Here is a 57,671-nt window from a genome sequence, read left to right on the forward strand (position 1 = left end):
AACAGGACCCTCAGCAAGTCCTATCGTTGCAGGTCAAGGGCACTTTCCGTGTTTCTGATCAACTCTTGGACAGCCCACCTCGTGAAAGCGCGAGGTTAATAGGCCACGGACCCCTATTTTTGCTCTCTCGTTGGGGTGCTCTCGTGAGACGGCCCGCCCACCGGGACGGTGGACGGGCCGTGAACTGGTTGTTGGAACAGATCAGGTCGCAGACGCCGCGTCGGCGATACGGGCTTCGAGGTGGGCGACGTGGCGGTCCTGGAAGCGGAGGTTGGAGCGGGCGGCCTGAAGCCGCTCCTCCAAGGTGCGGTTGTCGGCGGTCAGTTGGCGGACGCGCTGCTTGAGGATGGTGTTCTCGGTCGTGATCCGCTGGATGGATTCCTCGGTCCACTCGGCCTGCAAGTCGTGGATCTGTCCGAGGAGTTCACCGATCCGGGTGCGCTGGGTGAGGATCTCCACCTGGGCGGCCTTGAGTCCTTCCTCGGCGTTCAGGGCGCGTTCGCGCCAGGTCGTCTCACGCTCTTCGTCCTCGTCGGCGAGTATCTGGGTTCGGCGTTTGCCGGCTTCGGCCATCGCGGCGGTGACTGCGGCTCTGGCCTCGGCGTTGTCGTAGAGGAAGGTGCGGGAGACGTCGGCCCTGCGGGAGACGGCGGCGACGCTGACGTGGGCCTTCTCGCGCCGGAGCCGGGCGATGGCCTGGTGTACGCGCTCAAGGGAGGTCTCGGTCTTGCGGCGGCGGGCGGCGAGGGCCGCCGCGGTACGGGGCTCGGACGCGGTGGGATTCTTCATGCAGCGTCCTGTTCAGGGTCGTCGCCGTTGGCTGTGCACGTATCGCCGTACTCGCCGTCGTCATGCCCCACGTCAGCGAGGTCGGCGGCGCGGAAGGCGGTGGACCAGACGCGGTGGAAGTAGTCCTGGGGTTTGCGCAGGTCCAGGGCGAGGGCGTCGTCGAGAAGACCGAGGCCCGCCAGGGCCTTCTCCAGGCCGTCGATGGCGCGGGCAGTGGGCTCGAAGTAGCGGTGGAGGTAGTCGGCAGTGGCGTCGTCGGGGGCGCCTTCGGCCAGCAGTCGCCACTGCTCGCGCTTGCGCCGCCAGTAGAGCAGGTCGGCGCCGGAGAGGACGAACTTGTCGCAGTTGTGGCAGTCAAGGTTGAAGGGGCAGGCGCCGCCGTCGACGACGGGCTGGAAGGTGCAGAAACCGCCCTCGGCGGGGGTGCTGCGCCGCGAGAGGTCGATGGCAAGGGCCTGGGCCTGCTCGCGAGTGAGCGGGGTGGTGTCGCTGGTGAGGAGGTCGCCGGGATGAGCGGTGCCGGGTCCGGCGACCCACACGTGCTGGAGGACGCTGTCCAGGTCCGACTGGGTCAGGTGGACGTAGTGCTCGGCCATGCGGTCGGAGACCTGGCCGAGGTAGCGGCGGATGTGCGTCAGGCTCGCGCCGTGCCGCAGCAGCCGGGTAGCCAGCGTATGTCGGGCCTGGTGGGCGACGTAGTGACCGCCGAGGTCAAGCTCGGCGATCCAGCTGCGGAAGCCGGTGTGGAACCAGGTGTAGGACAGAGCGCGGCGGCCGTCGGGGTTGAGGATATCGGTGGGGAACAGGGCCAGGTGAGCGCGCTCGGCAGCAGTGGGCGGGCGCCCGGCGTGCCGGTCGGCGTAGCGGGTCAGGGTCTTTTGGCGGCGTTCTTCGAGCCGGTCCAGGAGATGATCAGGGATGCGGACGGCCGCGTTCAGGTTGCCGACCTTGGTCTGGTCGTGCCAGAGCAGGGGCAGCCCGCCGTAGCGGCCGACGCAGTCCAGGCGGAGCTGGATGACCTCGCTGGCGCGCCGGCCGGTGACGATGATGGTCTCCCACATGTCCCTCAGGCCCCGGTCGTGCGGGTCGTAGCCGTCGGCGAGCTGCCGCAGGTTGGCCTCGTCCGCGAGCGCCCGGGCGACTTCGTCGGGGAAGGGGTTGCGGCTGCGGGGCGTGCCGGGACCGCCGACCGGCATGGCGGCGATGAAACCGCGGTCCAGGCCGATCCGCTCGGCGCTGCCGCTGTCCAGCGCGCCGCGCAGCAGAGACCGGCCGTAGTTGAACACCATCCGTCGCGAGTTCTCGGTGACCTTCGCCCTCTTGCCGTCCAGGCGGGCCTGGCCGCGGAAGGCCAGGCCGAGGCGTTCGCGGTTGCGCAGGTCCGCGACGAAGCGGTGAATGTGCTCGCCGCGCAGCACCGTGGGGTCGTGGCCGCCGCCCGGCGTCTCGGCCTCGAGAAACGCGGACAGTTCGGCGCCGGCGCGGCGCACGAAGTCCACCGGCTGGGCGCTGCGCGGGCAGGTGGGCGAGCGCAGCACGCCTGCGATGTGGTCCCACAACAGGTCGCGCAGCCACCGCTGGGTGATGCAGGTCAGGTCGACGTAGCTGGAGCGGTGCGGGAAGCGCACCCCGAAGTGCTCGGTCTCGATGTAGCCGACCTCCCGGGTGTCGGAGGGGGTGAAGTAGATCTTCCGCAGGGCCTGCTGCATCTCCTCGACCATGCGCTGGTGGTAATCGCGGCGGAAGACGGACGCCTCCAGACCGGCCAAGGACGCCACGTCGCGGCGCTGGCACTCATCCGCGAGCGACTGCACCCACGTCAGGTGCCACACGGCGACGGGCTGCAGGCCGTGGACATACATGCCCCACTGAAACTCCGCCCGCAGCAGGGGCCGCAGCCCGCGCAGGTTGACCGTGCCGGTGCGGTGCACCGGCAGCTGTGCACGGCACCAGACGCGGAAGGCAACCTCGTCCTCGCAGGTCACCGGGACAGGACGACCGCGGCGCTCGTAGGTGGCGAAGAAGTTCTTCGGCAACGTCGCCCCGCCCGGGCGCCCGGCCCGGATGTAGCCGCGCTCATGTGCGCCGCACAGCCCCAGCGGCGAGGCGGCCAGCTCGTCGCACACGTCCGCCCGGCACTCCCCATACCCCGGCAGCGCTGGCTGGTCGGCCAGCCACCGCTCGAACTCCGCCTCGCCCCTGCCCGGGAGCCGCTTCAGGTAGCTCAGCCACCGGTTGCGGTGCCGGAAGCACAGCACCAGCTGCAGACTGAACGCCGGCCGCTGCGGGCAGATCCGGCACATCATCGCCTCCGGCATCTCCGCGGCCGGCAGCGGCTCCGCCATCCGCAGGAACTCAGCCCGGCTCATCCCACGTGCCTCCGCCTCCTGCCACTGCCCGGCGTGCACCGAGCACATCGCATAGCGCCGCCAACGAGGCCGCGCGCAGTCGACGACCGTGCAACTCCACGGATAGACCGGGTGCAGCGGCGGGATCTTCAGCACCCCGCCGCGCAGCACCGGGTCGAACTCGGGCCCGTTGATCAGCGCGGTGAGCACCTCCAGCCGGTCCCGTCGCGTGCGGGCATCCTGCTGCGGCAGCAGCGACGGCGCCGTCACTTCGTCCCACCCCAGACCGTGCGCAGGGCGGCGTCGAAGACCGGGTCGTGGACGTCGACGTGTCCGTAGACCTCATCCACCATCGCCGCCGAGGCCCAGCCGCCGGCGTCCCGGGCGATCAGCGTGTTGCCGTTGGCGGCGTCGAGAACCGCGGACGTGAACGAGTGCCGGAAGGCATGGGGTTTCACGACCCCGAGTCCGGCGCGTTTCCCGGCCCGGCCGAGCATCCGCCGGGCGCCGACCGGCGCCCATGGCTGTCCGGTATCGGCGCCGTGCAGCTGGACCAGGAGCATGCCGTGCCCGGCCCCACGCGGGTACTCGGTGGTGACGTACTCGAAGTAGGTGTGCACCATCGCTGGGCTGACCCGTTTGATCAGCCCGCCGGTCACGGTGCCGTGCTCGACCCGCCAGGGGTGCTTGGTCTTGGCCTCGGCCCGGTTCGGATTGCCGGACCGGTGGCAGACGTGCAGGTGAGGGGCCCGGCACTCGCCGCAGGCCGCGTTCTCACGCAGGTGCAGGTCGACCAGGTGGAGTCCGCAGAGCTCGCCGATGCGAAGCCCGCCGTCGGCGAGCCAGGTGACCACCAGCCGGTCCCGGGCGGCGTTCACCGTCTCCAGCAGCCTCTCCCGAGCACCGTCCGGAAGCATCTTCGGATGCCGACGGTGCGGCCCCTTCGGCGCCAGCGGGTTGACGGGCAGCGACGACTTCACATGCCCGAGGAACGAACGGCGCCGGTCCACCCGCGACGGCAACCGCGACCTATCGAGCTTCTTGCCGAGTTCGCCGTTAATGCCGAGGGAGGACTGATGCAGGTAGAAGCCCTTCAGACAAGCCGCCGCGATCGACAACGCGGAGCGACCGTAGGGGCGCTTGCCGACCCGCCACGGCTCGCCGAGCGGCATGCGGACCTCGGCACCGACGATGCCCATGTACCTTTCCAGGTCCCGCAGTTGGACCTCAGCGAAGGTCAGACACTCCCGCTCCAGCCACCGCAGATGGTCCACCAGCAGATACGCGTACGTCCTCTGCGTTCCCGAACCATCGTGCAGACGCAGGAACCGGTCCGCCTCCGTGTGCACTGTCCCCTCGGGCCACACGATCGTCCACGACCGCCGCCCGTCCTTCCGCTCGATCTGCTGGACCCTCAAGTCCCCGACCACCACGTGCCGTACCACTCGTCCTCCGTACCGACTCCAGAACATGACAGACGTCCCGGACAAGGTCGGTAAACAAGCCTGGGACGTGCTGGTCACAGTCCCAGACGGACATCACGGGCAGGACTACCTGCGGTCGGTAAATTCGATCAGCGCAGGCGAGCCGTTCTCGTCCAGACCGAGCGAGTCGATCCGGCCCCGATGCAAATCCCCGCGAGTTCACGATTTCTGAAGGTATCGAAATCTGAACTGTAGGTACTGTTGGGGGTTTCGGAAGCTCTCTGACCGTGGGTTCGTGGCGCCGGCCCCCGCAGCCGGCGACGCGAACCACACCGATGATCAGCGATGGCCGCAGGCTGCTCGCGTTCCCCACTTGGTTGCGCAGTGAACGACGGGCCGGACCCGCCCGCCAGTTGAGGGTTTGGACGCCTCCTCCCCGTCAAGGGCGCCTACGGCGTCATGTATCCGCTCTGACCGCCGGTACGGAATGGCATTGCCGCTCTACTGCTCGGCCGTGCCGTCCTCACCGTCAATCTCGTAGATCCGCTCTTGAAGTCGTTCACCGGCCCAGTCCAGCCCGACGCCCAGGTCAAACCAGTGCCGATCCTTGCGGACTCCGGGGGGTGAGAGGTTCACCGCCGCCCACGAAAACACCCCCAGGAGGATGGAACGCCCGTGCTGCGTGGTGCGCACGGACAACGCAAACGGCGCGGCGAGCGCCGCGCGGGTGACCAACATGACCTGTTCGTCCTCAGAATGTCGACGCCCACCCGTGAGAAACCGCGGTGTTTCAAGGATCTTGACCCACTCGACAACTGCGTCTGCCACCTGGGCGCGCAAGGACTCTCCGATGCCCTTCCGGACGGCGGTCGCGGGATCATCGCCGAGCCAGCCAAGCCAGTGATCAGGGTCAGTGAGCTTGCTGAAGTCGTCCTGTGGCGCCCCGTGATGGGGATTCTCCTGGTACTCACCGGTCAGTTTCCCGGTGCTATCCACCAACCACGCGCCGCGGATCGCCTCGGGGGGTACGTAGCCGTTCGGGTCGTCGATATAAGCCGGGTCGATCTCGGCGACGCTGCCACCGGGATTCTCAGCAGCCGCAGCCAGCAGCGCCGGCTCGTTCGGTATGCCCTTACGTCGGCTTCGCGAGCCAAAACGCCCCACGTTCCCACCCCCACCGTTGCCTGCCCAGTCGACCCCGATTCTGCCGCACCGGTCAGAACCACATGAGGGGGGTGTGCGTGACGTCCGCCAGCGGCAGACAGCCCTCACACCAGGGCATACGACGATCTATTGCTGGAGCATTACCCGTTCGTCGTTTCGGTGCCTGCCGGGCTGGCCGCGCGGGTGTAGCGCAAGCTGGCCTGGGCGCTGAGGTTGAACATGGTGGAGATGCGGAGGGGATCAGGTCCGGCGGCGATCGCTTCTTCAAGGACACGGTCCTGGCGGAGGCTGTCAGCCGTGGCGGGCAGCCCCTTGAACAGGCGCTTGAGCCAGAAGTCGCTGACTGGACTCTCCCTCTTGGCTGTCTGCTGGGTGAGGAGGAGATGAGGGTTTGCCGAGTCCGGCCAGCGAGCGTCACGGTAGCGCCGGTACTTGCGGATGGCTTCGGCGGTGAAGTCGTCGAGGGGCCGACTGACCTCGCCCCGCCGGAGGCGCCCGGTACTCAGCTCGATGTCAGAGTCTTGGAGCATTCTGATCTCGTGCGGGAAGAGGGCGTGGATGCCGGCAAGGGCGACGACGGCCAGGAGGGCCGGGCTCTCATCCGCGGCTCTGGCCACTTGTTTGAGTTGGTCCTCCGCGACCGGCGTGGGCGGGTTGACGAGGGTGTTGCCGGGCCTGATGCGTCGGGCCGGGTCGGCGAAGATCAGCCGCTGTGACTTGAGCGTCTTGAACATGTCCCGGAGCGCGACGATTTCACGCTGGACGTTGTTCCGTTTGGACAGCCAGAGAGTGATGTCCTCGGGGGTGACCTGCCTCAATGTCGAGTATCGGGGGGCACAGTACTCGGCAGCGAACGGGACGATCAGCCGCAGGTGGATGTCGACTGTGTGAGGCGACCTGGGGCGGCGGCGGGGGGCTCCGTTGCGGAGGACGTCGAAGTAGGCGGTCACCTCGACGCGTATCTGCTCGGGAAGCACTGCGAGGTGAGCTCTGACCAGTTGTTCGAGGGGGTCGGGTGCATCGTCGAGCAGGATGTCGAGATCGTTGAGCATGTCGATGAGATGGACTGCGGAAACATCGATGTCCCGGGAGAGTGCGTGCACCGTGGTGGCTTTGATCCTTTCGGAAGGCTGGTGCAGGGCCGAGAGGATCACCAAGCCGCACTTCACGCGCTTGATGGTGCAGTGGTTCCAGCCCCGTACCGCCGCGACGTCCCTGGCCCGATCGACGAGGAAGTCCGCATATCCGGGATCTGCCGGGGTGAATCCTGTCCAGGAGCGCCCCTTCGAGCCGTTCGGGTTCCGATAGCGCCGGAAGTCCCGGACCGACTCGAAGAGCGCGAGCTGGATGCTCTCGGGCGGCTTCAGCAGCAGGGGGTGTCTGGGCGGCGCCTCGCTCGGCAACTCAGGCATCTTTGCTGTTCTTGCGGTGCGGTGGTGGCGCCGATTCCATTTGATCAGGTCAGCGAGAAACGTCTGGTGCCCGGTTGCGGCTGCGACCGTGAGGTCCAACCGGGCCCCGTGGCCGGCTGACGGGACCTTGATACGGCCGGTGACGAATGCGGCCTGGTGACGGCAGGCCCGGCAGACTCCGTCACGCAGGGGGACGGTCGCGCCGCACGTGCCGCACGAGTCGGCAGGGTACTTGTACCACCATGCCCTGCACGCATAGCAGAGGATCTTCGAGCCGCCCGGGTTGGGGTGCAGGCCCCAGGCCATGCAGACCTCGCAACTCTCAGGCGTACCAAGCCCCTTGGCCTTCGCTTCCTTCGTCACAACGGCGGCATCAAGTTGCGGGAGGCAGGGCCGCCGCCGCTGCGACGACGGTTCTCACCAACAGCGGGACGGGCGGCCGCCCTGCTCTCATCCTGCTCCGGTCGTTTCGCGCGGGCCTTCTCGGGCTCACGGACAAGCAGATCGCTGGGCTCGCATTGCAGCACCTCGCAGATCACGTCGAGATCGTCCAGGCGGATAGTCACCGGCTGTCCGGCCCACAGGTTGGACATCTTGCCGGCGCTGATCACCAAGCCGGCGTCGGCCAGCATGCGCTGGAGTTCGGAGGACTTCCAGATGTCCCGCTTGGCCGCGGTCATCCGCAGGTTCCACTTCATGACGCTCCTCCGAATCGCGCCCGTCCACGCTCACCGGCACGGACCCACGCGTCCTCGACATGGGTCTGGTTGACGTGTACGTAGATCATGGTGGTGTTGATCCACTTGTGGCCAAGCAGCTCTTGGATCGCCACTACATCCATGCCCTGACGGTAGAGCTCCGAGGCAGCGAAGTGCCGAAGCGTGTGCGGCGTCAGCTTGCCTGCCTGGGAAGGAAGGTGCTGGGCTACCATCTTCTTCAGATGCAGGCGGAGCGTGTCGGTATCCACCCGCAGGCTCGAGCCGTCTGCGGCCCGCCGCTCCGAGGGGAACAACGGCGCCTGTGGCTCATCCACCCGATCGTCGTACTGCCAGCGGGGGCCGTCGACCCACCACTCCAGCAGCGAACGGCTTCCGTTGATCAGCGGGACGAGTCGTTCCTTCTTCTTGCCGCGCCTCCCCTTGCCCCGCAGAAGGATCTTTCCGAACTGGCCGAGCTCCCAGTGGATGTCGTCGACGTTCGCCAGGCTCAGCTCCGAGACCCGGGGACCTATCAGACTCGCCAGCCTCATCGCGGTGTAACTCCGGACGATCGACAACGGTTTACGCGCCTGCGGCACCTCGTCACGCCAAGCCGAGAACAGATGGTCGACCTCCCCGAGCGGCGGCGGAACCCGCAACCGGGACAGGGTCGATCCACGGGGCCGGTTGATCTCATCCAACGGCGACTCGACGACATAGCCGGTTGCCCTGTGGATGGCGGGCTTGTGCCGTAGTTCAAGGAACTCGAAGTACACGCTGAGAGAGTGCGCCTTGTGGACCTTTGTGGCATGAGCCATGCCCTGTTGATGTCGGCCGAAGAACCGGTCCAGATCGCGAGGTTCCATCTCCCACAGCGGGCGCGTGAACCATGAGCGTACTTCGACGATCACGCCGACATCGCCGGCGACCGTCCCGTCGCTGATGCCGGCCGAAGCCCGGGCGAGCACGAACTCGGACAACAGGTCCTGCTCGAAGGCCGCGAGCTCCTCCGGCGTCGTCAAGCGCAGTTCCGGACGCAGGTCTCGCACGATCGCCAGGGACACGAAACCTCCAGCTCGACCATTTGGCCAACTGATCGGACTGGACGATATTATCTCAGGAATCGTGAGATTCCATCGTGATGGACAACCTCTCGCGTGGGACGGATAGACCTCCAGGTCAGGCGCACGCTGCGACGAGACCACGCTTCGGTGTGCTTGAGGAACCCTCGGGAGGAGAGTCACAAGGCCCCGTCGGGTACTCCGACGCCAGGAAGCGGATACCGAGCATGGCCTCCATGCCTGCCTCGACCCGCCGCTGCAGCTCTACCTCCAACGCCACCGTTGACCCCCGCAGCTCGACGTCCTGGCCATCTGCATCCAGCCGGAACAGCTTCAGGTCGGTCACCAGCGTCCCCCTCCGTGATCACTACAGGAGGAGCAATCGAAACCGGCCTGCGGGTATTCCGGTGGATGCTCGTGCGTGATGCCTCGTCGCGGGCTTCTCGGTGCTTCGGCCAACACCTCGGGTCGTTGGGGGAGGACGATCAGCGGCGTTGGGCTGGTCCGATTCTGACAGGGGTTGGATGGGCCACAGCGCCCGCCAAGTGGGTACGGCAATCACTGCGGGGCTGCGTGGATTCAGCGTCGGATTGCGACGACTTCGACCTCTGCGTTCATCGCGCGCAGACGACGTGCCGACTGGAGGAGGGAGACCTGGGCGAAGGCGAAGAGGGAGTCGACGGTGATCTCCTTCCCGTCCTTGAGCAGGATGGCGAGGACGACCTTCAGCGTGCCGAAGTCGCTCAAGAGGCGGTGGTCGGGAGTACGGTCCGCAACCTGCTTCAGGAAGGCGCTGCGGATAGCTTCGTCGCTGCGCAGGGTTTCGACGGCAGTGACCGCCTGGGCGAACAGGTGGTTCAGCGGCGCGGTGCCGTCGCTGCTGGTGGCCTTCTTGACGCAGATCAGCTGGTTGTCCGGGCCGAGGACATCACAGACCTCCAGTCCGCCACCGTTGAACTTGTCCGTGACGATGTTCTTCTTGTCGAAGAGGAGGTAGCCCGTCTGGCTTGCTGCCTGCTTGTTGTACCAGTCCTCATCGTGAGAGTCCCGCCTTTTGGCGTTCGGTACTCCCTTTGGCCAGGGTGGCAGCTGGACGCTGGGCGGCTTGCTGAGCAGCTGCCGGAGCTCTTCCTCCAGTGTCTCGAGGAATCCGGCGCCCACCTCGAACCACTTTCCATGGCCGTAGAAATACCGCGCTGTTCCCACGGGGACGTCCGCGATGAGCCATTCCTTGCCGGTGGTCGCAGCGCTGGCCGGCGTCTTGAGGTCGTCATCGCTGAACATGACGACCCGTACCTGGCCGAGTGCCTTGAGGCGCTCGCCCTCGGCTTTGTCCGAGACGAAGTCGAGGAGGACGGGAAGATCGAGGTCGGAGACATCGACGCTGCGACTGCCCAGGCTGATACGGAACGCTTGGGCGGAGCCGAAGCCCTCCTGGCAGGTCTCCGGAACTCCCAACGTCAACCGGGGGTGTCCAAGATCGGCGAGCATGGCTTCAAGGGACGTCTGGGCGTCGACAGCTTTACGGCTGCGGTTGTCCAGTGTGTGTAGCCGATCGACGAAGCGCAGTTCGGGCAGCGGATCCGGGCGCGAGCAGACCTCCTCTATCGCACGCAGGTCGTTGAGGAATTCCTCTGGGGTGGTAGCCAGCGGAAGCTTGATGGTCGACTCCGAACACTCGACCCGAATGTGCTTGGAGGTACCGGAGGGCAGCGAGGTCAACGGGATGCCGCTGACCGTTCCGCAAATGCGGCGGACAACCGCGCCGAACCGGTCGAGTCCGAAGCCGTCGATACGTTCACCCCGGGCGACGGCGTACTCGTCGACACGTCCTCGGCCGTCCATTATCTGGTTGCGGATCTTGATGATGCCGTCCTCGTCCAGGCAGCGGGTGGCGAACTCCAGCCCGAACTCGTCGTCGCGGTAGTACGGGTCGAGCATGTGCTGGCCGACCCCATAACTCAAGGCGAAGAGACCGCGCTCGGTGCGCATGAGCACCAGGCCGGCAGCAGAGTGATTCCGTTCGTTGACCTCCAGGCCGGTGATCCGTTCGACGGCCGGGCACCAGTCGGCACGGTCCCGGGGGATTCCCCCGTTCACCAGCAGCCCGGTGACCCCCTCCCAGGCAAACTCGCGAACTTGATAACCGGGTCTGTCGAGATAGTGGGGGCGCACGAGGGTGCGGAGTTCTACCTCGCCACCGTCGGGAACGGCGAGTCGGTGCAGCGTGGACTTGCGGGTACCGGTGTTGGTCTTCTTCTTGGCAGCCACGTCGTGCTCCTTCGAGTCGGGGTGTCGGTAAGAACGCCGTCACGAGTTGTAATCGGTGATGATCTTTGGGTAAGCCCCTGTGTGATGGACTGAGACGACCGCCGGTTGATGCACTGGCTTCTACCAATGCCCCGCTCCGGCTCCCGGCATGTCGCGAAGCAGCAGGGGGAGCTGGAGGACAGTGGGGCTTGAACTCGCGCGGTCCCCGTCCATGATGATGTGCAGCTATCGGTCGAGCGCTGCCCAGATGTCGAAAGCCCTCTGGGCTTCCGTGGTCAACTCCGCGAGCTTGGGGAACTCGTCGTCGATCATCTCCCAGTCGCAGATCGAGCAGCCGTCGATGAGCGCCTCCACGAGACAGGGCTGGCGGCCTGGACGAAGGTGCCCCGGTCACGATGAGCGACCTGCTCGCTGCGGGCTTGGTCAGCCTGGACGGTGAAGACCTCACCTCCCTCAGTGACCAGCTGGACCCCGACTATGTGCGCGGCTTTGCCAACAGCGCGGAGAACGCCCGCCGTAGCACCTCGGCCTCGGGTACGTTCCGAGCAGACCTGCGGGCGGCGCGCCTGCCCCGCATGGACATCGAGCGGCAGCACCGCTACGGGGATGCCTTTCGCTTGTTGGGCGCGTTCGAACGCGAGCTGGCCGAACTCGCCACGATGGGAGACCGGGCTGCGCGGCTCGCCCGTGACGGCCTCACCAGCGGCGCACTCGACCCGCCGCCGACCCCGGACAGCGGCGGTGTCGAGCACCAGAAGATGACTGACGGAGACGACGCAGTGGGACGAGAGGACAGGACGCTTTGAGCAAGAATCAGGAACTGGCTGACTTCATCTGGTCGGTGGCCGATCTGCTGCGTGGTGACTACAAACGCTCGGAGTACGGCAAAGTCGTCCTGCCGCTGACGGTGCTGCGCCGGCTGGATTGCGTCATGGCCCCGACCCGCCAGGCGGTGTGGGACCGTGCAGCCTCCTACACCGGGGAAAACAAGGACGGACTGCTACTGGCGGCCTCCACAGAGGAGGGAGCGACGCGGGCACGCAGGGCACGGGAGACGCCGCGCCTGGAGCCCTTGCTGTTGCCTTGTGTCGGCGACCAACTCTTCAGTCATGAAGGCTCGGACGGCGCATTCGAGGATGGCCGTGTACCGCGTGAGTTCGTGGTTCTCCGGGACCAGCGGGTTGTCGCGGTCCGGGGCGATCCCCGAACACGTCGTCAGTCTCCCGCAGTCGGGACTCAAGTTCGGACAGTTCCGGTGCGCGCCCCGAGGCCACGGCCAGCCGGGCGGCTCACCGGGCGGCGAACTGCGCCGGCAGTTCACGCTGTTCCTCCTGGGTGCTGTCGGCCCGCCGCGCGTTTGCTGCATCGTTCGAGGACATTGCCGATGCGATAGGAGCCAGGCCGCGCCGGGCTCGTTCGGCGTCTCGGTGGGAGCGGACTTCTTCCGGGCACTGTTGGATGCGTGCCCGCTGGAAGAGCCTCGTGCTCGGGGATCTCGGACCACTGCTCGCGCTTTTCGGTTTCATTAGGAGTCTCTCCCAAAGGCTCGGCAGAGTCGATCTGGTAGAGCATCCGATAGGCGGAGAGGGCTGCGACGAGCTGTTTCCATTGCTCCTGCAGAGTGCCGTCCGCCACGGCTGGCGCAGGGATCTGCTCGACCTATCCCTCAACAGGCTCTTGACCTTCCAACGCCCGGCGTAGGGCAGTTCGGCGAGCAGAACCTCGTGGAGCCGCCGTTAGGCGACAGCCTCGTGCCAGTCCCGCCGCCAGTACGTGATGCTCTGAGCCGAAGTCGTGATCCTGCTGCAGCTACTCTCACGAAGTGAGTCGAGTAAGTGCTCCTCATTCGAGTCCATCCAGCTCTGTGCGAAGACGCTCAGCCTCGGCCTCGGCTTCTCGCAGTCTTCGTTTCAAGGTGGACCGCGATAGTACAGGTGGGGCGTTCTTCGTGGTGTTCGCAGCCCTTCGCTGCCGGGGAACAAGCCATCCGACGCGCTCGTAGGCCAAAATCATTCGTACTTGAGGGCAGGAGTAACACAGCCGCTCCGGCTGCGGCGATGGCCAGCCGTCTGCAAGCATCCGCCGGGCGTGGTCCCGATCTCGCTCGGACTGCAGTTCCGGGTTCGCACGCCAGACCTCGTCGAACTCGGCGGACATCTGTTTGACTCTGAGCGGGGGCGCCAGGTGCGGCCCCGATGCAGGTGTCCAATCGAGACTCGGGGCAACGGCCTCCTCCACGTGACCGCAAGCCAGTGTCACCTTCCAGATGGCGGAAGTGCGCGGCTCGTCATGGCGGATCACCGACCACGCCTCGGGATCGATGTAATCCGGTGGCTCGACTGGATCGGCGGGAAACGCTACTTCCTTCCGCTCACCCCACTCGTTGATCACGCGATAGGGCGGTGGTGAGGAGTCGTCATGCCAGCAGATCATCTGCCCACGAGCCAACTGTGAGCCGTGAACGTGTTCCTTCCACTGCATCTCGTGCGGCGGGGTGCCGTCTTCGCAAGTGAGGATCTCAGGGAAGCAGCCGCAGTCGAGCTGAACACGCCACCGGAACACCCGGGTCAGATCAGGAATCAGGAAGTCCCAGAGCACCCGCGGGATGGACTCGCGTATTTTGGCGGCTTCTGCCTCGCACTCCCGCAGCACCTCGGTGCGTGGCTTGGCCTTGCCGGGGAGCCGTTGCAACGTGGGCGTACCCTTCAGCGGCCTGTCTTCCAGGAGAAGGTGGCGACTGTTGGCTGGAGGGGCACCCATGGCGTCTCCCCGTTCGATGACCGATGCTGCCGCTCATCGACCGTTGAACGGACTGTGAGCGGCCGGTAGGCACGCTACAGACCCAGCTCCGGTGCAGGGGGAATGCCGTGCTAGTTCACTCGCGCGGGTGACTGTTCGCAGGCGTCGAGCACTCAGGTATGTGGGACATCCCAGGGACTTTTCAGGGACTTTCACGCCTGTCCCAGGGAGTTTCCAGGGACTTTCCGCCGCGTAAGCAGGGAAGGCCCTGACAGCGCCGAAAGACGTGAACGCGCAGGTCAGGGCCCATCCCCTCAGCACTCGATGATGTTGACCGCCAGCCCGCCCCGGGCCGTCTCCTTGTACTTCACCGACATATCTCGGCATCAGCTGACCCGATGGTTGTTCGGGAGGCGTGGCTCGCTGGTTCGATCCGAGCCGGTTCATTGGGTGCGGCAGGGAAAACCGTATATACCTCTGGTCGAAGTCGATCAGGAGGCGGCAGATGGAACGCCAATACGTAGGGGTTGCTGAAGCGGCAACATATCTCGACATGACCGAGCGTTGGATGTACCGAAGAGTCTCAACGGCACGGCATTCCCAGGTACTACTTCGGCGGCAAGCTGAAGTTCAAGATCTCGGATCTTGATCGGTGGGCACGACAGCAGAGGGTCGTATGAAGGGCCGGGCGAACGCCCGGCCCTTTTCGCGCTACAGGCCCTCGTTGAGGAGGCGAGCTGCTCGGCCGATCGACGCGGGCATGAGGTGGCGATAGATCTTGAAGGTCATGGTGATGTTCTTGTGGCCCATCCACTCAGCGACGTCCGTGATGGGGATACCCCTACCAAGACAGTTGGAGGCGAAGAAGTGACGCAGGGAGTAGGTGGTGAGCCTCCTGGTGATGCCGGCCCGCTTCTTCGCCGTGCCCCACTGGTACTGGAGCGTCGTGTGTGCCCAGTACGCGGACCGTTGGGTCCGCAGCAGGTATCCGTCTGCGTCAGCGCCGTATTCCTTCTCGTACCGGAGGAGTGACTCGCGGACGGTCGAAGGCATAGGGGATTCCCGGAACTCTCCGGGCTTGCGGTGCTTGAGGCGCGACGGCTGACGTGTCTTGCCTTCAATCTGTTCGGTGATGCGGTAGACGTCGTCCGCGACCATCCGCTCGAGATTGGCGGCGTAGGCCTCGCCGTTCCGGAGGCCGCAGCCGGACATGAGGTCGATGATGATGCGCAGCGCGTCGCTGCCTGCCTCCTTGAGGGCATGGATCTCGTCCAGCGCCGGGATGGTGATCTTGCGAGGGATGTACTCGGGTGGGATGACCCCGTCAAAGGGGTCTTCGGTGATACCTCCGCGACGGTGCGCGTCGAGGACGATCTTCTTAAGGGTGTCGAAAGCGTTCTGCTGTGCGGCCAGTCCGACGGAACGTTCCTCCATCGACATGACGAAGTCTTCGACGACGGTCGAGGTGAACGTGTTCATCCGGCGTGATTCGAGGACCGGCAGCACCTGGCTGTTGAGGACCTGGTTGACCGAGCGGACGCTTCCGGGTGCGTAATGCCGCTGCCGGGTCAGCCAAGTGGACGCGTACTGGCCGAAGCGCTGCTTGCCGATTTGCCGCTTGAGGTCGGCCTGCTGGCGTGGAGTGTTGCGTTTCTCCTCGTAGACTTTGTTCAGTCGGTCCAGCGCCGACTGCTGTGTCGCATACCCCATTTCCTCACGCTGGCGGCCGGTCGCGTCGCGATAGCGAATGGCGTATGGGTGCGAGCAACGGCTCTGCCGAGCGCAGGCGCAGTTCTTGAAGAAGCTGCCCATCCCGCGTATCAGCTGGGTTGCCAATGTGCACGTCTCCTGACTCATGCTGGGAGTTTGCTGACCAACGGGCCCACAGCATGGTCCTGACCTGCGGCCGCACCAAACTACGAGAAGTTGATCAGCATCTTCATGAGTACCTCCGGGTGCGGCTGGTCGATGGGCTCATGACCTTCGCTTCAGCAGGTCAGGCTGGGCTCTGAGCCGGTGGTCGGTCTTGGCGCTCTCGGATTCGACGACGGGGTGTGAGGCTTCGGGGACGGTCGGTGTCGGCTCGGCGAAACCCCTACTGTCGGCAGTATCGACCTTGTGGCAGCGAAGGTCACGTGCGCGGATGCCGCCGGGCGTGCCCGCCCCCGCTGAGCTGCGACGGTCGGAGGCCGCGGACGCGGCTTCCCGCTGTGGTCGGTCAGGACAGGATCTCGACGTACCCGTCCGTTCCGTGCACGCGGATCCGCTGCCCGTCCCGGATCAGCCGGGTGGCCCGCTCCACGCCCACGACGGCCGGCAGGCCGTACTCCCGGGCGATCACCGCGCCATGGGTCATCAGGCCACCCACCTCCGTCACCAGGCCCGCGATCGCGACGAACAGCGGCGACCAGCTGGGGTCCGTGAAGGGTGTGACCAGGATGTCGCCCGCTTCGAGATCGGCCTCCGCCATGTCGAGGATCACGCGAGCCCTTCCCTCGACGGTCCCGGCGGAGACCGGTAGGCCGATCAGGGCGCCGGGGGGCACGTCCTCGCGCCGGTAGGCTCCGGTGACGGCTTCGCCTTCGGAGGTGAGCACCCGGGGCGGGGTGAGCGCGTGGTACGACCGGAACGCCTCCTTGCGCTGCTGGATGAGCTGGTCGTCCGCCTGGTTCGAGCGCACGACGTCGTGGAGTTCCTGGAACGTGAGGTAGAAGATGTCCTCCTGCTCAGGAAGCACGCCGGCCCGCACGAGTCGCTCGGCCTCCTCCAGCAGGGCCCGCTTGTAGACGAAGTAGCGGCTGATGACTCCGTACTTCGGGTACTCCCGGTATCCGATGAAGGTCCTGACCCGGTCGATCATCCGCTTGGTCTCGTCGGCCTTGCGCTCCCCGTCGGGCAGGGCCCGCAGGCGGGACAACACGTCCTGTTCCTTCTCCAGCGCGTTCCGCCGCCCTTGCTCGAAGCGCCGCTCGGCGGCGCCCGGCTCGAAGATCCGCACGTTGTCGAGGATCACGGGCACGAGCGTGGAGGGGCGCTCGCGCCAGCGCGGCCTCGTGATGTCGATCTCGCCGACGCAGCGCATGCCGTACCGGTCGAGGTAGGACTCGATGGCGTCGCGTGCCTCGGCCCCGCCCGCGAGCTTCGCGAGCTCGTCGAGGAAGCCCTCGCCCTCGACGTCCCGCAGAAACGCCACCACCTCCGGATGCGGGCGGATCACGTCGGCGACGTCGAGCAGCGCCAGTCCCATCTCCGACGTGACGTTGCCGGGGGCGGACAGCGTGAGCGTGTCAGCCGCGTTCTTCTCGCCCAGCCACTCCTTCAGGTTGTCGTTGAGCCACCACGTGGCCTCCATCCCCGCCATGATCGCCTGCATGCTCAGCGGATCGCCGAGGGCTCGCTTGTGCTCCTCGAAGGCCTCCAGCAGAAAATCGAACAGCGCCGGACCGGTCTTCGTCCGGATGTCGCGCTTCAGGGCGGCGACGGACGCCTGACTGCGCTCGATCAGCTCGGTGACGACGGCCGGGTCCGTCTCGATGGGGGCGGACGCGGCGCGCGGGAATGCGGCGCGGGCCGGTGGATCGGCGGGACCCGGGTCCGGGAGCGTCGGGACGAGGTCGCCGCGGTCGAGGACGGTCTCCAGCGCGTCCCTGATCAGCGGATCGCCTCTCCCCACGATGTCCAGGAGACCGGCGCGGGTCGCGGGCGAGGCCAGACGAGGGGTGGCGTCGACGAACAGCCTTCCACCCGCCTCGTGCATCGGCGCCATGGCCGTCAGCTGCCACACCGAGATCCCCAGGGGCCTCATGGGGTCGGTCATCATCTGCTGATGGCCGACGGAGAGGTAGACGTGATTCTCCCCGTCGCCCCTCTCGGGGACGGGGAACAGCGTCGTGATCGGCCGGCTCTGCACGATCCGGAAGCCCTCGTCGACCAGGCACCATTCGATGTCCTGCGGGCGCCCGAAGTGTGCCTCGATCCGCCGCCCGAGCCGCACCAGCCGCACGGCCTGCGCGTCCGTCAGCGCCGGCTGCTGCTGCCGCCGCGAGTCGATCGCCACTTCGTGCGTGCCCCCGGCCGGCCGGGCCTGAACGGCACGCTGTTTGGCGGCGATCGTCCTGGCGACGACCTCGCCGCCGCGCACCTTGAAGACGTCCGGGTTCACCAGGCCGGAGACCAGGGCCTCGCCGAGGCCGAAGCCGGCGTCCACGGTGGCGACCTTGCGGTTGCCGGTGACGGGGTCGGCCGTGAACAGGATGCCGGCCGCATCCGGGAAGACCATCCGCTGCACGACCACGGCCATGTGGACCGTACGGTGGTCGATGCCGTTGCGCTGACGGTAGGTCACGGCCCGCTCGGTGAACAGCGAGGCCCAACACCGGCTGACGTGCCGGAGGATCTCCTCCGGCCCCACGACGTTCAGGTACGTGTCCTGCTGGCCGGCGAAGGAGGCCGTCGGCAGGTCCTCCGCCGTCGCGCTGGACCGTACGGCGCAGGCGGCCCGCTCGCCGAGCCGGGCGAGCGCGCGGGTGATCGCCGCCGCGAGATCGCCCGGAACGGCGATCCCTTCGATGGTCCGACGAATCTCCGCGCTGAGCGTGCGGATCGCCTCCCGGTCGTCCGGGTTCAGGCGCGACAGCCGATCGAGCCGATCGTCGATCGACGGCGCCTGTGCCATGATCCGCCGGAAGGCCTCGGTCGTCACGCAGAAGCCGGCCGGTACCCGGACGCCTTCGATCCGCGACAGCCCGCCCAGGTGCGCGCCCTTGCCGCCGACGATCGCGACCTGCGTCTCGTCGACCTCTTGAAGATCCCACACGTACTGCTCGGTCATCGCGACACCTCCGAGACAGCCCCTCTTGTCGAGCACGTCCTCATCCCTGGTTGCCTTCCCTCCGACTGACGTGACAGCAACACACGCACGCAATGCCCCAAGTTTCCGCAGGCCGTGGCCTCGGCCGACGATTCTGCGCCGAACCCCGGGTCTTGCCGCAAGCCCCCCGGGGCGCTATACGTTGAGAGTGGCAAGGAGAGTGTTCTCCTTGCCTCTGCCATGTGCTGCCTGCCGCCATCGCACCGTGGCGGAGCTCCGGGGGCAGGGGACGGAAGGCTCGTCCCATGCTGCTGGCCCATGATCGAGAACAGGCTCGGTGCCTTGCCGGAAGCCGGATTCACCGACCGTCCGGGCGAGCGCTACGAGGGTCCGTCGACTCGGGGCGTCGTCGACGCTCCGAGTCACGACGGGGCGAGGACGCAGAACTCGTGGCCCTCCGGGTCGGCCAGACACGTCCACGGGACATCGCCCTGGCCGAGATCGAGGTCGGTGGCGCCGAGCGCCCGCAGCCGTGCCACCTCCTCGGCCTGGTCGTCACCGGGGTACGGCAGCAGGTCGAGATGGATGCGGTCCGGCACGGTCCTCACGTCTGGTGTGCGGAGGAACTCGAGATACGGGCCGGCACCCTTGGGGGAGCGGAACACCGCGTGATCGTCGGTCACCTCGCGCAGGGTCCAGTCCATCGCTCCGCCCCAGAACCGGGCCATGGCCCGCGGATCCGCACAGTCGACCACCACCACGGCGACCGGCCCCGTGTCCCGGTGGATCTCCCGAGGCTCCAGCACACAGAACTCGTTGCCCTCCGGGTCGGCGAGGACCGTCCACGGTACGTCGCCCTGGCCCACGTGTGCGGGCGTCGCACCGAGATCCTGGAGGCGCGCGACCAACTCCGCCTGGTGGGCGGCGGAGGTGGTGGCGAGATCGAGGTGCACACGGTTCTTCGTCGCCGTTTTGGGTTCCGGGACGGGAACGACGTCGATACCGAGGGCGACCGGGTCCGGCCAGACGAGGTCCCCGACGGGCCCGACGTAGGTGGTCACGCCGGGGCTGTGCGCACGCCAGCCCAGCGCCTGCGCCCAGAACCCGCCCACCGCCGAGGCGTCAAGAGCCTTGATGTTCACCTGAACCGGTCGCAGTGCCATGCCGGCGATCCTATGCACCCCCTCCGCGACGCCGCGTGATGCTCCGGCCTACTTCAGGTAGGGGCCGTCCGCCCCGATCTTCCCGGGGCCGTTCAGCACGTACACCCGCAGGTTGCCCTTGCCCGGCGCCGCCACGGAGAGCGTGCCGTCGGAGACGGTCTTCACGTCGCCGGTGACGGCGTCCCGGTAGGTGCCGTTCGGGATGCCGGTGTACGTGGCGCTGCCGGTGACAGTGACGAGCGCGAAGCTGTCGGTGCTGCCGCTCGTGTAGCGGCGCTTGAACGCCATGGAGCCGCTGATGCCCTCGGTCGAGTACTGGCCCATCTGGAGGGCCGGGACGGCACGGCGGATCTGGTTCAGCCGCTGGAGGTGCTTGACGAGCGGCTGCGCCAGCGTGGTGGCGACCTCGCCCGTCGCCGAGTCCGCGGTGCCGAACTCGGAGGCCGTGACGGTGCCTTGCAGGTGGTCGCCGTAGTACGCGCGGCCCGTGGACGCCAGCGGGCAGGTCGGCCCGCAGTCGATCTGCTTGCCCTTCTGGAACTCGATCTCCGAGCCGTAGTACAGGGTCGGGATACCGCGGAACGTCCACATCAGCGCCATGTTCTCGGCCCACGCATCGGTTCCGCCGGTGTAGCGGGTGCTCGACTTGTTGGGGCCGTAGTCGTGGCTGTCGACGTAGACGACGTTGTACGTGGCGTCGTTGACGCTGTCGTCGGAGTCCTTGCCGTTGCCGAAGGCGTTCTGCGCGTCGCTGAAGTTCATGTGCATGCGCATGTCGATGATGTTCATCCCGGAGAACTGGCTGCGGTCCGGGGTGTGGTAGCTGTTGCCGTTCAGGAAGGCGTTGGCCGACGTCGGCTGGTTGCCGGTGCCGAGGTTGTTCTCGTAGGTGAACTGCTCGATGGCCGCCGCCTCGTCGCCGGCGCTGTAGTCCTTGCGTTCCTTCCAGGTGAAGAACTGCGCGGAGTGGTTCACGGAGCCGCGGTTCCACTTGTCGTTGACGAAGGCGCCGACCTCGCCGAAGACGAAGAAGTTCTGGGCCGCCGTGGTGCCGAACCTCTGGGACACGCGGTCGTATATCGCGGGCAGGAAGCGGCGGTTCCAGGTCACCCGCGGGATGTGTACGGCCGTATCGACGCGGAAGCCGTCCACGCCCATGTCGATGTACTTGTCGTAGGCGCCGATCAGGTAGTTCTGGACAGGTGTCGACTCGGTGTCGAAGTCGGCCAGGTCCTCGTGCAGCCAGCAGGAACGGGAGTCCTCGCCCTCCCAGTTGCCGATCCAGCACTGGTGGTAGTACGTCTTCGGGAACATGCCCGAAGTGGGGCTCGGCCACTGGCAGTTGTAGAGCGTGTAGCCTTCGGCGCTCTTGCCGCCGGTCGGCTTGCCCCAGTTGACGCAGGTGTTGCCGGTGGGTTCGGCGGTCGACCACAGGTCGCCGTTGTAGTACGACTTCCCGGACTTGGTCTCGACGGTCAGGCCGTCGTACTCGAAGCCCTCGTTGTGCTCGTCGTAGTACCAGCTCCACTGGGAGTCGCGGACGCCGTACACGGTGGGCGTGTACAGGCCCTTGGCGCCCCAGCGGGAGCTGTGGTTGTAGACGACGTCCTGGTAGATCTTCATGCCCTTGGCGTGCGCGGCGTTGATGAGGTCCTGGTAGGTGGCGCCGGCCGACTCCAGGCGCGGGTCGACCTTGTAGAAGTCGTAGCCGTGGTAGTCGTGGTAGTCGTAGTCCGAGCGGTTGAGTACGACCGGCGTGATCCAGACCGCGGAGAAGCCGAGCGCCTTGATGTAGTCGAGCTTCTCGACCAGTCCCTTGAAGTCGCCCCGGAACATGGGGTCGTTGTTGGCCGCGTTGCCGGACTTGGTGTGCTGGCTGCCGCCGCGGTTGTTGGAGCTGTCGCCGTCGTGGAAGCGGGCGGTGAGGACGAAGTAGACGGGGTCCTTGCGGGGGTCCGTGCCGAGCGGGGTGCCGGCGGCGGGGGCGGGGGCCTTCTCGCCGGTCGTCGCGGTCGCCTCGGCGGAGGCGGGCGAGGTGTTCCCGGCGGCGTCGACTGCCTTCACGGTGTAGGTGTAGGCGGTCCTCTCCTCAAGTCCGGTGTCGGAGTGGACGGTTGAGCCGACGTCGGTGACGACGGTGCCCTTGGTTCCGCCGGTCCGCGTGACCTGGTACTTGGTCACACCCGTGTCGTCGGTCGCGGCGTCCCAGCTCACCACGATCGACGTGTTGGTCGCGCTCGCGGTGACCTTGGCCGGTGCGGTGGGTGCCTCGGTGTCGGGCTCCTCGGCGGCGCACGGGTCGGCGGCGCCGGTGGTGACCGTCTTGTCCTTCACGGTCGTGGTGCCGGTGGGGATCGCGTAGTCGGCGCTGCTGTTGTTGTCCCAGACACCGTTGCCGTTGTTGAAGGCTGCCTTCAGGGAGGTGGCGGTGCCGACGTCGAGGGTCTTCTTCCACCAGCCGGTGCAGGCGGACTCCATGCCGACGCCGGGTGACGTCGTCCACGATCCGCCGACGGGTGCGTAGTGGATGTTCGCGGTGGTCCAGCCGGAGGTCGCGGTCGAGTAGAACGCCGTGGCCTGGTTGCCCTCGCCCGTGCCGGTGTCGGCACACGGGTCGCTGTGCGCGATCACCCCGTCCTTGACGGTGATGGTGCCGGTGCCCAGCGCGTAGTCCTTCCCGCCGTTGTTGTCCCAGGTGCCGCTGCCGTTGTTGAAGGTGGCCTGCAGTCCGGTGGCCGAGCCGAGGTCGACGGTCTTCTTCACCCAGTCCGTGCAGGCGCTCTCCATCCGTGTGCCGGGGACGGTCGTCCAGGAGCCGCCGTCCGGTGCGTAGTGCAGATACGTCGACGCCCAGTTCTTGGTCTTCGTGTAGTAGAAGACCGTCGCCGTGTTGGCCGTGTCGGCCACCGGCTTAAGGGGAACCGCGGGGTCTGCGACCGGTGTTGTGGACAGCAGCCCGAGCAGCCCGGTCGCCGCCACGAAGGCCACCAGGGTGCGTCGTGGGCGGCGCGGAGATGCGGATCTCATGGCGACTCCAATGAAGGGGCGGATCCCGGGTGGTTCGAGCGTCTGTGCAAGCCTGGCCGGAAAGTTCCTGAAAGCCCTTGCAGCCTGGAAGCTACAGGGACATGACAGCTGCGTAAAGGGTTCTGTACGCCCGTGCCGCAACGCGGGGGCGGAACCTTTCGTGGTGCTGCCAGGCGGCCCCGTTGCCGTCGAGGTTGAGGCCCTGAAAGGCTTTGCGGCAGCCTTCGCAAGGTCGGGACATCGTCTTCGCTGCCCGGCGCTCCGGCCCGCAAGGGCACATCGGTGCGCATTGGTGCCGTGTCACCAACCCCTGGCAGGTCGGCCGTTCGTGGGCCGCGGTCCGTTACTGGTGCGCAGTCGGACCGTGGGCGGCGACGCAGCCACTGGATGGCGGGGACCCACGCTCCGTGGTGAGGTGATGCCGAGAGACGGCGGCACGGGCGACGGGAGCGGCTTGGGTATGGCGGGCATGGACGAGTTCCTCGGACGGCTGAACCCCGACATGTGTGTGGTCACGGCTGCGGCGGGCGGGGAACGGGCCGGCTGTCTGGTCGGCTTCGCCTCGCAGTGCTCCATCCGGCCGGTGCGGTTCGTGGTCTGGCTCTCGGAGGCCAACCACACCTTCCGGGTCGCACGGGCCGCGCAGGTCCTGGCCGTGCACCTGCTGGCCCGCGACCAGCATGCCCTGGCCGAGCTGTTCGGCGGGCGCACCGGCGACCGGGAGGACAAGCTCGCGCACGTCCGCCGACGGGAGGGGCACGGCGGGGCCGTCGTCCTTCAGGACGCCGCGGCCTGGTTCGTCGGCCGGATCGTCACCCGCGTGGGCGGCGGTGACCATGTCGGCTTCGTCCTCGAACCGGTCGAGTGGGGCGAGCGCGAGGCGTACGACGGGCCGCTGCTGCGCCTTGCCGACGCCCGTACGATCTCGCCCGGTCACCCGGTGGACTGACTGGGCTGACCCGGCTGACCGAGCCTCAGAGGTCGCTTGCATCCGTCGTTCGGTGACGGGGCGTCAAGTCCCCAGGGCGCTCGCGCTCGCGGTCCCGGGTCGGCAGGGACGCGGCCGTGGGCTGTATCGGATCCAGGGAGATCGTCACCCCCTTCCGCCGGCCTGGCCGGCTCGTCAGGGCCTCTCGGCCGGGATGCGGGTCGGGATGGTCGGGAGCACCACGTGCTCCGGTACCGAGGTTCGGGCGCGGCCGGAGCTTGCGATCTCGAGGAGATCCGGAAGGTGGTAGTCCTGCGCGGCGTCGAGATCGACCGTGTATCCGAGATCCTCCAGGCTCGCCACCGTCAGCCGGCTCAGGGGGTTGTTGCTGCCGTCGATGTTCGGCGACATCAGCTCGTTGTCGAAGACGCTCTCGCGCCAGTGACCGCCCGCGCTTCCGGGGCCGCCGACATTGGCCACCGGCACCGGGGCGGGCCCTTGTCCGGTGAGCCTGCCGAACTCCTCCATGGCGCCGGGGCCGACGAAGGTCGGGTTGGATCCGGGGAAGTTCTTCAGAAGGCCGAAGGTCATCCAGAGGGTTCCGATTCCCAGGACGTGCCCCATCTCGTGCGTAATGACGTCGAGGAGTGTGCCCTCCTCTTCCATCTGGGCCAGGTCGGCGCTGTCGAAACTCATGCGCCCCTTCACGGGAAGTCCCGCTCCGCTGACCGCGTCGTCCCTCCGGAATCGCGTCGGGCCCGCCTGCCCGAGGATGTTGGGGACGTTGTTCACACCGTCGATCGGCACACCTTCGGCGTCGATCAGGAGATCGTCGATCACGACCTGGCCGGTGAAGTCGTTGATGATCGCGGTCTCCAGGTCACCCACGATGACGCGCGCCCAACGGTCCGCGGCCTCGGCGAAGACGCTCTTCTGGCTGTTCGTGAGCCCTCCGAGGAACCGCACCTCGATCTGGAACGGAGAGGTGGTCGCGGCGAGCTCCGAGGCGCGGCCGCTGTCGGCGACCGCCCTGTGGGTTTCAAAGGCGTAATTGATGTGCGTGCCCATGGCTACTACTCCCCTCGCAGGTAGCCAGCCTTTTCCTACAAACCACGGTAAACTTATTGCGAGTTGCAGGCGACACCACCGAGTTGTAGTCGATGCAACAAATATCGTTGAACTTTCTCCTGTTTCCCGCGCGGTGCCTGGCACTACATGGCACGAGACGGCAGTTCGGCCGTATGCTGGAAAATGCACGACAGAGCGGGAAGTCCAGGCCGTTCGCTTCGGTTTCAACCACCGCTGGATCCCCATGATTTCGGCAGGGCTTCTCACGCTTGAACTCCATGCGTGAAGGGAGCCTTCAATGGCTGCCAAGAAGCGTGCGCCCGCCAATAACGGGTCCTCCACAAACGGCCAGGACAAGCTGATCGGCGACCTCAAGCAGTTCATCCGTACCCGGGGCTCGGGCTACCTCAGCGATCCGAATGTGTCCTCGATCGGTATCGGCTACAAGGAGAAGAGCGGGAAACGGGGCAAGGAACTGGCCCTTCAGTTCACGGTCGACAAGAAGGTCCGGCCCGAGGGGCTGGAGGAACTGAGGACCGAGGAGATCCCCGCTGTCATCGACATCGGTGGCGGCGTCGAAGTGCCGACCGATGTCGTCCAGCGCTCCTACAAGCCGCATTTCCTCGTGGTGGCCGAGGGCGAGACACCGCAGCGGCAGACGCGTGTCAATCCGGTCCGCCCCGGTGTGAGCGTCGGCAACGTCAAGGTGAGCGCCGGCACCTTCGGGTGCATCGCCTTCGACAGGAACGACGGCTCGCCCTGCCTGCTGAGCAACTGGCACGTGCTGAACGGCCGCAAGGGCGAACTCGGCGACGTGGTCGTGCAGCCCGGCAAGGCCGACGACAGCCGTATCGCGCTGAACCGTCTCGGCACGCTCAAGCGCGCCCACCTCGGCCGGGTCGGCGACTGTGCCGTATCGACGGTCACAGACCGTGACTTCGCCATGGACATCCTCGATCTCGATGTCACGCCGACGAAGCTGGGCGAACCGCAGATCGACGACAAGGTCGTCAAGAGCGGCCGCACCACAGGCGTCACGCACGGTGTGGTGAGCAGGCCCTTCGCCATCGTCAGCATCAACTACGGCGCCCCCGTCGGCGTCCGGGAGATCGAATGCTTCGAGATAGGTCCCGACTCCAGGCATCCGGCGGACGGCGGCGAGATCAGCCTGCCCGGCGACTCCGGATCGGTCTGGATGTTCACGACCCGCACCGGGAAGCCCACGGACGTCCTGGCCGGTCTGCACTTCGGTGGTGAGGGCGACGAGGACCCCGAGGAGCGCGCCCTGGCCTGCTTCCCCCAGGCGGTCTTCGACGAACTGAAGATCACCCTCGCGGCGCCGGATCCCGAATCGCTGGAGGCCGTGACCGGGTACGACCCGGGCTTCCTCGCGGAACCGATCGGCACCCCGCAGCTCAATCCGTCGATCAAGGACGACGCCGTCCGGCTCGACGGGTCCGAGGTGGTCCCCTACACCCACTTCTCGCTGGCGCTCAGCAGTTCGCGGCGCTTCGCCTTCTGGGTGGCCTGGAACATCGACGGGGGCACCCTCAAGAAGCTCGACCGGACAGGCATCGACTTCGTCAAGGACCCGCGCCTCCCGGCCGCCGCCCAGGTCAGCAACGAGTTGTACAAGGGCCGTGACAACCGGCTCGACCGCGGCCATATCGCCCGGCGCGCCGACGTGGTGTGGGGTTCGCTGCCCGAGGCGAAGAAGGCCAACAAGGACTCGTTCTTCTACACCAACATCACCCCGCAGATGGACGACTTCAACCAGAGCGGGCGGAACGGGATCTGGGGCCATCTGGAGGACGCGGTATTCGAAGACGTCCGTGTCGACGAGCTCAAGGTCTCCGTGTTCGGCGGCCCGATCTTCCACGAGGACGACCGTGTCTTCCGAGGGGTCAAGCTGCCACGCGAGTTCTGGAAGGTCCTCGTCTACTTTGAGGACGGCAAGCTCAAGTGCAAGGCGTTCCTGCTGACGCAGAACCTGGATGTGCCCGAAGCCCTCGAACTGGACGAGTTCCGGGTGTTCCAGGTCAAGCTGTCCGAGATCCGGACGCGGACCCACCTGCGCTTCCCCACCGCGATGACCACGGCGGACACGCTGACCGTCCCGGAGTCCCTGGAGGAGCGGACCCCGCTGGAGCGTCAGTCCGACATCGACTGGAGCTAGCGGCCGCCGCGCACTCAGACGGCGCCGTCAGCGGGAGCCAGTCGGGGAAGTCGGAGGAGTGACGGAAGTCAGGGGAGTCAGGAGGCAGGTCCGGGATCGATTCTGGGATCGATCCACAACGCCTCGGAGACTGCGCACAGTTCGCCCTCGGCGGTGGCGAGCGCCGCGCCCATGGTGTGCTTGCGGCCGGACTCCGACAGCAGCCACGCGTACGAGATGTGCGGCTCACCCGCGGCGACCGGCCGAAGAACGCTGCCCGTGAGGCTTGCGGTGACCGCGCCCGGGCGCTGGGTGCCGAGGAAGCGGCCCGCCCAGTTTCCCGGGCAGTCCAGGGCGCCCCAGACCAGATGGGGCGGGAGCAGACCGTCCGGGTCGGCGAAAGCGTGGGACGGGGTCCAGGCGGAGGCCACCAGGCCGAGGTCCGGCACCGGGGCGCAGTACACTCGCAGACCGCGGTCGGCCGGCCGCAGGCCGCAGCCGAAGCAGTCGACCACACCGGTCGGTGGCGCCGCCCTGAATCGCTCGGCAGCGGCGGCCGCCTCGTCCCAGGAGGGCGCGGCCGGCGCGTCGAGCGCCAACTCGGCGGGGCGCGCCGCGGCAAGGGGGCGCCCGGCCTCGCCCAGTTCCGCGCCCCCGTCCGCCGTTTCGGCGATCCGCACGGGCACCTCGACCGGCACCGGCCCACGGAAGTCCACCCGTACCGTGCGAGCCCCGGACCTCTGCGCCAACACACCGGCCACGTAACCGCCGAAGGCCACTCCGGGGTAGCCGGAGTACAGCTCTGGCACCACGATCGCGTCACTCGTCGTCATGATCCCTACTTCACCACACGCCACCGACCATGCTGACGCTGACCGGCGGTACGTCCATCGTGTGCACGTCACCCCGCGCGCCGGCCGGCCGCCCTTTTGATGACCGTTAAACATCTTGGCCATACGGTTGCCGCTGTTTTGCCACCCTTCCCTTCTGCCCGACTCCGCCCGGGCGCAAGGTGGTACAGCCGCCGCTCGACAGTCCGCAGCGCCGGCTCTTCTGCACTTTCCCACGTCACCCCCATGAGGAAAGCCGCATGAATGTTCTCCTGATCTCAGGACTCGGGCCCGAGTACCCCCAACACTCACTCCTGGCCGGCTCCACCTTCGAGGCCCTGACAGACCCCGGAAGATTCCCCGACCGGTCCAGGGAAATCTCCGGTCTCGCCGCACTCCACGCCGAGGTGAACGGCGGGCGCCTGCCCCTGCTCCGGCCGCGCGAGACTGCGAGCGGGATACGCGCCGTCTCGTCGGTCCGGCTCCAGCACACGGAAAAGGACGACGAGACGGCGACCGCTCCGCATCTCACCACGTTCACCGTCCGCGCCATCCTGGAGGCCGCGGGTATCGACCACGACTGCTTTTCCGCCGAGGGCATCTGGAACGGTTCCCCCACCGATCCGTCGTCCGGTTCCTACGACGTGGTCCTGCTGTCGACCACCTTCATCTGGGACCGGGCCACGATGGCCAAGGCGGTCGCCTGGGTCGAGGAACGCTTCCCGACAGCGACCCTCGTCCTCGGCGGCCAGTACAGCAACCTGAAGTTCCAGCAGATCCTGGACGCCCACCCGTTCGTCCGGTACGTGGTCCGCGGCGACGCCGAACCGGCCCTGGTGCCCCTCCTGGACGCACTGCGCCGGGGAGAGCCGGTGGCCGGCATCCCCAACCTGGTCTGGCGCGATGCGGACACCGGCCGCCTGCGCCTGACCGCCACGCACTACGCCGACCTGGAGGCGCTGCCTTCGCCCGCCCCCTCGGGAAGGTTCCCCGTCATCCCGTACGAGTCGATGCGCGGCTGCCCCTTCACCTGCAAGTACTGCTCGTTCCCCGCCGCCTCCCCGAAATGGCGCTACAAGTCGGCGCAGAAGATCGCCGCCGACTTCGCCCGCTATCGCGACGAGCACGGGGCGCAGTACATCAAGGCGTTGGACTCCACCTTCACCGTGCCGCCCACCCGTCTCCGGGCCCTGTTACCGCTGCTGACGAACACCGGCGTCGCCTGGGAGGCGTACACACGCGCCAATTCCATCCGCGACCGGGCGGTCGTCGACGCACTGGACGAGGCCAACTGCCGGGCGCTGGCCATCGGCTTCGAGTCGATGAACGACACCACGCTGACGTACATGAACAAGAAGGTGAAGGCCAACGCCAACCGCACCGCGTTCGAACTGCTCTCGCGCAGCCCCATCCACTACTTCGTCTCGTTCATCGTCGGCTATCCCGGCGAGAGCCCCGAACTGTACGAGGACACGAAGGCTTTCCTGGTCAACGAGTACGAAGGGCCTTTCGCCCTCTACGTCTTCATGCTCAACGACGAGACGATGCCGGTGTGGCAGGACGCCGAGCGCTTCGGCCTGGAGGTCTACGACGTGGACGGCGACGCCGAGCACTGGTCGCACACGGGCATGGACAGCGCCACGGCCCGCCGACTCCAGCTGGAGACCCTGCGGGAGGTCCGCTGGAAGAACGACCGCGCCATCCAGCGCACCTGGCAGCGCGACTACGAACTGCCTCTGCTGCCGGACCGTTCCGCAGCCGAGAACTCGGTGGTCGAGAAGCTGGTGGACCGCCTCGGCATGGCCAGCGCCGACTTCCCGAACCCGACGTCGGCGGCCACCCGACGAGCCGGCCTGTTCGGGCAACTGGCGTCCCACGGAGTGACGTCGGCCGAGGTGTGAGGCTCTCGACGCCCGGTCCGCCGGGTGCGGCGGCGCCCGGTGACGAAGTGTCACCGGGCGTCGGCGGTGAGGGATGGGTCCGGCAGGTGTGGATCACCGGGCTGCGGGGCAGGCGGGTGATCACATGGGGGTCCGGGGCGCCGCCAGCCGGGCGGTCAGGAGGTGGGCGTCGAGCAGGGCGATGTCGGCTGTGCGGGTGGCCTTCGCGTAGCCGGCGAGCATGCGTTTGGTCAGGACGAGCGCCTCCTGGGAGCGGCGGGCGAGGGGTCTTGTCCAGGCGGCGACGGTGTCGTCCAGCTGATCGAGGGGGGCGACCTTGTGCAGGAGGCCGATCCGGTGGGCCGTGTCGGCGTCGAAGATGTCGCAGGTGAGCATGAGTTCGCGGATCCGCGCGGCGCCGGCCTCCGAGATCAGCCGGCCCATGGCGCCACCCCAGGTGGGCGCGAGGCCGACGCCGACCTCCGGCATGCGGAACCGGCAGCTGTCGGCGCCGGCGCGCAGATCGCAGTAGGCGGCGAGGGCGAGGCCGGCGCCGACGACCCTGCCGTGGAGCCGGGCGATGGTGACGGCGTGGGTGTTCTCCAGAGCCTGGCACAGGCGGTGGGCCTTGTCGGCGATGCGGCGCAGCGCCGCTCCGGTCGGGTCCGTGGCCAGGGCGTCCTCGTACTCCTGGCGGTCCGCTCCCAGGGAGAAGTCGTCGCCGAGGGAGGACAGGACCAGGATGCGGAGGTCGGGTCTCTCGTGGAGGCCGTCGAGGACGGCGGTGAGCTCGTCCAGGACGGCGGTGTTCAGGGTGGCGTCCTGGACGGACGGGTTGAGCCGGACGTGGAGGACAGGGCCGGACTGCGCGATGTCCACGTGCACGGGTGCGAAAGCCGGTGCGGGTGCGGGCACCGGCACGGGTATGGGGACCGGTGTGTCGGCGGAGGCGGGGGTGGTCAGCGGGTTCATGCGAGGGCGACATCCAGATTCAGCAGCCGCCGGAACGCCACCCGGGGGGCCCGGGAGGGGCGGCGGACCAGGGTGAGGCGGGGGAGGAGGGTGATCATACGGCTGAGGAGGGTCTGGGCCTCCAGCCGGGCCAGGGGCGCGCCGAGGCAGTAGTGAATCCCGCCGCTGAAGGCGAGGTGCCCGGGCCCCCGGTTCAGTTCGAACCGGTAGGGAGCGCTGTACCGGGCGGGGTCCCGGTGTGCGGCTCCCACCATGAGGTGGACCATCTCGTCCGCCCGTACCTCGACGCCCTCCAGCACGCAGTCCTGGGCGGCGACCCGGCTGATCACATGGGTGGGAGGGTCGTAGCGCAGCGCCTCCTCGACGAACGCGGGCACGAGGTCCGGCTGTCCGGCGAGCAGGGTCCAGCGGTCGGGGCGTTCGACGAGCAGTAAGGCCATGGTCGACAGGAGGGTGGACGTCGTCTCCAGGGCCGCCAGCAGGACGAACAGGGCGAGGAAGTAGACGGCTTCGTCGGCCTTGTCCCGGTCCGGTTCCAGCTCGTCCCAGGTGCGGATCCAGCGGGACACCGGATCGTCGCCGAGACGTGTGCGCCGCTCGCTCACCAGGTTGAGGAAGTAGGCGCGCAGTTCGGCCATGGCCACGTCGGACCGGGCCAACTGACTGGCCGAGGGCAGCAGTTCCTGGGTGAAGACCTGGTCGTGGGTCAGTTCCCGCAGGCGGGGCCAGTCCGCGCTGGGCAGCCCCAGCCAGTCCCCGATCGTGGCGATGGGGAGTTCCTCGCTGACCAGGGCGGCGAAGTCCGCCTCCCCGGTGTGCAGATGCTCCATCAGGGAATCGAGGAGGTCGTCGACCACCCGGCTCACTCTCGAACCGATCTGCTCTATGGTGCCGCGGTCGAAGGTGCCCGCCGCCCGGCGCACCCGGGTGTGCTCGGGGGGGTTGAGCGCGGGCAGGGTGCGGCTGATCTCCCTGGAGGAAGGGGCGCTCCAGCGGGTGCGCTCCCCCTGCCGTTCCCTCCAGCTAGTGTCTGGCTCGCGCCAGGCGCCGCTGCGCAGAACCTGGTCGCAGGTGCTGAACCCGGTCACGAGGAATCCACCCCAGGGGGCGGGGGTGACGTCTCCTCGTGACCGCAGTTCGGCGTAGACGGGGAAGGGGTCGGCCTGTCCCTGGGCTGTCCGGAGACGGGAGAACAGGGCGACGGTCGCACGACGGTCGGATATCGGAGAGGTGGTACTCCCCACGATGGCGGCTCCTTTCTGTGAGTCAGCCGCCATACGTACCCGAGAGATCATTGAAAGATTCAGTAACGCACTGGCCTCATAGAGTTACCTGCGTCACGCGCCCCTGGTCCATGCCAGGAACCGGCTGAAGAGACCGCCCTTCTGGTGCGGCGCGGCGTGCGCCGGCCGAGGAGCGGCGGACGGCTGCGGCGCGGCCGACGGCTGCGCCGTCTGGGCGGGGCGAGCCGACGTGGACCGGACCGCAGACGGTACGGCCCGCGGGGTGAACCGGATGGGCACGGTCACCAGGGCACGGCTCCACGGCGTCGGCGCCCAGGCGAGATCCTTGAAGGGGATGCGCAGTTCGACGTCGGGCAGCCGGTTGAGCAGGGACTCGACGGCCGTGGACGCGATCAGGAAGGCGGGGTCCTTGGCCGGGCAGGCGTGGGGACCGGCACCGAAGGCCAGGTGTGCCTTGGCGCTGAGCTGCTCGCGGTGGTCGGTCAGCTTGGGGTCGGTGTTGGCCGCCGCGAACGAGATCAGGATCGGGTCGCCCGCCCTGAGGGTCCTGCCGCCGAGCTCGACATCGTGGACGGGGTAGTGGCCCGCGTAGTTGGCGATCGGCGCGTAGTTCCACAGGGTCTGCACGACCGCGTCCTCGATGGGCAGGCCGTTCGGCCACTGGTCGCTCAGATACAGCGCGCTGCTGCTGCCGATGGCGGCGGTCAGAGGCATGGTGCCGCCGGAGAGCAGGGTCACCAGCTGGTGCAGCACCTCCTCGTCGGTCAGCCGGGCGGAGTGCACCATCAGCCGGGTGGTGAGGTCCTCGCCGGGCTGGTGGCGCTTGAGGGCGATGAGTTCGGAGAGTGCCGCGCCCAGCGTCTCGTCGGCGCCGGGTGTGCCCTCGAAGATGCCGCTGATGCCGACGATCACCCGGTCGCCGATCTCGGGCGGGCAGCCGAACAGGTCGCTGAAGACCAGCAGGGGAAGCGGCTGGGCGTAGGCGGCCATCAGCTCGGCCTGGCCGAGGGGTTCGGAGCTGAAACGGCTGATCAGGTAGTCGGCCGACTGCTGGGTCTGGCGGACGAGCTGGACCTGGTTGACCGTGGCGAGGCTGTCCGTCACCGCCTGCCGCAGCCGGGCGTGTGCCGCGCCGTCGCTGAACAGCGCGTTGGGGCGGTAGGCCATCATGGGCAGCGCCGGGCTGTCGGCGGGCACCCGCCCCTCGTTGAGCGCGTTCCAGCGGCGCGAGTCCCGCACGAACGAGCCGGGGTTCTGGAGGATGTAGAGGGCCGCGTCGTAGCTGGTGACCAGCTCGACCTCGACGTCCGGCGCGATGTCGACCGGGGCGCTCGGCCCCATCGCGCGCAGCTGGGTGTAGTGCCGCTCGGGGTCGGAGCCGAACTCGGGCCCGTACAGCCGTGTGTTGCCGTGAGCGGGGCAGCCGGCCGGGATCCCGGACGGGTCGAAGTGCTGTTGCATGCCGTGGCTCCTAGCCGAGGGTGGACATGAGGTGCTTCACGAGGGTGATCAGCGCATGCGCCGAGGAGCCCTGGTCGCGTACGTCGCAGGGGACGACCGGGGTCTCCGCGGAGAGGTTGAGCGCCTCACGCACCTCGTCGAGCGGGTAGTCGGGGGTGCTGTCGAAGTGGTTGACACCGATGGCGTAGGTCAGGCCGAACTGCTCGACCAGGTCCAGGATGGGGAAGCTCTCGTGCAGCCGCTCGGGGTCCACCAGGACCAGCGCGCCCAGCGCACCCCGGGACAGTCCCTCCCACATCTCCTTGAAGCGCTCCTGACCCGGGGTTCCGAAGAGGTAGAGGACCAGGGACTCGTTCAGGGACAGGCGCCCGAAGTCCATCGCCACCGTCGTGGTGGTCTTGTCCGGGGTGCCCGAGAGGTCGTCGAAGCCCTCGCTCGCCTCGGTGATCTCCTCCTCGGTCTGCAACGGCTCGATCTCGGAGATGCTGCCGATGCAGGTGGTCTTCCCGACCCCGAAGTGGCCCACGACGAGGATCTTCACGGAACGGGAGACGGCTGGATCCAGATACACGAATTACGCTCCGAATCGGGTCTTCAGGCCATCGAGTACGGCGGTGAGCAGTTCGCGGTCGACGCGTTCGGCACGCGGCGCCGGATTCCTCACATAGAGCAGGCCGTCCTCGGCCATCTGCGCCAGCAGGATGCGCACGATGCCCAGCGGCAGCCGGGTGTAGCCGGAGATCTCGGCCACGGACAGGAAGCCTTCGGCGATCAGGTCCATGACCGCCCGGGCTTCCGGAGACAGCGTGCGGGCAGTGGCCTCGGTGCCCTCCTGGGCGGTGACGAGCGTGGTGTGCTCGTACTCGTGGTCCGCGGGCAGCGCACGTCCCTTCGCGATGACGAACAGAGGGACTAATGCGGACGTCAGTTCCAGGTCGCTGTCGGGGTCGTCATGCATCGTGAGCCTTCCCTCCCTGCGGCACCTGCCGTGCGGTGAGCGTGGGCGCCACATCGCTCAGCCGTGTGGTGAACTCCTCGATGTCACAGTCGTGTGCGGCCGCCGCCGCGAGGAAGGCTCCCTCGCCGGCTGCGACGAGGAAGATCCAGCCGTGCTGGAACTCGATGACCGTCTGCCGCCACCCGTCGTCCCGCAGCCCGCCCGCGAACGGCGCGGTCGCCCGGCTGTAGGCGTGAATGCCCGTCATGGCCGCGGAGATGGTGTCCGCCAGGTCCCGGCCGATGCCGGCGCTCGCCCCACGGGGCAGACCGTCCGCGCCGAGCAGGAGGGCGTGCCGGGCGCCGCGCACGGAGGCGACCAGCTGGTCCAGCTCGGCGAGAACGAACCCCGTCCCGGCCGCCCCTTCCCTGCGTGTCGCGGAGTCGGCCTGGGCATGGGCGGACTCGCTGCCGTTCACCCGGGGTGCCGAGGTGAGGTTGTTGCCCAGCCGGGCGACCAGCCGGTTCATACGGAAGGAGATCTGCTGCATGTCGACGTCGGGCTCCGCGGCGGCGGCCAGATAGGTGCCCTGCCCGGCCCCGATCAGGAACACCCAGCCGTGCGTGAACTCGATGACCGTCTGACTCCACTGACGGTCCTCGGACGACCCGGCGAAGTGAGCGGTGGCGCGGCTGAGCGACTGCATCCCCGCCATCGCGGCGGAGATGGTCCGCACGTCAGCGTCGACCAGTCCGTCCGTCACCCCGCGCGGCAGCCCGTCCGCGGACAGCACCACTGCGTGCCGAGCGCGGGGGACGTTGTCCACGATGTCCTGGACCATCCAGGACATGTCCGTAGTAGTCATGCGCCTTCGGACCCTTCGGGCGTCGGTGCGTCCAGATCACGGCCGGTCAGCGTGCCCCGCTGGAACGCCCCCAGGCCCCCGCCCCCGGCCGTCCTCCTGGGCCCGGACGCCGGTCCGCCGGAAGCGCTTGCGTCGGAGGGGACACTGGCGATGGGCGACTTGCGGGCCCCGCGCTTGGGCAGGCCGTGCATCGTGCGCGCGCCGGCCTGGTCGCGGCCCTCGACACGTCGGATGCTGCTCACCGGCACCTCACTGGCCGGCGGCGGGGTCTCCTCCATGGTCCACAGCTCCTCGGGCAGCAGGACGACGGCGCGTACGCCGCCGTAGCGGGAGACTCCGGTGACATCCACCTTGAAGCCGTACTGACGGGCGATCAGGCCGACGACGGGGAAGCCGAACTTGGGCTGGGTGCCCAGCTGGGACAGTCGGGGCACCTCGTCGCCCGACAGCAGTGCGGTCGCCGCCTGCCGGTCCTCGTCGCTCATGCTGACGCCGGCGTCGTCGATGATGATGCACAGGTTCTTCTGGACCCGCTGGAACGTTACCTCGATCGGCGCTTCCGCCTGCGAGAAGCTGGCGGCGTTGTCGAGCAGTTCGGCGACGGCCAGGGCCACCGGCGCCACGGCGGACGCCTTCAGCGCGATGCCGCTCGGCTGCATGATCTCGACGCGGTGGAAGTTGCGGATCTGGCTCTGGGCGCTGCGCACCACGTCGTAGACGCTGGCGGGCTGGTTGCGCCGGCCGAGGGGGGCTCCGCACATGACCGCGATGCCCTGGGCCTTACGAGCCATCTGCGCGTTGGCGTGGTTCACGTCCATCAGGTCGGACAGGACGCTGTGCCCGCCGTACTTGCGCTGGACCTCGTCCAGCAGTGCCGTCTGTTCCGCCGCGAGGCTCTGCAGGAAGCGGGCGGCGCCCTTGAGGACCGCCTTGGTGCTCTCCTCCGCCGCCTGCTCGGCCTCCCCGATGACACTGTCCTGCTCGTCCCGCACCCGCTGCAGTTCTCCCTGCATACGGCCCAGTTGGCCCTCGGTGTATCTGAGCCGCTGTGCCAGCGCGGCCTCGGCTTCCCGCTTCTTCGCCCCCAGGGCGGAGTTACGGAGTGTGAGGGCCACGACTGCGGCAATGGCAATCACCGCTATCGCAACCAGACACCAGATAAGCGCGTCTTGACTCATGGAAACCTTTCCCGGCGCGTGGCATGCAGGCGTCGACGGATACAGCTCGCGAGGATCCGCAACCCGTCACAGGGACCGCATGACTGTTGGTGCGAAGAGCAGACCACCTCAGGCCGGTTGTGCCGGAGCGAAGTGGATCAAGGTCGCAGACGGCGGAATGCTATCACTCACAAACAAACGTTCTGAGGCCGCCGTTGACGTCTGCACTCCGTCAACAAACAAGGTGTCAAGGCCGGTTGAAGAGCTTCCCTTCACGACACGTCACACCCTGTGACCGATCCCGTCGACGCCGAAGTGTTCCGTCCGCCTCCACGCGCCACTGCCGGAACCCGCGGGCCACCGGTGAGGAACTCGTGGGCACCGCGGATCCTGGTCCGCAGGCGCTGCTGAGTGATCCGGCCGTCCAGACGCACGTCCAGCGGACCCGGCGGCACGGTGTCGGCCCGACGCCCGGTGGGCAGCCGCGCGGCGTCCGCTCCCTCGCGCCCGGCGATCAGCACGCCGAGGTCGTAACGGCTGAGGGCATCCGGGCCGGCGACGTGGAACACGCCTGCCGCATCGGACAGCGCGAGTTCCCACAAGGCGGCGGCCAGGTCCTCGACGTGCACCGGGCAGCGGATGTCGTCGGTGAACAGAACCCCCTCTCGCGTCCCCGCGGCGAGATCGAGCACCGCACGCTCGTGCACCGACCGGCCGTACCCGATGATCAGTGAGGTACGGGCGACCACGGCACCGGGCGCCACCAGCCGTACGCCCGTCTCGGCGGCGGCCTTCGCGGCGCCGTAGGGGGTGACGGGGTCGGGAAGACATGTCTCGTCGTAGTGGACACGGCTCCCGGAGAACACCGCGTCGCTGGAGACATGGACCAGACGGCACCCCTGCTCGACGGCGGCGAGCGCGACGCGGACCGCGCCGTCCGCGGTGACCGCCCAGTCGGCTCTGGTGCTGGACGTGTTGATGACGACCGAGGCACCCACCTCACGGATCACCTCGGCGACCCGCGCCTGATCCCTTACGTCGAGAGGGTGCCATGCCGTACCCGAGGGGGTACCGGGCTGGGTGGTGGCGAACGTCGCAGCCGTCTCGTGCCCCGCTTCCACGGCCTGGCGCACCAGCTCGGTACCAAGGAAGCCGCTGCCGCCGATGATGAGGACAGTCATGGGCCGACACGGTACGGGTCGTCCGGCTTCGTCCGGTCGCAGGTCTGCTCGCCGGGCGACTTCGCCGCGTCCGTCCGGATCCTGTCCAGCCGTTGCCCCGGTCCGGCCAGGGGCCTGTGACAGTATCGGCGGTGGTGGGTGCGCGGTCGCCCGCCGGGGTTGAGGCAGAGGGACGGGTGACATGGACCGGCCGCCAGGCATGATGGACGTGGCCCGGGAGGCCGGTGTCTCGCACATCACCGTCTCCCGTGTGGTCAACGGCCATCCGTCGGTACGGCCGGAGACCCGGGCCCGGGTCGAGGCCGCGATCCAGAAGCTCGGATACCGCCGCAACAGTGTGGCCAGGGCCCTCAAGAGCCGCCGCTCCTCGACGATCGGCGTGGTGATCGTCGGGTCGGACCTGTTCGAGCTGCCCCGGATCCTGCTGGGCGTGGAGACGGCCGCCAAGCAGGCCGGGTACTGGGTGAGCCTGGCGAGCCGGCAGGGCGAGAGCACCAGCGGCGACCTGGCGGAGACGCTCCAGCGGCTCACCGACCAGTCCGTGGAGGCGATCGCGGTCATCGCCGACCGGCCCGTCGCCGTGGAGGCGCTGTCCGGTCTCACCTTCGGGGTGCCGGTGGCGGTGGTGATGTCCGGCAGCGTGCCCCATCCCGATCTGGGCTTCGTCGAGGTCGACCAGGAACTCGGCGCCCGGTTGGCGGTTCGGCACCTGCTCGACCTGGGGCACCGGCACATCGCCCATCTCACGGGTGCCCTGCGCACCTTCGACGCCCGGGCCCGTGTCGAGGGCTGGCAGGCCGAACTCGCCGACGCGGGAGCGCAGGGGAGCAGGCTCGAAGGGGACTTCAGCGCGGAGAGCGGATTCCGCCTCGCCCACCGGCTCTGCGCGGACGACACCGGCCTGCCGACCGCGGTCTTCGCGGGCAACGACCAGATGGCCATGGGAGCGCTGGCCGCATTCGCCGAGCGGGGCGTACGGGTGCCGCAGGACGTGTCGCTCGTCGGGTTCGACGACATGAAGGGCTCGGGCTACCTGGTGCCCGCACTGACCACGGTCCGACAGGACTTCGTCCACCTGGGCAGCAGCGCCATCGAGCTGCTGGTACGGATGCTGGGCGGGCAGAAGGCGGAACGGCTGAGGATCAGGCCGGAGCTTGTCGTACGGCGCAGTACCGCCGCCCCTCGCGCGGATTCCTGAGCGGAGTCGGCAGCCGAGCCCTCAAGCGCGTCACCGATCGAAAGTTTCGCTGTTCTGCCGCGCTGTCGCCCCGCTGCCGCCGTCAGTAGCGTCGAGCGGGCACATCGTGGTGCCGGAAGGCAGCACTGGGACAGGGGCCCTCACCAGGGGCATCACCCGAGGAGTACGAACAGCACATGCGTTATCGGGAACTCGGCCGCACCGGACTGACCGTGTCCGAGATCGGCTACGGAGCCTGGGGACTGGGCCAGGGGGCCTGGGTGGGCGCCGACGACGACTCCGGCGTACGCGCCCTGCACCGCGCCCTCGACCTGGGCGTCACCTTCATCGACACCGCCCGGGCGTACGACCGAAGTGAGAGCGTCGTCGGCCGTGCGCTCAAGGAACTCCCGGGCGGTGGGGACGGAGTGCACGTGGCGACGAAGGTCGGGCCGAAGGTGCACGTCCCCCTCGCGCCCAGCGGGCTCGACCCCATGGAGGCGTTCCCCGGGTCGCATCTGCGCGAGAGCCTGGAGACCAGCCTGCGCGCACTGGGCCGTGACCACGTCGACCTCCTTCAGCTGCACACCTGGGAGGACGACTGGACCGGCCGCGGTGACTGGCTGGAGACGGTGGACGACCTCAAGAAGGAGGGCAGGATCAGGGCCTTCGGGATCTCCGTCAAGGATCACCAGCCCGAGAACGTGCTCACGGTCCTGCGCACCGGAGCCGTGGACACGGTCCAGGTCATCTACAACGTCTTCGAGCAGGCCCCGGCCGATGCCCTGCTGCCGGCCTGCGAGGAGTACGGCGTCGGTGTGATCGTCCGGGTCGCACTCGACGAAGGCGCCCTCACCGGTTCGATCCGGACGGGCGTCACCTTCCCGGAGGGCGACTGGCGCAACTGGTACTTCAGGGACGACCGGCCCGCCCAGGTCGGGACCCGGGTGGACGCGCTCTGCGCCGACCTGGGGATCGACGTCGAGGAACTCCCGTCCACCGCGCTGCGCTTCGCCCTCGCCGGGCAGGCGGTCTCCACCGTCATCGTCGGGATGCGCTCCCTGCGGAACGTGGAACGCAACGCGGCGATCGCCGAGGCACCACCGCTCACCCCGCGGCGACTCGCGCGGCTGGCCGAGCACCGCTGGGCGAAGAACTTCTACAGCTGACCCTCTCCCGGGCCGGCGCGTCCCGGGGCGTACTCGAACCAGTCCACGTGTGCCTCGGCCGCGTCGGCCCCGGCGTCGCCGGTGCCGTACAGACCGAGGTGGACGCCGACGAACCCGCCGGCTCGTTCCGTGCTGAAGAAGGACCGCTCGATGCCGCCCAGGGTCGTCCAGGTGCTGTCCTTGACGCGGAAGGTGTAGCCGGACTCGTCGCTGTCGACCGCGAGGACGACCTCGCGGTCCGCCACGGCGACCGACGCGAGGCGGGTCGCGACGCCTGCCTCGCGGGCGGTGAGCACCACCTGCGGGGTGCCGGAAGCGTCCACGGTGAGCCCCAGGGTGGCGTGCTGGTGTTGGTTCTGGAAGACGGCCAGGCCCGCTTCCTGGGCCGGCGAGGTGGCGCAGAAGCGGATACGGGTGCTCGCGCGCAGGCGCAGATGCTGCTGGCGGCGCGCGATGAACGCGGGGGTGCCCGTCGAGGTGAGGGGCTCGGGGGAGAGGCGGATGGTCAGGCCGCCCTCTCCGGTGCCGGCGCAGACCAGGTCGTCGACCGGTCCGCGCAGGCTGTTCCATTCCGGGCCGAGCGCGCTGCCGCTGAACTCGTACCGCACCGGCCCGTCCTCGGCCGTGCCGCCGCACACCGCCGTCGTCGTTCCCGCGGGCCGCCGTTCCGAGAGGCTCACCCGTCCGGTCTCCGGTGCGAAGACCGGGCCCCGGGACGTCCATTCGACGGGGACGAGGAACACCTCGCGGCCCAGTGTGTGGGTCCCTTCCAGAGGCCGGATCCCCAGGGCCACGGCCCAGGTCTCCCCGGCAGGGGTGTCGACGAGGTCGACGTGCCCGACGTTCTGGATCGGTTCCGCCGCGCCGCGGTGACGGTGGGTCAGCAGCGGGCTCCTGGGGTCCGTGGAGTACGGGCCGGTGACGGTGTCGGAGCGGGCCGCGGTCACGGCGTGATGGTGTTCGGTGCCGCCCTCCGCCGCGATCAGGTGGTAGACGCCGTCACGCTTGTACAGGTGCGGCGCCTCCACCCAGGCGCCGCGCATCGCGCCGTACCACAGGTTGTGGGTCGGGCCGGTCAACGCCAGGGTCTTGAGGTCGAGTTCGCGCATCCACAGCTCGCCGGGGCCTGTCACCTCCGGGTGGGCGGCGTCGCGGCAGGCGGTGAACCAGCAGCGGCCGTCGTCGTCGAAGAAGAGCGACGGGTCGATGCCCTCCGCGTCCAGCGTGACCGGGTCCGACCAGGGGCCGGCGGGGTCGGCCGCGGTGAACAGGAACGTGGTGCTGCCCTGACGGCCGCGTGCCAGGGCCACGACCACGTAGAAGGTGCCCTCGTGATGGCGGATGGTGGCGGCCCAGAGGCCGTCCGAGACGTCCAGCCCGGTCAACGACACCTGGGACGGCCGGTGCGCCACGTGCCCCAGCGGTCGCCAGCTCACCAGGTCGCGGCTGTGCAGGACCGGGAGCCCGGGATAGTACGCGAACGATGACGTGACCAGGTAGAAGTCCTGCCCGACCCGGCAGATCGACGGGTCCGGGTGACTGCCGGCGAGAACGGGGTTGGCGAAGGTCGGCACGGGCGCACTCCGAGGCGGGCGGGGGTGGTGCGGGGGTGGGGACGGGATTCGCCGGGGCCAGGGCCTTGACGGCTTGTTAACGTTAACATCACCCTGGTTCCGGGCAAGTCCGTAACGCGTCGCCTCATCCCTCAGCAGAGAGAAACGTGCATGTCGACACCCCGCCAGGAACCCACCGAGCCCCTGTCCTTCCCCGCTCACTTCCTCCTCGGCTCCGCGACCGCCGCCTACCAGATCGAGGGCGCCGCCACCGACGACGGACGCGGTCCCTCGATCTGGGACACCTACTCCCACACGCCGGGCAGGACGTGGAACGGTGACACCGGCGACGTCGCCACCGACCACTACCACCGCCTCGAAGCAGACCTCGATCTCATGGCGTCCCTGGGCCTTCAGGCGTACCGGTTCTCCATCGCCTGGCCGCGCATCCAGCCCACGGGCCGCGGCCCGGCCAACCCCAAGGGCCTGGACTTCTACAGCCGCCTCGTCGACGGCCTGCTGGACCGGGGCATCGCCCCCGTCGCGACCCTCTACCACTGGGACCTGCCCCAGGCCCTCGAAGACACCGGCGGCTGGACGAACCGCGCGACCGCCCACGCCTTCGCCGACTACGCCCGTATCGTCGGCGAAGCGCTCGGCGACCGCGTCGCGATCTGGACGACCCTGAACGAACCGTGGTGCTCGGCCTACCTGGGCTACGGATCCGGAGCCCACGCCCCCGGCCGCACCGACGGCGCCGCGGCACTGACCGCGGTCCACCACCTCAACCTCGCCCACGGCCTCGCGGTGCGGCAACTGAGGGAGGTCACCACCAATGACCCGCAGTACTCCGTCACCCTCAACTTCCACGTCCTGCGGGGCCAGGGTGAGGGCGGCGAGGAAGCCGTGCGCCGCATCGACGCGCTCGCCAACCGCTCCTTCACCGAGCCCCTGCTGCGCGGCCACTACCCCGAGGGCCTCATCGAGGACACCGCCGCGGTCACCGACTGGGCGTTCGTCCAGGACGGCGACCTGACCCGGATCCACCAGCCCCTGGACCTGCTCGGCGTCAACTACTACGCCACCACCGCCGTCCGCCTGTGGGACGGCACGACGGCACGTCAGAACAACGACGGGCACAAGGACATGGGCGGCTCACCCTGGCCCGGCTCGCCCCAGGTCGAGTTCGTCGCACAGGACGGCCCGCACACCGCCATGGGCTGGAACATCGACCCCGACGGCCTCGAAGAGCTCCTCCTGGACCTGCACACCCGGTTCCCGGACCAGCCCCTGGCCATCACCGAGAACGGAGCGGCCTTCGACGACCACCTCTCCATCCGCCCCGACGGCACTCACGCCGTCCACGACCCCGAGCGTGTCGACTACCTCCACCGCCACCTCACCGCCGCCCACCGGGCACTGGCCGCCGGCGTCGATCTGCGCGGGTACTTCGTGTGGTCCCTGATGGACAACTTCGAGTGGGGTTATGGGTACTCCAAGCGCTTCGGCATCGTCCACGTCGACTACGAGACCCAGCGCCGCACCCTCAAGGACAGCGCCCTGTGGTACCGGCAGCTGACCGCGACGGGCACCATTCCGTCGTCCCGGCTCGACGGTGGCACAGGCGCCTGACCGTGTCACAGGCCGAACAGGTCAGCCGCGTTGTCGTGGCAGACGGCCCGTAGCCACCGCTCACCCAGATCCAGCCGTTCCAGGGCGTGGAGCTGGTGCAGGTAGGGGTAGGGGATGTTGGGGAAGTCGGAGCCGAGCAGGATGCGGTCTCCGAGTGCGGCGAGCCTGGGCAGAGCCCGGCGCGGGAACGGCATGAACCCCTCGGTGAAGTCGGTGAACGCCATCGTCGTGTCCAGCCGCACCTGGTCGTACCGCTCGGCGAGGTCGAGGAACTCCTCGTACTCGGGCATTCCCATGTGCGCGACGATCAGCCGCAGTCGCGGGTGCCGGGCCAGCAGACGCGCGACGGGCTCGGGGCCGGTGTGCTTGCCGGGCGCGGGCCCCGAGCCGCAGTGCATCACCACGGGGACGCGGGCCTCGGCCAGCAGGCCCCACGCCCGCTGGAGGCGTTCGTCGGCCGGATCGTAGGCTCCCACCTGCACATGGGCCTTGAACACGCGCGCGCCCGCTTCGACGGCCTCGCGGACGTACGTCTCGACGTCCGGCTCCGGAAACAGGGTGGCGGTGTGCAGGCAGTCGGGGGTGCGGCCGGCGAAGTCGGCCGCCCAGCCGTTCAGCCACCCGGCCATGCCCGGCTTGTGGGGGTAGAGCATCGCGGTGAAGGCCCGGACACCGAACTCCCGCAGCACAGCGGTCCGCTCCGCCTCCTCCTTCCGGTACGTGATCGGCCACTCCAGCCCGCCGATCAGCGGCCCGTTGGTGTCGAAGTAGTCCCAGACCTTGTGCAGGACTCGCTCGGGCATGAAGTGGGTGTGCACGTCGATCAGCCCGGGAAGACCGAGGCGGCCCCAGAAGCGGCGGACCTCACTGGCCTCGGCACTGACGGGTGCCATGCGGTGATCTTTCATGTCGCCCACGATCCGCCCTGGTGACGGGGTGGGGCGACCCTTTCGGCACAGGGCGCGGTGAGGCATCCCTCACACGGGCCTGTCGCCTCGCCTACGCCTCGTGCGGTCCAGTCAGGCTGAGGAGCCGCAGGTCCTCCGTGAAGCGCTCGCGGTGGGACGGGGGCAGCGGCTCCAGGCACTACTGCTTGATGTTCGCCATGTGCGGCCGGGAGGCGCGCGGGGTCGCTCGGTGTCCGCGGTGGGGTGCCCGCCGGGGGTCTGTCCGGGACGCGTGCCTCGTCGCGAGGTCGCCGTGATGCTGCGCGAAGTCTTGACACGTCCTGTTCGACTGCGTAGATATGACACCGCAGTCATGACAGCGCAGTCATACAGGACGTCGGGTCCTGGAGACCGGCTCTGACTCGCTAGGATCTGAGCCGCCGGACATCGGGGAGACACCAATGACGCGAACGGGAGCACAGGGCGGGAGCCCTGCCGCGCCGCGTGCCGTGGACGTGGCCCGGCGGGCCGGCGTCTCGCAGAAGACGGTCTCCCGGGTCTTCAACGGTGAGCGCTATGTCTCCGACGACGTGCGCCGGCGCGTGTCCGAAGCCGCCGAGGAACTCGGCTACCGGATGAACAGCGCGGCCCGGGCACTGGCCTCCGGGCGCACCCGCTCCATCGGCGTGGTCACGCTGGGGACCGCGCTGTACGGGCCGGCCTCGCTGCTCATCGGCATCGAGCGGGCCGCCCGGGACGCGGGCTACGCGCTGCGCGTGTACAACACGCTGGAGGGCGACCCGGGAGGCGTCGCCGGGGCCGTGGAGTCGCTGCTCGAACAGGGCGTGGACGGCATCGTCGTGTCCGAACCGATCGACGAGGGGGACGAGGGAGCGGTCCCGCTCAGCGTCGACGTACCGGTCCTCGCTCTCGGCGCGCCCGCGACGTTCGGCGGCCCCCGGGCCGTGACCGCGGGCGTCGGCGCCGAGTCGCTGGCGCGGGCCGCCACCGAACACCTCCTGGACCTGGGCCATGTGACGGTCCATCACCTCGCCGGACCACAGCGGTGGTTCGCCGCCCGGGACCGCATCGAAGGCTGGCGGGCGGCGCTGTCGGCGCGCGGCAGGCGGCAGCCGCCCGTCCTGGAGGGCGACTGGTCGGCCGCCTCCGGGCATGCCGCGGGCCGCGAACTCGCCGCCGCCGACGACGTCACCGCCGTGTTCGCCGCCAACGACGACATGGCCATCGGACTGATCGGCGCCCTGACGGAAGCGGGCCTGCGCGTGCCGGGCGACGTCAGTGTCGTCGGCTTCGACGACATCCCCGTCTCCGCCTATGTCACCCCTGCGCTGACCACGGTGCGCCAGCCGTTCGACGCCGTGGCGCGGGACGGTCTCCGGCTTCTGGTGCAGGCGATCGAGAAACCGGACGCGGCGCCGGCGCCGGCGAGCGATCCGCCGGTCGAACTCGTCGTCCGTGCCTCGACCGCACCCCCGGCCGCCCGGAGGGCCCCGGCAGGCGGACGGCGCTCGGCCCCCCGCTCGAACGGTGCCGCTCACGCACCTCCGGCCGGGAACGGACCAGCCACCCGCGACTGAACAGCGCCCCTGCCGGCCCGGGCAGCCCCGGACCGAACGGCAGCAGCCCCCGGCTGAGCGGCACCCGCTCGCAGCCGGGGCGGTACGCCCGCCTACGCCCCACCCCGCGAAACCCTTCCACGACCGTGGACTTCAGCTGTACGGCACGTGACACGCGCGCCGGCCACAGCAAGCGCGACGCACACCCGAACATGGCGACCCCGATGCCCTGGTAGCGACGTCCGCGCCTCACCCCTCCTCCTCGCAGCTCTTCCTTTCCCCTCCTCACACCTCTCTCTTCCCACCCGTACGACGCGCCCTCGCCAGGCGTGCCGTTCCTCAGCCCATCGGCGGGAGTTCACCATGCCCCGATCCCTCGTTCCCACGTCCTCCATGAGCCGTCGGCGGTTCCTCGCCGCGACCGGAGCGCTGTCCCTCGGCGCCACGCTCGCCGCATGCGGCGGCGACAGCGACTCCGGCGGCTCCTCCGCCGCCACCGAGCCGGTCAGCCAGGCCGACATGGACAAGGCGATGAAGACGCCGACCCGACTGACGTTCTGGAGCTGGGCTCCGGACATCCAGCAGGAGGTCGCGCTCTTCGAGAAGAAGTACCCCGCGATCAAGGTCAAGGTCGTCAACGCCGGCCAGGGCGTCGAGCACTACACCAAGCTGCGCACCGCCCTCAAGGCCGGCACCGGCGCGCCGGACCTGGCGCAGATCGAGTACCAGGCGGTCCCCACCTTCACCATCACGGACAGCCTGCTGAACCTGAGCCCGTACGGTGCCGCCGCGCTGAAGGAGCAGTTCGTCGACTGGACCTGGGGACAGGTCAGCGGACCCGGCGGCGAGGTCTGGGCGATCCCGCAGGACACCGGCCCGATGGGCATGCTGTACCGCAAGGACATCTTCGACAAGCACGGCATCCAGGTGCCGAAGACCTGGGAGGAGTTCGCGGCCGCGGCCCGCAAGCTCCACAAGGCCGACCCGGACGTCTACCTCACCAACCTCGCGGCGAACGAACCCGCCGCCTGGCACGGTCTGCTGTGGCAGGCGGGCGCGAAGCCGTACGCCACCTCCGGCAGGAGCGAGCTCTCCATCGGCGTCGACGACGCGGTCTCGAAGAAGCTCGCCGGGTACTGGGGCGGGCTCGCGAAGGAAGGCGTCATCAGCACCGACCCGGACTTCACCGACGGGTGGTACGCCGGGTTCGACAAGGGCAAGTACGCCACCTGGCTCACCGCGGCCTGGGGTCCGGCGTTCCTGTCCGGCTCGGCCAAGTCCACCGCGGGCAAGTGGCGGGCGGCGCCGCTGCCGCAGTGGGACGCGACCAAGCCGGTCTCCGGCAACTGGGGCGGCTCCACGACCGCGGTCCTGCGCGCCACGAAGAACCCGATCGCGGCAGCCCGGTTCGCCCAGTTCCTCAACAGCGACCCGGCGAGCGCCAGGATGTTCGCCACCAAGCAGTTCTTCTTCCCGGCGACCAAGTCCCTGCTCGCGGACCCGAGCTTCACCGGCGACGCGCCCGCGTTCTACGGCGGCCAGCAGGTCAACCAGGTCTTCGCCGACATCAGCGACACGGTCCCGACCGCGTTCCAGTGGCCGCCCTTCCTGGACCAGGCGGCGAAGGACTGGACCGAGACCGTCGGCAAGTCCCTCGCCGACCAGGCCGACACCGTCGCCGCCCTCGGCGCCTGGCAGTCACGACTGACGACGTACGCCAAGAACCAGGGCTTCACGGTCAAGGGGAACTGAAATGGCAGCCACCACCACGGCAAACGTCGGAAAGCCGCGCCGAGCAGGCCCGCCACGCCGCCGGCTCGGCGGGCCCGGCCCCCTGTTCGTGGCCCCGTTCCTGATCCTCTTCCTGCTGCTGTTCCTCGCCCCGCTCGGCTACGCCGCCTACCTCAGCCTCTTCCAGCAACGCCTCATCGGCGGCACCGTGTTCGTCGGACTGGACAACTACGTCACCGCCCTCAAGGACCCGCTCCTCCTGCACGGTGTCGGCCGCGTGGCCCTGTTCTTCGCGATCCAGGTCCCGCTGATGCTGCTGCTGGCCCTGGTGTTCGCCCTCGCCCTCGACAGCGGCCTGCTGCGGCTGGCGCGCGTGATCCGGCTGGGCATCTTCGTGCCGTACGCCGTCCCGAGCGTGGTCGCCGCCCTCATGTGGGGCTATCTGTACGGCCCCGACTTCGGCCCGTTCGCCCAGCTGAGCCGGGAGCTGGACCTCCCGGCGCCGCACTTCCTCAGCGAGAGCTGGATGCTCGGCAGTCTGGCGAACATCGTGACCTGGGAGTTCGTCGGCTACAACATGATCATCCTGTACGCCGCGCTGCGCACCATCCCGCAGGACCTGTACGAGGCCGCCGCGATGGACGGCGCGGGTGCCTGGCGGATCGCCTGGTCGATCAAGCTGCCGGCGCTGCGGCCGGCGCTCCTGCTGACCCTGCTCTTCTCGGTGATCGGCAGCTTCCAGCTGTTCAACGAGCCGAACCTGCTGATGAAGATCGCCCCGGACGTCATCAGCAGCTCCTACACCGCCAACCTCTACTCCTACTCCCTCGCCTTCACCGGGAACCAGCTCAACTACGCGGCCACGGTCTCCTTCCTCCTCGGACTGGTCATCGTCATCGCCTCCTACGCCGTACTGCTCACCGCGAACCGCAGGAGGACCGCATGACGACCACCCTGCAGCCGCCGGCGACAGCAACGGCCCCCACCGCACCCACGCGGCACCGGCCCGCGACCCGCCGTCGCAGCACCCCGCTGACGATCGTCATGCTGGCGGCGCTGGCCTACTTCCTCCTCCCGCTGTTCTGGTTGCTGGTCGCCTCGACCAAAGGCACCCAGGACCTGATCAGCAGCTTCGGCCTGTGGTTCTCCGACGCCCCGCAGCTGTGGGCGAACATCAGGGCCACCTTCACCCAGGACGACGGCGTCTTCGTGGACTGGCTGCTCAACACCGCCGTGTACGCCGCCGTCAGCGCGGTCGGCGCCGCCCTGCTCGCGGCCGCCGCCGGATACGGGTTCGCCAAGTTCCGCTTCCGCGGCGACCGCGCCGCCTTCAACCTGGTCCTCGGCGCCATCATGGTCCCCGCCACCGCGCTGGCGATCCCGACCTATCTGCTGTTCGCCAAGGCCGGCCTGGTCAACACCCCCTGGGCGATCATCCTGCCCTCGCTCGTCAACCCCTTCGGCCTCTACCTCATGCGTATCTACGCGGCCGACGCCGTCCCGGACAGTCTCTTGGAGGCCGCCCGTATCGACGGCGCGGGGGAGGCCCGCATCTTCTTCCGGATCGCACTCAGGCTGCTCGCTCCCGGCCTGGTCACCGTCCTGCTGTTCACGCTCGTGGCGACCTGGAACAACTACTTCCTGCCGCTGATCATGCTCAACGACCCGCAGCTGTACCCGATCACGGTCGGCCTCTCCTCCTGGGCCGCGCAGGCGCAGAACGGGGGAGGCGGTGCCGGCAGCGACATGCTGCCGCTCGTCGTGACCGGCTCCCTGATCTCCGTCGTGCCGCTCGTCATCGCCTTCCTGCTGCTCCAGCGCTACTGGCAGAGCGGTCTCGCCGCCGGCGGCGTCAAGCAGTGACTCCCCCTACTTTCCCGGAGGTTCCTTCATGGCGGATCTGCCCGCCCGTGTCCTGTTCGGCGCCGCGTACTACCACGAGTACACGCCCGAGTACGACCCCGGACTGAGGCCCGACGAACGGCTCAAGACCGACCTCGACCTGATGGCCGAGGCGAACTTCACCGTGATCCGTGTGGGCGAGTCGGTCTGGTCGACCTGGGAGCCCACGAGCGGCCGCTTCGACCTCGACTGGCTCCAGCCCGTCCTCGACGGCGCCCACGAGCGCGGCATCTCCGTCATCCTCGGCACGCCGACGTACGCCGTACCGCCATGGCTGGCTCGCCAGTACCCGGAGATCACCGGCGAGTACGCCACCGGGCAGCGCATCGGCTGGGGCGCCCGCCAGGAGGTCGACTTCACCCACCCCGCCTTCCGCTTCCACGCCGAGCGGATCATCCGCAAGATCGTCGCCCGCTACGCCGACCACCCCGCGGTCATCGGCTGGCAGGTCGACAACGAACCGGGCCTGCACCTCTTCCACAACCAGGGCGTCTTCCAGCGCTTCGTCGACCATCTGCGCGCCAGGTACGGGGACATCGAGACCCTCAACCGCGAGTGGGGCCTGGTCTACTGGTCCCACCGGCTCTCCGACTGGGCCGACCTGTGGAGACCGGACGGCAACGCCCAGCCCCAGTACGACGTCGCCTGGCGGGAGTTCCAGGCCCGCCAGGTCACCGAGTTCATCGGCTGGCAGGCGGACATCGTCCGCGAACACGCCCGCCCCGGCCACTTCGTCACCACCTGTATCTCCTACACCCGCCAGGGCGTCGCGGACGACGAGCTGTCGGCCCGGCTCGACATCGCCTCCGGCAACCCGTACTACGACATGCAGGACGGCCTCCTGCTTCCCGACCCCACCCCCGACGGTCACGAGCAGATCTGGAAGACCACCGGTGTCTGGTCGATGTACCAGACCGCCGACTGGATGTTCTCCTCCCGGCAGCAGCCGTTCCTGGTCACCGAGACCAACGCGGGTTCCATCGGCTTCGCCTGGGACAACCGCCCCGCCTACGACGGCCAGTGGCGGCAGGCCGCCTGGGCGCATGTGGCGCGCGGCGCGCGGATGATCGAGTACTGGCAGTGGCAGACCCTGCGCTTCGGCGCCGAGACCTACTGGGGCGGCGTCCTGCCGCACAGCGGACAGCCCGGCCGCGCCTACGCCGAACTCGCCCGCCTGGGCGCCGAGTTCGAGACGGCCGGCCCGCTCGTCGCCGGGCTGGAGCCGGACGCCGACATCACGGTGGTGTACTCGACGCCCAGCAAGTGGCTGATGCAGAAGCACCCACCGCTCGCGGCCCCCGACGGCGAGCCCGACGCCGCCGCCTACCACCGCATCCTCGACCCCTTCTACCGTGGCGCGTTCGAGGCGGGCCGCCAGGTACGGATCGTGCACGCCCGTCAACTGCACGACCCGACCGGCGAGTCGGCGGGCCTGGCGCCCGAGGAGGCGGTACTTCGCCACCCGGTACTGGTCGTACCGGCGCTGTACATCGCCGCCGACTCGACCCTCGACTGGCTCGCCGCCTACGCCGAAGCGGGCGGCCACCTGGTCCTCGGTCCGCGCACCGGATACGCCGACCACGAGGCAAGGGCCCGCCTCGAACCGCAACCCGGACGCCTCGCCGAGGCCGCGGGCGTCACGTACGACGAGTTCAGCAACCTCGCGAGCGACCTCCCCGTCCACGCCGTGCCCGGTGGCCCGCTCCGACTGCCGCAGGATGCGACGGCGACCCGCTGGGCCGACGGCCTGACCGTCACCGACGCCGAGGTCCTCGCCTCCTACGACCACCCGCACTTCGGCCGCTGGCCCGCGATCACCAGCCGCCGCCACGGCGCGGGCCGCGTCACCCACGTCGGCACGATCCCCGGCCGCTCCCTCGCCCGCGCCCTGGCGCAGTGGCTCACGCCCTCCGCGATCAGCGGCTGGCGCGATCTGCCGGAGACCGTCACCGCGGCGACCGGGACGTCCTTGGACGGACGCCGGATCCATGTGATCCACAACTGGAGCTGGGACGCGGTCCGCGTGCCGGCCCCCGTGGAGCTGGCCGACCTGCTGGACGGCAGCCGCGTTCCGGCAGACGCGGCGGTGGAGCTCCAGGCATGGGACGTACGGGTGTTCAGCACCGCAGACGCAACCGCAGACGGACCGGCCGCCTAGGACGAAGGCCGCCGGCACGGCATCACCGAGGTCATCCCCGTGGTGATCCCCATGGTCATCCCCAAAGGAGGGGCAATGCACAGAAGAAGGCTGAGAAGGGCGCTGGGCACCGTAGTCGCGGCATCCGCGATGGTGGCGATACCCATGAGCAGCGCGCAGGCGTACAACCCGACGGGCGGGACCCTGTACCAGCTCGGGAACGAACCGTGCCTGAAAGGGCGGGGCAACTGCGCGGTCTACCCGAAGTCGGCACAGCTGCCGAGCGGGCGGCTGGTCGCGTCGTTCGAGAAGTCCACGGTCGTCCCGGAGACGGGAAGCGCGGACAAGCAGACCCTCCCGGTGTACAAGAGCGACGACCACGGCACGACGTGGCAGCCGCTGTCCGAGGTCAAGGCCCCGGCGTACCTCTCCGGCGACGCCCGGTACGCGAAGTACACGAGCAACTGGACCAACCCCTACCTCTACGTCCTGCCGCAGGACGTCGGGAACCTCAAGCAGGGCACCCTGCTCCTCGCGAGCGTCGTCTCGGGCGACGACCAGTACTACAAGGAGCACAAGGCCGCCGACCCCAACTGGACGCCGTCCAACGACGGGGACCGCAAGGACATGGCGATCGCCCTGTACTCCAGCACCGACGACGGTGCGACGTGGAAGGTCGTCAACGTCATCGCCACCGGCGGCTGGCAGGGCGGCAGCGCGGGCGCGACCGGCCAGAACATCGCCGCCGCGAACACGAACAAGCAGGTCGACCCCCTCTGGGAGCCGTACCTGATGGTCCACAAGGGGCAACTCGTCTGCTACTACTCCGACGAGAACGACTACACCGGCTTCAACGCGGCCACCGGCGTCCCGACCCTGGACCCCGCCAACGACACCGCCACGGACTCCCAGGGCCAGATCCTCGTCCACAAGACCTGGGACGGTCGCGGCTCGGCGTGGAGCGCCCCCGTCGTCGACATCGCCGGACTGACCCAGAACATGGGCGGCGGCAAGACGGAGATCGGCGGCGGACGGCCGGGCATGACGAACGTCGTCCGGACGACGGACGGCAAGTGGCTGCTGACCTTCGAGTACTGGGCCGGCGGAGCCAATACCAGGTACGTGCTGGCCGACGACCCGTTGAAGTTCCACCTGGGCTCCGCCACGGGCACGGGCGTCACCGCGCTGCCGCTCGACGCCGGTTCCCGCGCTCTCGCGACCGGCGGCAGCCCGGTCGTCATCCGGCTCCCCGGCGGTCGCCTGGTCTACAACGCGGCCGGCAGCGGCAACGTCTGGGTCAACGAGAGCGGACGCAGCGACGGCACCTGGAAGGAGTACCAGACGACCTCGCAGGCCGGATACAGCCGCAACCTCCAGTACGTCGAGGGCACGGGCCGCGTCTCCGTGCTCAACAACCAGGGCACCTCGACGCTCCGCTTCGCCGAGGTGGACCTGGGCCGGTCGGACGGCGCCTACTACCAAGTCGTCAACCGCAGGACCGACCAGGTGATCGGCACGGGAAACAAGACCAACGACGCGAACATCGGCAACTCGGACGTTCCCGATGTCCGCCTGGAGGCGCCCGGTTCGGCGGCGAACGGGGACACCCAGTACTGGCACGTGACGACCGAACCGAACGGTGGCGTCACCCTTCTCAACAAGTCGGGCGGCCGCGCGGCGGCCGTCTGGACCGGCAACGCGACGGTCGGCCAGCGGATCGGCCAGTGGGTCGACAACAGCGCCACGGGCAGCTGGAACCTCGTCAAGACCGCCGACGGGTTCTACAAGTTGCAGTCGGTCAGGAACACGAGCCTGTACCTGACCGGTGCGACCGCCGGCGCGCCGCTCACCCTTCAGAACGCGGTCGACGACGGTTCACAGGACTGGGAGCTCGTCCAATAGAGGAGGATCACGATGGCCGCGCCCGACTTGCTCGCGCGAGCGGGCGCGGGCGCGGGCGAGAAGGACGCCGCGGTCCTGGGGGGGCCTCTGCGCACGGTACGTCGCGTTCCGGTGGGGGTGTTCCTCAGTCCGAGCGGGCCGGAAGCCGGAGCCGTACCAGAAAGCCCCCGTCGTCGGTGGGCCCGGACTCCAGGCTGCCGTCGAGGAGTTCGGCACGTTCCCCGAGACCGATCAGCCCCTGGTGCGAGCCGGGCAGGGGGAGCGAAGGGCGGGTGGGCGGTGTGTTGGTCACGGTCACGCCGAGAGCGTCGCCGTCCTGCCACAGCCGGACCGTCGCGGAGGCGCCCGGAGCGTGTTTGCGGACGTTGGTGAGGGCTTCCTGGACGGTGCGGTAGAGCGCGCGCTGCGCGGGTGTGCCGATGTCCGGCGGGAGTTCACCGGTGAGGTCCGTCTCGACGCCGCTGGTCGCGACGAGCCGGTGGAGGTCGGCGAGCGTGGGCTGCGGGGTCAGCTCGGTGGCGTGGCCGCCCGACGCCCGCAGCAACGTGACCATGTGGCGCAGCTCGTCGAGCGTGTCGACGCTCAGCGAGCGGATGGTGCGGGCGCCCTCCCGAAAGGTCGGTTCCTTCGCCGCGACTTGGAGGGCGCCGGCCTGTACGGCGATCAGGCTCACCTGGTGGGAGACGACGTCGTGCATCTCGCGGGCGAGCTGGGCGCGCTCGCGGGCCAGTACCGCCTGGGAGTGCAGCAGCCGTTCGTGTTCGCGGGCCTCCTCGATCTCCTCGATCCGGCGTGCCAGATCCCGCCGCGCCTGGAGGAGTTGGCCCAGCAGGACCGGTGTCGCGGCGGTCGCCAGCGTGTAGAAGAAGTAGACCAGGGTCCAGTTCCGCTCGTGCGAGGAGAGTTCGTCGAGCGGCCAGGGGGCCGCGGAGGCGAGGGCGAAGAGCACCGCGCAGGTGATGAGGAGCCGTCGGTCGCGGGACCGTTCGGCCAGGGTGAACAGCGCGGCGAACGGGGCGAACACGATGTCCAGCATCAGGCTGGCCGGGAGCGTGAGCAGGAAAACGGCGAGCGGGAAGCGCCGGCGGACGGCGAGTGCGAGACAGGCGAGCACGGCCGCGGCCTGCTCGACGCGGCCTTCGCCCGACAGACTGAACCAGACGTCGGCTGCCGCGACGGCCACGACCACGGCGTCGACGACCGGAGCAGGGACGCGCTCCCACCACGGGCGGCGCCCGGTCACCGCTGCGCCCCCGGTCCTGGCGCCTCGTCGAGCAGTCCGGCCCGCTGGGCGAGCAGCGCCGCCCGCACCCGGCTGCCGACCCGCAGCTTGGTGAGGATGGCGCTGACATGGTCCTTGACCGTGCCCGAGCTGAGGTGGATGCGGGCGCCGATGTCGGCGTTGGACAGCCCCTCCGCGATCAGTACGAGCACCTCGCGCTCGCGTTCGGTCAGCCGCCCCACCCGGCCGGCCTCGGCGTCGTCCGCCGCGGCCGCGCCGGGGTGGCTCGACCAGATCGCGCGGGAGGCCTTCGGCGACAGGACCACCCCGCCCGCGGCCAACGTCCTCACCAGGTGGGCGAGTTGGTCGGGCTCGGTGTCCTTCAGCAGAAAGCCGGCCGCGCCGGTGCGCAGCGCGGTGAGGATGTAGTCGTCGGCGTCGAACGTCGTCAGCATCGCCACCACCGGCGGCTCCGGCAGCGTCCGCAGGCGCTGCAGCACGGTCAGCCCGTCGACGTCCGGCATCCGGATGTCGAGCAGCACGACGTCCGGCCGCTCCCGCCGAACCGTCTCGACGGCCTCGCCGCCCTGCGCGGTGGCGACGACCTCGATGTCGTCGGCCGCGCCGAGGATGAGCTGGAAACCGGACCGCACCAGGGCCTCGTCGTCCACCACCACTACCCGGATCACGTGCGTCCCGCCTCGTCGTCGTTGTGCGTACGTCGGCGGCCGCACACCTGGCTGCCGCCGACCGCCGGTGCTCGCTCTGGTGCTCCGACGTCACCCCCGACCGTAGAACGCCGTGCGCGCGGTGAGCGGGCCGGCCCGGGCATTCCCGCCACTCGGGGGGACCGGTCCAGCCGTCCGGGGGGTCGGGGGCACCGGACGGCGGCCAGAGCCGGGCGACAAGGTCCGCGTACTTCACGCAGTCCTCACGCCTCACGTCCGTGACGTGAGAATGCTGAGCGCGTTGGCGACCACGATGGCGCCGATGCTCGCCCACTCCAGGGCACCCAGGTCCTGGCCCAGACCGATCAGGCCGACCAGGGCCGCGAGGACCGGGTTGACGCTCATGAAGAGTCCGAACGCCCGGGCCGGGACGTGGCGCAGGGTGACCAGGTCCGCGAGGTAGGGCACCGCGGACGAGAGCACACCGGCGGCGACCGCGCAGGCGACGGCGCCCGCGGTCGGCGGATGCCGCAGCGCCACGACGACGCCGACCGGCAGGAACATCGCGGCGGACAGGCAGGACGCGGCCGCCGCACCCTGCGCTCCCGGGATGCGCCGGCCGACGGTGTGGTTGAGCAGGATGTACGACGCCCAGCACACGGCCGCCAGCAGGCCCAGGGCCATCCCGAGGTAGTCGGCCGAGGGCCGCGGACGCATCAGGGTGACGACACCGGCCGCGGCGATCACCGCGCAGCAGACGTCCACACGGCGACGCGAGGTCGCCAGGGCGATGGTGAGCGGGCCGAGGAACTCCAGGGTCACCGCCAGGCCCAGGCCGACACGGTCGATCGCGGAGTACAGCGAGAGGTTCATGGTGCCGAACACCAGCGCCAGCAGGATGACCGGCCACCACTGCCGCCAGGTGAACGACCGCGGACTCGGCCTGCCGACGGCCAGCAGGACCAAGGCGGCGACGTACTGGCGCACCGCGACGACACCCTCGGGGCCGAGGACGGGGAAGCCGAGGGAACCGATCGCGGCGCCGGTCTGGGTGGACAGACCGCTGCCGATCATCGTGCCCACCCCGGCGAGCCGCCCGCGCGCCCGGCCGGGACCGTCGAGCGGGGCCAGGGGAGTGGACTCGGAAGCGGAAGCGGAGGCGGAGGCGGATTCGGGGCCGGGTGCGAGGGCGGGCGCGTGTGCCGGGCGGGAGCGCATACGCCGATCGTGTGTCCCCTCGATCTTTGCGCAAAATGCGTTGAGCGCTCGATCTATACGCTTGAGTCATGGATGTGGAGCTGCGGCAGCTGCGCTGTCTCGTCGCGATCGTCGACGAGGGCACGTTCACCGACGCCGCCCTCGCCCTCGGCGTCTCCCAGGCGGCTGTCTCCCGCTCGCTGGCCTCGCTCGAACGTGCCCTCGGCGTACGCCTGCTGCGGCGGACCTCCCGCGAGGTGACCCCGACGGGGACCGGGCTGCGCGTGCTGACGCACGCCCGGCGGGTGCTCGGCGAGGTGGACGACCTGGTCAGGGAAGCCGGCTCCGGGCACGCCCGGCTGCGGATGGGCTACGCCTGGGCGGCGCTCGGCCGGCACACCCCGGCGTTCCAGCGTCGCTGGGCCACCGCCCACCCCGGGACCGACCTGCAACTCGTCCGCGTCAACACGGCCACCGCGGGCCTCGCGGAAGGCGCCTGCGACCTGTCCGTCGTACGCCGGCCCCTGGCCGACCGGCGGTTCGACTCCGCCATCGTCGGGCTGGAGCGGCGGCTGTGCGCCGTGGCCGCAGACGACCCGCTGGCCCGGCGCCGCTCGGTCCGGCTGGCCGACCTCAGCGGCCGCACCCTGCTCGTCGACCGCCGCACCGGCACCACCACGACCGACCTGTGGCCGCCCGACGCCCGCCCGGCCACCGAGGAGACGCACGACGTCGACGACTGGCTCACGGTGATCTCCTCCGGCCGCTGCGTCGGCGTGACCGCCGAGGCGACCGCCCACCAGTACCCGCGCCCCGGCGTCGTCTACCGGCCTCTCAGGGACGCCGAACCCATCGCCGTGCGGCTGGCCTGGTGGCGCGACGACCCGCCGCCCGCGGCGCAGCAGACGATCGAGCTGCTCACCGCGCTCTACCGGGGTGACTGAGCGCCCGAACGGAAGCGACGGCCGACCTGAGCGGGCCGGGAGACTCCCGGGTGGGAAGGCTTGAGGGCGGGAAGGGCCCTATCCACTTCTCGCGGATCCTGATTGCGCGGTGCGCGGCCGTCATCCGCTTCCCCGCGCCTTTCTGGGTCCTTCCCGTCACCTCCAGCACACCATGCGCGTGGCTGATACGCCAGGGCCCCTCGGCTTTCCGGGGCGGACGGCGGAGCGGCGACGGCATCCGGAGGTGACAAGGCGGGTCTGGCGGGTACCCATGAGCGGATCCCGCCAGGGCGCGGGCGAGCCGTCGAGCGGGAGGTGAGGAGGCCGTGCGGTTCGCGTTCCCCACTGCCGACCTGCACCGGCATCCCCTGGATGCAGTACGGGCATGG

44 protein-coding genes and 1 pseudogene are annotated in these 57,671 nt (G+C 69.0%); 15 read left to right on the forward strand and 30 right to left on the reverse strand.

Annotated features, from left to right (window positions below):
* Window positions 1-201: 201 nt before the first annotated feature.
* From ACFU95_RS15005 to ACFU95_RS15050, 10 genes are all read right to left on the reverse strand, one after another.
* Entirely contained in the window at window positions 202-789 is a 588-nt protein-coding gene (locus ACFU95_RS15005) for a DUF6262 family protein (protein WP_383827080.1), read from the reverse strand.
* On the reverse strand, window positions 786-3,407 hold the full coding sequence (locus ACFU95_RS15010; RefSeq protein WP_383827083.1) for a tyrosine-type recombinase/integrase: 2,622 nt from the start codon (window positions 3,405-3,407) through the stop codon (window positions 786-788). The genes ACFU95_RS15005 and ACFU95_RS15010 overlap by 4 nt, the downstream gene beginning before the upstream one ends.
* Window positions 3,404-4,582, reverse strand: coding sequence for a tyrosine-type recombinase/integrase (locus ACFU95_RS15015; RefSeq protein ID WP_383827086.1), 1,179 nt, complete (start codon window positions 4,580-4,582; stop codon window positions 3,404-3,406). Before ACFU95_RS15015 ends, ACFU95_RS15010 begins: the two co-directional genes overlap by 4 nt.
* 480 nt (window positions 4,583-5,062) lie before the next feature.
* Entirely contained in the window at window positions 5,063-5,725 is a 663-nt protein-coding gene (locus ACFU95_RS15020; RefSeq protein WP_383827089.1) for a hypothetical protein, read from the reverse strand.
* A 140-nt stretch (window positions 5,726-5,865) separates the two neighbouring features.
* Window positions 5,866-7,500 carry a hypothetical protein gene (locus ACFU95_RS15025; protein WP_383827093.1) on the reverse strand — a complete coding sequence of 545 codons (1,635 nt, stop codon included), beginning with the start codon at window positions 7,498-7,500 and terminating at the stop codon, window positions 5,866-5,868.
* The gene (locus ACFU95_RS15030) at window positions 7,497-7,835 is read right to left on the reverse strand and encodes a helix-turn-helix domain-containing protein (RefSeq protein ID WP_383827096.1); all 339 of its coding nucleotides are present in this window, start codon (window positions 7,833-7,835) and stop codon (window positions 7,497-7,499) included. The genes ACFU95_RS15025 and ACFU95_RS15030 overlap by 4 nt, the downstream gene beginning before the upstream one ends.
* Window positions 7,832-8,899 carry a tyrosine-type recombinase/integrase gene (locus tag ACFU95_RS15035; RefSeq protein WP_351671109.1) on the reverse strand — a complete coding sequence of 356 codons (1,068 nt, stop codon included), beginning with the start codon at window positions 8,897-8,899 and terminating at the stop codon, window positions 7,832-7,834. Before ACFU95_RS15035 ends, ACFU95_RS15030 begins: the two co-directional genes overlap by 4 nt.
* 115 nt (window positions 8,900-9,014) lie before the next feature.
* Complete coding sequence (locus ACFU95_RS15040) at window positions 9,015-9,242, reverse strand: hypothetical protein (RefSeq protein WP_383827514.1); 228 nt, start codon at window positions 9,240-9,242, stop codon at window positions 9,015-9,017.
* A gap of 233 nt (window positions 9,243-9,475) precedes the next feature.
* Window positions 9,476-11,167 (reverse strand): DUF6119 family protein, encoded by a 1,692-nt coding sequence (locus tag ACFU95_RS15045; RefSeq protein ID WP_383827099.1) that lies wholly within the window; start codon window positions 11,165-11,167, stop codon window positions 9,476-9,478.
* A gap of 225 nt (window positions 11,168-11,392) precedes the next feature.
* Window positions 11,393-11,521: a hypothetical protein gene (locus tag ACFU95_RS15050; RefSeq protein WP_383827102.1), complete on the reverse strand. Its 129-nt coding sequence runs from the start codon at window positions 11,519-11,521 to the stop codon at window positions 11,393-11,395.
* Window positions 11,522-11,562: 41 nt separating this feature from the next.
* On the opposite strand from ACFU95_RS15050, the gene ACFU95_RS15055 reads away from it, so the two are divergent.
* Together ACFU95_RS15055 and ACFU95_RS15060 are read left to right on the forward strand one after the other, a co-directional pair.
* Complete coding sequence (locus tag ACFU95_RS15055; protein WP_383827106.1) at window positions 11,563-11,973, forward strand: hypothetical protein; 411 nt, start codon at window positions 11,563-11,565, stop codon at window positions 11,971-11,973.
* Window positions 11,970-12,171, forward strand: a pseudogene (locus tag ACFU95_RS15060) (type I restriction-modification system subunit M N-terminal domain-containing protein); the annotation flags it as partial. The gene ACFU95_RS15055 and the pseudogene ACFU95_RS15060, both read left to right, overlap by 4 nt.
* A gap of 838 nt (window positions 12,172-13,009) precedes the next feature.
* Here the strand turns inward: ACFU95_RS15060 and ACFU95_RS15065 are convergent.
* From ACFU95_RS15065 to ACFU95_RS15085, 5 genes are all read right to left on the reverse strand, one after another.
* Window positions 13,010-13,927: a hypothetical protein gene (locus ACFU95_RS15065; protein WP_383827109.1), complete on the reverse strand. Its 918-nt coding sequence runs from the start codon at window positions 13,925-13,927 to the stop codon at window positions 13,010-13,012.
* A 690-nt stretch (window positions 13,928-14,617) separates the two neighbouring features.
* Complete coding sequence (locus ACFU95_RS15070) at window positions 14,618-15,763, reverse strand: tyrosine-type recombinase/integrase (RefSeq protein WP_383827112.1); 1,146 nt, start codon at window positions 15,761-15,763, stop codon at window positions 14,618-14,620.
* A gap of 361 nt (window positions 15,764-16,124) precedes the next feature.
* Entirely contained in the window at window positions 16,125-18,737 is a 2,613-nt protein-coding gene (rph, locus tag ACFU95_RS15075; protein WP_383827115.1) for a rifamycin-inactivating phosphotransferase, read from the reverse strand.
* 401 nt (window positions 18,738-19,138) lie between these two features.
* The gene (locus tag ACFU95_RS15080; RefSeq protein WP_383827118.1) at window positions 19,139-19,879 is read right to left on the reverse strand and encodes a VOC family protein; all 741 of its coding nucleotides are present in this window, start codon (window positions 19,877-19,879) and stop codon (window positions 19,139-19,141) included.
* 48 nt (window positions 19,880-19,927) lie between these two features.
* Entirely contained in the window at window positions 19,928-22,906 is a 2,979-nt protein-coding gene (locus tag ACFU95_RS15085; protein WP_383827121.1) for a carbohydrate binding domain-containing protein, read from the reverse strand.
* Between the two features lie 460 nt (window positions 22,907-23,366).
* Here ACFU95_RS15085 and ACFU95_RS15090 point away from each other — a divergent pair, with 460 nt between their 5' ends.
* A complete protein-coding gene (locus ACFU95_RS15090) occupies window positions 23,367-23,855 on the forward strand; it encodes a flavin reductase family protein (protein WP_383827124.1) in 489 nt (162 codons plus the stop codon).
* 174 nt (window positions 23,856-24,029) lie between these two features.
* Here ACFU95_RS15090 and ACFU95_RS15095 read toward each other — a convergent pair whose 3' ends face one another.
* A complete protein-coding gene (locus ACFU95_RS15095; RefSeq protein WP_383827127.1) occupies window positions 24,030-24,902 on the reverse strand; it encodes a leishmanolysin-related zinc metalloendopeptidase in 873 nt (290 codons plus the stop codon).
* A 298-nt stretch (window positions 24,903-25,200) separates the two neighbouring features.
* On the opposite strand from ACFU95_RS15095, the gene ACFU95_RS15100 reads away from it, so the two are divergent.
* The gene (locus ACFU95_RS15100; RefSeq protein WP_383827131.1) at window positions 25,201-27,078 is read left to right on the forward strand and encodes a DNA/RNA non-specific endonuclease; all 1,878 of its coding nucleotides are present in this window, start codon (window positions 25,201-25,203) and stop codon (window positions 27,076-27,078) included.
* Between the two features lie 77 nt (window positions 27,079-27,155).
* On the opposite strand, the gene ACFU95_RS15105 is transcribed toward ACFU95_RS15100, so the two are convergent.
* Window positions 27,156-27,890, reverse strand: a complete 735-nt coding sequence (locus ACFU95_RS15105) for a hypothetical protein (protein ID WP_383827133.1) — start codon at window positions 27,888-27,890, stop codon at window positions 27,156-27,158.
* Window positions 27,891-28,147: 257 nt separating this feature from the next.
* Between ACFU95_RS15105 and ACFU95_RS15110 the strand changes: the two genes are divergently transcribed.
* Window positions 28,148-29,788 (forward strand): B12-binding domain-containing radical SAM protein, encoded by a 1,641-nt coding sequence (locus tag ACFU95_RS15110; protein WP_383827136.1) that lies wholly within the window; start codon window positions 28,148-28,150, stop codon window positions 29,786-29,788.
* Window positions 29,789-29,908: 120 nt separating this feature from the next.
* On the opposite strand, the gene ACFU95_RS15115 is transcribed toward ACFU95_RS15110, so the two are convergent.
* From ACFU95_RS15115 to ACFU95_RS15150, 8 genes are all read right to left on the reverse strand, one after another.
* Window positions 29,909-30,739, reverse strand: a complete 831-nt coding sequence (locus ACFU95_RS15115; RefSeq protein WP_383827139.1) for an enoyl-CoA hydratase/isomerase family protein — start codon at window positions 30,737-30,739, stop codon at window positions 29,909-29,911.
* Window positions 30,736-31,983, reverse strand: a complete 1,248-nt coding sequence (locus ACFU95_RS15120) for a cytochrome P450 (protein ID WP_383827141.1) — start codon at window positions 31,981-31,983, stop codon at window positions 30,736-30,738. Before ACFU95_RS15120 ends, ACFU95_RS15115 begins: the two co-directional genes overlap by 4 nt.
* Before the next feature lie 93 nt (window positions 31,984-32,076).
* On the reverse strand, window positions 32,077-33,444 hold the full coding sequence (locus ACFU95_RS15125; protein ID WP_383827144.1) for a cytochrome P450: 1,368 nt from the start codon (window positions 33,442-33,444) through the stop codon (window positions 32,077-32,079).
* A 10-nt stretch (window positions 33,445-33,454) separates the two neighbouring features.
* Complete coding sequence (locus ACFU95_RS15130; protein WP_383827147.1) at window positions 33,455-34,015, reverse strand: ATP/GTP-binding protein; 561 nt, start codon at window positions 34,013-34,015, stop codon at window positions 33,455-33,457.
* 3 nt (window positions 34,016-34,018) lie between these two features.
* A complete protein-coding gene (locus tag ACFU95_RS15135; RefSeq protein ID WP_383827150.1) occupies window positions 34,019-34,402 on the reverse strand; it encodes a DUF742 domain-containing protein in 384 nt (127 codons plus the stop codon).
* Entirely contained in the window at window positions 34,395-35,222 is an 828-nt protein-coding gene (locus tag ACFU95_RS15140; RefSeq protein ID WP_383827493.1) for a roadblock/LC7 domain-containing protein, read from the reverse strand. The genes ACFU95_RS15135 and ACFU95_RS15140 overlap by 8 nt, the downstream gene beginning before the upstream one ends.
* Before the next feature lie 20 nt (window positions 35,223-35,242).
* Window positions 35,243-36,424 carry an ATP-binding protein gene (locus ACFU95_RS15145; protein WP_383827152.1) on the reverse strand — a complete coding sequence of 394 codons (1,182 nt, stop codon included), beginning with the start codon at window positions 36,422-36,424 and terminating at the stop codon, window positions 35,243-35,245.
* 251 nt (window positions 36,425-36,675) lie between these two features.
* Window positions 36,676-37,584, reverse strand: coding sequence for an SDR family oxidoreductase (locus ACFU95_RS15150; protein WP_383827155.1), 909 nt, complete (start codon window positions 37,582-37,584; stop codon window positions 36,676-36,678).
* A gap of 181 nt (window positions 37,585-37,765) precedes the next feature.
* Between ACFU95_RS15150 and ACFU95_RS15155 the strand changes: the two genes are divergently transcribed.
* Both ACFU95_RS15155 and ACFU95_RS15160 read left to right on the forward strand, forming a co-directional pair.
* Entirely contained in the window at window positions 37,766-38,782 is a 1,017-nt protein-coding gene (locus ACFU95_RS15155) for a LacI family DNA-binding transcriptional regulator (RefSeq protein WP_383827158.1), read from the forward strand.
* Window positions 38,783-38,958: 176 nt separating this feature from the next.
* Window positions 38,959-39,930: an aldo/keto reductase gene (locus tag ACFU95_RS15160; protein ID WP_383827161.1), complete on the forward strand. Its 972-nt coding sequence runs from the start codon at window positions 38,959-38,961 to the stop codon at window positions 39,928-39,930.
* On the opposite strand, the gene ACFU95_RS15165 is transcribed toward ACFU95_RS15160, so the two are convergent.
* Entirely contained in the window at window positions 39,921-41,504 is a 1,584-nt protein-coding gene (locus tag ACFU95_RS15165; RefSeq protein WP_383827164.1) for a glycoside hydrolase family 43 protein, read from the reverse strand. The two genes, ACFU95_RS15160 and ACFU95_RS15165, sit on opposite strands and share 10 nt — an antisense overlap.
* Window positions 41,505-41,654: 150 nt before the next feature.
* On the opposite strand from ACFU95_RS15165, the gene ACFU95_RS15170 reads away from it, so the two are divergent.
* Window positions 41,655-43,115 (forward strand): GH1 family beta-glucosidase, encoded by a 1,461-nt coding sequence (locus tag ACFU95_RS15170; protein WP_383827166.1) that lies wholly within the window; start codon window positions 41,655-41,657, stop codon window positions 43,113-43,115.
* A gap of 5 nt (window positions 43,116-43,120) precedes the next feature.
* On the opposite strand, the gene ACFU95_RS15175 is transcribed toward ACFU95_RS15170, so the two are convergent.
* Entirely contained in the window at window positions 43,121-44,023 is a 903-nt protein-coding gene (locus ACFU95_RS15175; RefSeq protein WP_383827169.1) for an amidohydrolase family protein, read from the reverse strand.
* Window positions 44,024-44,463: 440 nt separating this feature from the next.
* Between ACFU95_RS15175 and ACFU95_RS15180 the strand changes: the two genes are divergently transcribed.
* The 6 genes from ACFU95_RS15180 (at window position 44,464) to ACFU95_RS15205 (ending at window position 53,251) form a co-directional block, all read left to right on the forward strand.
* A complete protein-coding gene (locus tag ACFU95_RS15180) occupies window positions 44,464-45,600 on the forward strand; it encodes a LacI family DNA-binding transcriptional regulator (protein WP_383827171.1) in 1,137 nt (378 codons plus the stop codon).
* Window positions 45,601-45,942: 342 nt separating this feature from the next.
* Window positions 45,943-47,331 (forward strand): ABC transporter substrate-binding protein, encoded by a 1,389-nt coding sequence (locus tag ACFU95_RS15185; RefSeq protein WP_383827174.1) that lies wholly within the window; start codon window positions 45,943-45,945, stop codon window positions 47,329-47,331.
* A gap of 1 nt (window position 47,332) precedes the next feature.
* On the forward strand, window positions 47,333-48,256 hold the full coding sequence (locus ACFU95_RS15190; protein ID WP_383827177.1) for a carbohydrate ABC transporter permease: 924 nt from the start codon (window positions 47,333-47,335) through the stop codon (window positions 48,254-48,256).
* Window positions 48,253-49,173, forward strand: a complete 921-nt coding sequence (locus ACFU95_RS15195; protein WP_383827180.1) for a carbohydrate ABC transporter permease — start codon at window positions 48,253-48,255, stop codon at window positions 49,171-49,173. The genes ACFU95_RS15190 and ACFU95_RS15195 overlap by 4 nt, the downstream gene beginning before the upstream one ends.
* A gap of 28 nt (window positions 49,174-49,201) precedes the next feature.
* Window positions 49,202-51,370 (forward strand): beta-galactosidase, encoded by a 2,169-nt coding sequence (locus ACFU95_RS15200; RefSeq protein WP_383827183.1) that lies wholly within the window; start codon window positions 49,202-49,204, stop codon window positions 51,368-51,370.
* 75 nt (window positions 51,371-51,445) lie between these two features.
* Window positions 51,446-53,251, forward strand: a complete 1,806-nt coding sequence (locus tag ACFU95_RS15205) for an RICIN domain-containing protein (RefSeq protein ID WP_383827185.1) — start codon at window positions 51,446-51,448, stop codon at window positions 53,249-53,251.
* Between the two features lie 124 nt (window positions 53,252-53,375).
* Here ACFU95_RS15205 and ACFU95_RS15210 read toward each other — a convergent pair whose 3' ends face one another.
* The 3 genes from ACFU95_RS15210 to ACFU95_RS15220 form a co-directional block, all read right to left on the reverse strand.
* Window positions 53,376-54,494 carry a sensor histidine kinase gene (locus tag ACFU95_RS15210; RefSeq protein ID WP_383827188.1) on the reverse strand — a complete coding sequence of 373 codons (1,119 nt, stop codon included), beginning with the start codon at window positions 54,492-54,494 and terminating at the stop codon, window positions 53,376-53,378.
* Window positions 54,491-55,162 carry a response regulator gene (locus tag ACFU95_RS15215; protein ID WP_383827190.1) on the reverse strand — a complete coding sequence of 224 codons (672 nt, stop codon included), beginning with the start codon at window positions 55,160-55,162 and terminating at the stop codon, window positions 54,491-54,493. Before ACFU95_RS15215 ends, ACFU95_RS15210 begins: the two co-directional genes overlap by 4 nt.
* A gap of 249 nt (window positions 55,163-55,411) precedes the next feature.
* Window positions 55,412-56,224 (reverse strand): DMT family transporter, encoded by an 813-nt coding sequence (locus ACFU95_RS15220; protein WP_383827495.1) that lies wholly within the window; start codon window positions 56,222-56,224, stop codon window positions 55,412-55,414.
* A gap of 203 nt (window positions 56,225-56,427) precedes the next feature.
* On the opposite strand from ACFU95_RS15220, the gene ACFU95_RS15225 reads away from it, so the two are divergent.
* Window positions 56,428-57,282: a LysR family transcriptional regulator gene (locus ACFU95_RS15225; protein ID WP_383827192.1), complete on the forward strand. Its 855-nt coding sequence runs from the start codon at window positions 56,428-56,430 to the stop codon at window positions 57,280-57,282.
* The last annotated feature ends 389 nt before the right edge of the window (window positions 57,283-57,671 follow it).

Origin of the sequence: Streptomyces sp. NPDC057623 (assembly GCF_042800355.1) — a bacterium.
Classification (GTDB): domain Bacteria; phylum Actinomycetota; class Actinomycetes; order Streptomycetales; family Streptomycetaceae; genus Streptomyces.

What these genes read in the sequence shown, in the direction of transcription:
- ACFU95_RS15005 (WP_383827080.1), bottom strand. Translation starts at nt 789, where the DNA reads ATGAAGAATCCCACCGCGTCCGAGCCCCGTACCGCGGCGGCCCTCGCC.
- ACFU95_RS15030 (WP_383827096.1), bottom strand. Translation starts at nt 7,835, where the DNA reads ATGAAGTGGAACCTGCGGATGACCGCGGCCAAGCGGGACATCTGGAAG.
- ACFU95_RS15055 (WP_383827106.1), top strand. Translation starts at nt 11,563, where the DNA reads ATGAGCGACCTGCTCGCTGCGGGCTTGGTCAGCCTGGACGGTGAAGAC.
- ACFU95_RS15065 (WP_383827109.1), bottom strand. Translation starts at nt 13,927, where the DNA reads ATGGGTGCCCCTCCAGCCAACAGTCGCCACCTTCTCCTGGAAGACAGG.
- ACFU95_RS15070 (WP_383827112.1), bottom strand. Translation starts at nt 15,763, where the DNA reads ATGAGTCAGGAGACGTGCACATTGGCAACCCAGCTGATACGCGGGATG.
- rph (WP_383827115.1), bottom strand. Translation starts at nt 18,737, where the DNA reads ATGACCGAGCAGTACGTGTGGGATCTTCAAGAGGTCGACGAGACGCAG.
- ACFU95_RS15080 (WP_383827118.1), bottom strand. Translation starts at nt 19,879, where the DNA reads ATGGCACTGCGACCGGTTCAGGTGAACATCAAGGCTCTTGACGCCTCG.
- ACFU95_RS15085 (WP_383827121.1), bottom strand. Translation starts at nt 22,906, where the DNA reads ATGAGATCCGCATCTCCGCGCCGCCCACGACGCACCCTGGTGGCCTTC.
- ACFU95_RS15090 (WP_383827124.1), top strand. Translation starts at nt 23,367, where the DNA reads ATGGCGGGCATGGACGAGTTCCTCGGACGGCTGAACCCCGACATGTGT.
- ACFU95_RS15095 (WP_383827127.1), bottom strand. Translation starts at nt 24,902, where the DNA reads ATGGGCACGCACATCAATTACGCCTTTGAAACCCACAGGGCGGTCGCC.
- ACFU95_RS15100 (WP_383827131.1), top strand. Translation starts at nt 25,201, where the DNA reads ATGGCTGCCAAGAAGCGTGCGCCCGCCAATAACGGGTCCTCCACAAAC.
- ACFU95_RS15105 (WP_383827133.1), bottom strand. Translation starts at nt 27,890, where the DNA reads ATGACGACGAGTGACGCGATCGTGGTGCCAGAGCTGTACTCCGGCTAC.
- ACFU95_RS15110 (WP_383827136.1), top strand. Translation starts at nt 28,148, where the DNA reads ATGAATGTTCTCCTGATCTCAGGACTCGGGCCCGAGTACCCCCAACAC.
- ACFU95_RS15115 (WP_383827139.1), bottom strand. Translation starts at nt 30,739, where the DNA reads ATGAACCCGCTGACCACCCCCGCCTCCGCCGACACACCGGTCCCCATA.
- ACFU95_RS15125 (WP_383827144.1), bottom strand. Translation starts at nt 33,444, where the DNA reads ATGCAACAGCACTTCGACCCGTCCGGGATCCCGGCCGGCTGCCCCGCT.
- ACFU95_RS15135 (WP_383827150.1), bottom strand. Translation starts at nt 34,402, where the DNA reads ATGCATGACGACCCCGACAGCGACCTGGAACTGACGTCCGCATTAGTC.
- ACFU95_RS15140 (WP_383827493.1), bottom strand. Translation starts at nt 35,222, where the DNA reads ATGGTCCAGGACATCGTGGACAACGTCCCCCGCGCTCGGCACGCAGTG.
- ACFU95_RS15145 (WP_383827152.1), bottom strand. Translation starts at nt 36,424, where the DNA reads ATGAGTCAAGACGCGCTTATCTGGTGTCTGGTTGCGATAGCGGTGATT.
- ACFU95_RS15150 (WP_383827155.1), bottom strand. Translation starts at nt 37,584, where the DNA reads ATGACTGTCCTCATCATCGGCGGCAGCGGCTTCCTTGGTACCGAGCTG.
- ACFU95_RS15155 (WP_383827158.1), top strand. Translation starts at nt 37,766, where the DNA reads ATGGACCGGCCGCCAGGCATGATGGACGTGGCCCGGGAGGCCGGTGTC.
- ACFU95_RS15160 (WP_383827161.1), top strand. Translation starts at nt 38,959, where the DNA reads ATGCGTTATCGGGAACTCGGCCGCACCGGACTGACCGTGTCCGAGATC.
- ACFU95_RS15170 (WP_383827166.1), top strand. Translation starts at nt 41,655, where the DNA reads ATGTCGACACCCCGCCAGGAACCCACCGAGCCCCTGTCCTTCCCCGCT.
- ACFU95_RS15175 (WP_383827169.1), bottom strand. Translation starts at nt 44,023, where the DNA reads ATGAAAGATCACCGCATGGCACCCGTCAGTGCCGAGGCCAGTGAGGTC.
- ACFU95_RS15180 (WP_383827171.1), top strand. Translation starts at nt 44,464, where the DNA reads ATGACGCGAACGGGAGCACAGGGCGGGAGCCCTGCCGCGCCGCGTGCC.
- ACFU95_RS15185 (WP_383827174.1), top strand. Translation starts at nt 45,943, where the DNA reads ATGCCCCGATCCCTCGTTCCCACGTCCTCCATGAGCCGTCGGCGGTTC.
- ACFU95_RS15190 (WP_383827177.1), top strand. Translation starts at nt 47,333, where the DNA reads ATGGCAGCCACCACCACGGCAAACGTCGGAAAGCCGCGCCGAGCAGGC.
- ACFU95_RS15195 (WP_383827180.1), top strand. Translation starts at nt 48,253, where the DNA reads ATGACGACCACCCTGCAGCCGCCGGCGACAGCAACGGCCCCCACCGCA.
- ACFU95_RS15200 (WP_383827183.1), top strand. Translation starts at nt 49,202, where the DNA reads ATGGCGGATCTGCCCGCCCGTGTCCTGTTCGGCGCCGCGTACTACCAC.
- ACFU95_RS15205 (WP_383827185.1), top strand. Translation starts at nt 51,446, where the DNA reads ATGCACAGAAGAAGGCTGAGAAGGGCGCTGGGCACCGTAGTCGCGGCA.
- ACFU95_RS15225 (WP_383827192.1), top strand. Translation starts at nt 56,428, where the DNA reads ATGGATGTGGAGCTGCGGCAGCTGCGCTGTCTCGTCGCGATCGTCGAC.